Source organism: Streptomyces sp. NPDC048258, from assembly GCF_043201995.1.
GTDB lineage: Bacteria > Actinomycetota > Actinomycetes > Streptomycetales > Streptomycetaceae > Streptomyces.
On record NZ_JBICZH010000017.1, the window covers coordinates 1 to 54188 of the forward strand.

Annotated in this window: 58 protein-coding genes, 4 pseudogenes and 1 riboswitch (1 of these 63 running past the window's edge); of the genes and pseudogenes, 25 read left to right on the forward strand and 37 right to left on the reverse strand. The window is 70.3% G+C overall.

The window, feature by feature from the left end; genetic code table 11:
* Positions 1-198: 198 nt before the first annotated feature.
* A complete protein-coding gene (locus tag ACGFYQ_RS30665) occupies positions 199-573 on the reverse strand; it encodes an ankyrin repeat domain-containing protein (protein WP_393749431.1) in 375 nt (124 codons plus the stop codon).
* A 438-nt stretch (positions 574-1011) separates the two neighbouring features.
* Positions 1012-1272, reverse strand: a complete 261-nt coding sequence (locus ACGFYQ_RS30670) for a hypothetical protein (RefSeq protein ID WP_393749432.1) — start codon at positions 1270-1272, stop codon at positions 1012-1014.
* Between the two features lie 2083 nt (positions 1273-3355).
* On the opposite strand from ACGFYQ_RS30670, the gene ACGFYQ_RS30675 reads away from it, so the two are divergent.
* From ACGFYQ_RS30675 to ACGFYQ_RS30685, 3 genes are all read left to right on the forward strand, one after another.
* On the forward strand, positions 3356-3670 hold the full coding sequence (locus ACGFYQ_RS30675; RefSeq protein WP_393749433.1) for a hypothetical protein: 315 nt from the start codon (positions 3356-3358) through the stop codon (positions 3668-3670).
* Positions 3663-4571 carry a hypothetical protein gene (locus tag ACGFYQ_RS30680; RefSeq protein WP_393749434.1) on the forward strand — a complete coding sequence of 303 codons (909 nt, stop codon included), beginning with the start codon at positions 3663-3665 and terminating at the stop codon, positions 4569-4571. Before ACGFYQ_RS30675 ends, ACGFYQ_RS30680 begins: the two co-directional genes overlap by 8 nt.
* Before the next feature lie 820 nt (positions 4572-5391).
* Positions 5392-5646, forward strand: coding sequence for a hypothetical protein (locus tag ACGFYQ_RS30685; protein ID WP_393749435.1), 255 nt, complete (start codon positions 5392-5394; stop codon positions 5644-5646).
* 252 nt (positions 5647-5898) lie between these two features.
* Here ACGFYQ_RS30685 and ACGFYQ_RS30690 read toward each other — a convergent pair whose 3' ends face one another.
* Positions 5899-6063: a hypothetical protein gene (locus tag ACGFYQ_RS30690; protein ID WP_393749436.1), complete on the reverse strand. Its 165-nt coding sequence runs from the start codon at positions 6061-6063 to the stop codon at positions 5899-5901.
* Between the two features lie 768 nt (positions 6064-6831).
* On the opposite strand from ACGFYQ_RS30690, the gene ACGFYQ_RS30695 reads away from it, so the two are divergent.
* Positions 6832-7278, forward strand: a complete 447-nt coding sequence (locus tag ACGFYQ_RS30695; RefSeq protein ID WP_393749437.1) for a cold-shock protein — start codon at positions 6832-6834, stop codon at positions 7276-7278.
* 554 nt (positions 7279-7832) lie between these two features.
* Here the strand turns inward: ACGFYQ_RS30695 and ACGFYQ_RS30700 are convergent.
* From ACGFYQ_RS30700 to ACGFYQ_RS30715, 4 genes and pseudogenes are all read right to left on the reverse strand, one after another.
* Positions 7833-8423, reverse strand: coding sequence for a hypothetical protein (locus tag ACGFYQ_RS30700; RefSeq protein WP_393749438.1), 591 nt, complete (start codon positions 8421-8423; stop codon positions 7833-7835).
* 105 nt (positions 8424-8528) lie between these two features.
* Positions 8529-8627, reverse strand: a pseudogene (locus ACGFYQ_RS30705) (MerR family transcriptional regulator); the annotation flags it as partial.
* 99 nt (positions 8628-8726) lie between these two features.
* The gene (locus tag ACGFYQ_RS30710; protein ID WP_393749439.1) at positions 8727-9161 is read right to left on the reverse strand and encodes a DUF1206 domain-containing protein; all 435 of its coding nucleotides are present in this window, start codon (positions 9159-9161) and stop codon (positions 8727-8729) included.
* Positions 9089-9481, reverse strand: coding sequence for a DUF1206 domain-containing protein (locus ACGFYQ_RS30715; protein ID WP_393749440.1), 393 nt, complete (start codon positions 9479-9481; stop codon positions 9089-9091). Before ACGFYQ_RS30715 ends, ACGFYQ_RS30710 begins: the two co-directional genes overlap by 73 nt.
* A 413-nt stretch (positions 9482-9894) precedes the next feature.
* Between ACGFYQ_RS30715 and ACGFYQ_RS30720 the strand changes: the two genes are divergently transcribed.
* On the forward strand, positions 9895-10770 hold the full coding sequence (locus ACGFYQ_RS30720) for a helix-turn-helix domain-containing protein (protein WP_393749441.1): 876 nt from the start codon (positions 9895-9897) through the stop codon (positions 10768-10770).
* A 16-nt stretch (positions 10771-10786) separates the two neighbouring features.
* On the opposite strand, the gene ACGFYQ_RS30725 is transcribed toward ACGFYQ_RS30720, so the two are convergent.
* Positions 10787-11035 carry a hypothetical protein gene (locus tag ACGFYQ_RS30725; protein ID WP_393749442.1) on the reverse strand — a complete coding sequence of 83 codons (249 nt, stop codon included), beginning with the start codon at positions 11033-11035 and terminating at the stop codon, positions 10787-10789.
* 569 nt (positions 11036-11604) lie between these two features.
* Complete coding sequence (locus ACGFYQ_RS30730; RefSeq protein WP_393749443.1) at positions 11605-11889, reverse strand: chaplin; 285 nt, start codon at positions 11887-11889, stop codon at positions 11605-11607.
* 529 nt (positions 11890-12418) lie between these two features.
* Between ACGFYQ_RS30730 and ACGFYQ_RS30735 the strand changes: the two genes are divergently transcribed.
* Positions 12419-14839: an STAS domain-containing protein gene (locus tag ACGFYQ_RS30735; RefSeq protein ID WP_393749444.1), complete on the forward strand. Its 2421-nt coding sequence runs from the start codon at positions 12419-12421 to the stop codon at positions 14837-14839.
* Here the strand turns inward: ACGFYQ_RS30735 and tpg are convergent.
* Positions 14818-15377: pseudogene (tpg, locus tag ACGFYQ_RS30740) on the reverse strand (telomere-protecting terminal protein Tpg). The gene ACGFYQ_RS30735 and the pseudogene tpg overlap by 22 nt on opposite strands.
* Before the next feature lie 259 nt (positions 15378-15636).
* Here tpg and ACGFYQ_RS30745 point away from each other — a divergent pair.
* Positions 15637-16200: a dihydrofolate reductase family protein gene (locus ACGFYQ_RS30745; RefSeq protein ID WP_266358395.1), complete on the forward strand. Its 564-nt coding sequence runs from the start codon at positions 15637-15639 to the stop codon at positions 16198-16200.
* A gap of 313 nt (positions 16201-16513) precedes the next feature.
* Here the strand turns inward: ACGFYQ_RS30745 and ACGFYQ_RS30750 are convergent, their stop codons facing one another.
* Positions 16514-16960, reverse strand: a complete 447-nt coding sequence (locus ACGFYQ_RS30750) for an anthrone oxygenase family protein (protein ID WP_393749445.1) — start codon at positions 16958-16960, stop codon at positions 16514-16516.
* Between the two features lie 91 nt (positions 16961-17051).
* Here ACGFYQ_RS30750 and ACGFYQ_RS30755 point away from each other — a divergent pair, with 91 nt between their 5' ends.
* The gene (locus ACGFYQ_RS30755; RefSeq protein WP_393749446.1) at positions 17052-17630 is read left to right on the forward strand and encodes a TetR/AcrR family transcriptional regulator; all 579 of its coding nucleotides are present in this window, start codon (positions 17052-17054) and stop codon (positions 17628-17630) included.
* Positions 17631-17784: 154 nt separating this feature from the next.
* On the opposite strand, the pseudogene tap reads toward ACGFYQ_RS30755, so the two are convergent.
* A pseudogene (gene tap / locus ACGFYQ_RS30760) lies at positions 17785-18892 on the reverse strand (telomere-associated protein Tap); the annotation flags it as partial.
* A gap of 47 nt (positions 18893-18939) precedes the next feature.
* Here tap and ACGFYQ_RS30765 point away from each other — a divergent pair.
* The 3 genes from ACGFYQ_RS30765 (at position 18940) to ACGFYQ_RS30775 (ending at position 19828) form a co-directional block, all read left to right on the forward strand.
* Positions 18940-19347, forward strand: a complete 408-nt coding sequence (locus ACGFYQ_RS30765) for a zeta toxin family protein (RefSeq protein ID WP_393749595.1) — start codon at positions 18940-18942, stop codon at positions 19345-19347.
* Positions 19311-19490, forward strand: a complete 180-nt coding sequence (locus ACGFYQ_RS30770; protein ID WP_393749447.1) for a hypothetical protein — start codon at positions 19311-19313, stop codon at positions 19488-19490. The genes ACGFYQ_RS30765 and ACGFYQ_RS30770 overlap by 37 nt, the downstream gene beginning before the upstream one ends.
* Before the next feature lie 83 nt (positions 19491-19573).
* Positions 19574-19828: a hypothetical protein gene (locus tag ACGFYQ_RS30775; RefSeq protein WP_393749448.1), complete on the forward strand. Its 255-nt coding sequence runs from the start codon at positions 19574-19576 to the stop codon at positions 19826-19828.
* 153 nt (positions 19829-19981) lie between these two features.
* Here ACGFYQ_RS30775 and ACGFYQ_RS30780 read toward each other — a convergent pair whose 3' ends face one another.
* From ACGFYQ_RS30780 to ACGFYQ_RS30790, 3 genes are all read right to left on the reverse strand, one after another.
* Positions 19982-20116, reverse strand: a complete 135-nt coding sequence (locus ACGFYQ_RS30780) for a hypothetical protein (RefSeq protein WP_393749449.1) — start codon at positions 20114-20116, stop codon at positions 19982-19984.
* Between the two features lie 519 nt (positions 20117-20635).
* Positions 20636-21136: a lamin tail domain-containing protein gene (locus ACGFYQ_RS30785; RefSeq protein ID WP_393749450.1), complete on the reverse strand. Its 501-nt coding sequence runs from the start codon at positions 21134-21136 to the stop codon at positions 20636-20638.
* 644 nt (positions 21137-21780) lie between these two features.
* Positions 21781-22044: a hypothetical protein gene (locus ACGFYQ_RS30790; RefSeq protein WP_393749451.1), complete on the reverse strand. Its 264-nt coding sequence runs from the start codon at positions 22042-22044 to the stop codon at positions 21781-21783.
* Between the two features lie 394 nt (positions 22045-22438).
* Here ACGFYQ_RS30790 and ACGFYQ_RS30795 point away from each other — a divergent pair, with 394 nt between their 5' ends.
* The gene (locus ACGFYQ_RS30795) at positions 22439-24124 is read left to right on the forward strand and encodes a protein kinase (protein ID WP_393749452.1); all 1686 of its coding nucleotides are present in this window, start codon (positions 22439-22441) and stop codon (positions 24122-24124) included.
* A gap of 269 nt (positions 24125-24393) precedes the next feature.
* Here ACGFYQ_RS30795 and ACGFYQ_RS30800 read toward each other — a convergent pair whose 3' ends face one another.
* The 6 genes and pseudogenes from ACGFYQ_RS30800 to ACGFYQ_RS30825 form a co-directional block, all read right to left on the reverse strand.
* Complete coding sequence (locus ACGFYQ_RS30800; protein WP_393749453.1) at positions 24394-24735, reverse strand: DUF5713 family protein; 342 nt, start codon at positions 24733-24735, stop codon at positions 24394-24396.
* 146 nt (positions 24736-24881) lie between these two features.
* Positions 24882-25382: a hypothetical protein gene (locus tag ACGFYQ_RS30805; RefSeq protein WP_393749454.1), complete on the reverse strand. Its 501-nt coding sequence runs from the start codon at positions 25380-25382 to the stop codon at positions 24882-24884.
* A gap of 60 nt (positions 25383-25442) precedes the next feature.
* Positions 25443-25613: pseudogene (locus ACGFYQ_RS30810) on the reverse strand (IS256 family transposase); the annotation flags it as partial.
* 85 nt (positions 25614-25698) lie between these two features.
* Entirely contained in the window at positions 25699-26154 is a 456-nt protein-coding gene (locus tag ACGFYQ_RS30815) for a transglycosylase SLT domain-containing protein (protein ID WP_393749455.1), read from the reverse strand.
* A gap of 1119 nt (positions 26155-27273) precedes the next feature.
* Positions 27274-27771: a hypothetical protein gene (locus tag ACGFYQ_RS30820; protein ID WP_393749456.1), complete on the reverse strand. Its 498-nt coding sequence runs from the start codon at positions 27769-27771 to the stop codon at positions 27274-27276.
* Between the two features lie 358 nt (positions 27772-28129).
* Positions 28130-28654 carry a hypothetical protein gene (locus ACGFYQ_RS30825; protein ID WP_393749457.1) on the reverse strand — a complete coding sequence of 175 codons (525 nt, stop codon included), beginning with the start codon at positions 28652-28654 and terminating at the stop codon, positions 28130-28132.
* Between the two features lie 352 nt (positions 28655-29006).
* Between ACGFYQ_RS30825 and ACGFYQ_RS30830 the strand changes: the two genes are divergently transcribed.
* Both ACGFYQ_RS30830 and puuE read left to right on the forward strand, forming a co-directional pair.
* Complete coding sequence (locus ACGFYQ_RS30830) at positions 29007-29390, forward strand: VOC family protein (RefSeq protein WP_393749458.1); 384 nt, start codon at positions 29007-29009, stop codon at positions 29388-29390.
* 138 nt (positions 29391-29528) lie between these two features.
* On the forward strand, positions 29529-30437 hold the full coding sequence (puuE, locus tag ACGFYQ_RS30835; protein ID WP_393749459.1) for an allantoinase PuuE: 909 nt from the start codon (positions 29529-29531) through the stop codon (positions 30435-30437).
* Between the two features lie 126 nt (positions 30438-30563).
* Here puuE and ACGFYQ_RS30840 read toward each other — a convergent pair whose 3' ends face one another.
* Positions 30564-30782, reverse strand: a complete 219-nt coding sequence (locus ACGFYQ_RS30840; protein WP_393749460.1) for a hypothetical protein — start codon at positions 30780-30782, stop codon at positions 30564-30566.
* Between the two features lie 127 nt (positions 30783-30909).
* On the opposite strand from ACGFYQ_RS30840, the gene ACGFYQ_RS30845 reads away from it, so the two are divergent.
* The 4 genes from ACGFYQ_RS30845 to ACGFYQ_RS30860 all read left to right on the forward strand — a co-directional run bounded on the left by ACGFYQ_RS30845 (position 30910) and on the right by ACGFYQ_RS30860 (position 33220).
* Positions 30910-31293 (forward strand): hypothetical protein, encoded by a 384-nt coding sequence (locus ACGFYQ_RS30845; protein WP_393749461.1) that lies wholly within the window; start codon positions 30910-30912, stop codon positions 31291-31293.
* 163 nt (positions 31294-31456) lie between these two features.
* Complete coding sequence (locus tag ACGFYQ_RS30850; RefSeq protein ID WP_393749462.1) at positions 31457-32095, forward strand: AraC family transcriptional regulator ligand-binding domain-containing protein; 639 nt, start codon at positions 31457-31459, stop codon at positions 32093-32095.
* 54 nt (positions 32096-32149) lie between these two features.
* Positions 32150-32211: riboswitch (guanidine-III (ykkC-III) riboswitch) on the forward strand.
* A 75-nt stretch (positions 32212-32286) separates the two neighbouring features.
* Positions 32287-32784, forward strand: a complete 498-nt coding sequence (locus ACGFYQ_RS30855; protein ID WP_393749463.1) for an Ohr family peroxiredoxin — start codon at positions 32287-32289, stop codon at positions 32782-32784.
* The gene (locus tag ACGFYQ_RS30860; protein ID WP_393749464.1) at positions 32771-33220 is read left to right on the forward strand and encodes a hypothetical protein; all 450 of its coding nucleotides are present in this window, start codon (positions 32771-32773) and stop codon (positions 33218-33220) included. The genes ACGFYQ_RS30855 and ACGFYQ_RS30860 overlap by 14 nt, the downstream gene beginning before the upstream one ends.
* 174 nt (positions 33221-33394) lie before the next feature.
* Here the strand turns inward: ACGFYQ_RS30860 and ACGFYQ_RS30865 are convergent, their stop codons facing one another.
* On the reverse strand, positions 33395-33952 hold the full coding sequence (locus ACGFYQ_RS30865) for a hypothetical protein (RefSeq protein ID WP_393749465.1): 558 nt from the start codon (positions 33950-33952) through the stop codon (positions 33395-33397).
* A gap of 580 nt (positions 33953-34532) precedes the next feature.
* Between ACGFYQ_RS30865 and ACGFYQ_RS30870 the strand changes: the two genes are divergently transcribed.
* Together ACGFYQ_RS30870 and ACGFYQ_RS30875 are read left to right on the forward strand one after the other, a co-directional pair.
* Entirely contained in the window at positions 34533-34880 is a 348-nt protein-coding gene (locus ACGFYQ_RS30870; RefSeq protein WP_393749466.1) for a hypothetical protein, read from the forward strand.
* A 214-nt stretch (positions 34881-35094) separates the two neighbouring features.
* Positions 35095-36225, forward strand: coding sequence for an FAD-dependent oxidoreductase (locus ACGFYQ_RS30875; protein ID WP_393749467.1), 1131 nt, complete (start codon positions 35095-35097; stop codon positions 36223-36225).
* Positions 36226-36423: 198 nt separating this feature from the next.
* Here ACGFYQ_RS30875 and ACGFYQ_RS30880 read toward each other — a convergent pair whose 3' ends face one another.
* The 9 genes from ACGFYQ_RS30880 to ACGFYQ_RS30920 form a co-directional block, all read right to left on the reverse strand.
* The gene (locus ACGFYQ_RS30880; protein ID WP_393749468.1) at positions 36424-36816 is read right to left on the reverse strand and encodes a hypothetical protein; all 393 of its coding nucleotides are present in this window, start codon (positions 36814-36816) and stop codon (positions 36424-36426) included.
* Positions 36813-37412 carry an RNA polymerase sigma factor gene (locus ACGFYQ_RS30885; protein ID WP_393749469.1) on the reverse strand — a complete coding sequence of 200 codons (600 nt, stop codon included), beginning with the start codon at positions 37410-37412 and terminating at the stop codon, positions 36813-36815. Before ACGFYQ_RS30885 ends, ACGFYQ_RS30880 begins: the two co-directional genes overlap by 4 nt.
* Positions 37413-37995: 583 nt before the next feature.
* Positions 37996-38682 (reverse strand): HAD family hydrolase, encoded by a 687-nt coding sequence (locus ACGFYQ_RS30890; protein ID WP_393749470.1) that lies wholly within the window; start codon positions 38680-38682, stop codon positions 37996-37998.
* Positions 38683-38776: 94 nt separating this feature from the next.
* On the reverse strand, positions 38777-39757 hold the full coding sequence (locus tag ACGFYQ_RS30895) for an AfsA-related hotdog domain-containing protein (RefSeq protein ID WP_393749471.1): 981 nt from the start codon (positions 39755-39757) through the stop codon (positions 38777-38779).
* 27 nt (positions 39758-39784) lie between these two features.
* Positions 39785-40981, reverse strand: coding sequence for an MFS transporter (locus ACGFYQ_RS30900; RefSeq protein ID WP_393749472.1), 1197 nt, complete (start codon positions 40979-40981; stop codon positions 39785-39787).
* A 55-nt stretch (positions 40982-41036) separates the two neighbouring features.
* A complete protein-coding gene (locus ACGFYQ_RS30905) occupies positions 41037-42104 on the reverse strand; it encodes an aldo/keto reductase (protein ID WP_393749473.1) in 1068 nt (355 codons plus the stop codon).
* 103 nt (positions 42105-42207) lie between these two features.
* Positions 42208-43350 (reverse strand): beta-ketoacyl synthase N-terminal-like domain-containing protein, encoded by a 1143-nt coding sequence (locus ACGFYQ_RS30910; protein ID WP_393749474.1) that lies wholly within the window; start codon positions 43348-43350, stop codon positions 42208-42210.
* On the reverse strand, positions 43347-44582 hold the full coding sequence (locus tag ACGFYQ_RS30915) for a beta-ketoacyl-[acyl-carrier-protein] synthase family protein (RefSeq protein ID WP_393749475.1): 1236 nt from the start codon (positions 44580-44582) through the stop codon (positions 43347-43349). The genes ACGFYQ_RS30910 and ACGFYQ_RS30915 overlap by 4 nt, the downstream gene beginning before the upstream one ends.
* Positions 44575-44847 carry an acyl carrier protein gene (locus tag ACGFYQ_RS30920; protein WP_393749476.1) on the reverse strand — a complete coding sequence of 91 codons (273 nt, stop codon included), beginning with the start codon at positions 44845-44847 and terminating at the stop codon, positions 44575-44577. Before ACGFYQ_RS30920 ends, ACGFYQ_RS30915 begins: the two co-directional genes overlap by 8 nt.
* 277 nt (positions 44848-45124) lie before the next feature.
* On the opposite strand from ACGFYQ_RS30920, the gene ACGFYQ_RS30925 reads away from it, so the two are divergent.
* Complete coding sequence (locus ACGFYQ_RS30925) at positions 45125-46180, forward strand: ketoacyl-ACP synthase III family protein (protein ID WP_393749477.1); 1056 nt, start codon at positions 45125-45127, stop codon at positions 46178-46180.
* A 58-nt stretch (positions 46181-46238) separates the two neighbouring features.
* Positions 46239-46943 carry a 3-oxoacyl-ACP reductase FabG gene (gene fabG, locus ACGFYQ_RS30930; RefSeq protein ID WP_393749478.1) on the forward strand — a complete coding sequence of 235 codons (705 nt, stop codon included), beginning with the start codon at positions 46239-46241 and terminating at the stop codon, positions 46941-46943.
* Positions 46944-46987: 44 nt separating this feature from the next.
* Here the strand turns inward: fabG and ACGFYQ_RS30935 are convergent, their stop codons facing one another.
* Both ACGFYQ_RS30935 and ACGFYQ_RS30940 read right to left on the reverse strand, forming a co-directional pair.
* Entirely contained in the window at positions 46988-47713 is a 726-nt protein-coding gene (locus ACGFYQ_RS30935) for a response regulator (protein WP_393749479.1), read from the reverse strand.
* The gene (locus tag ACGFYQ_RS30940) at positions 47692-48918 is read right to left on the reverse strand and encodes a sensor histidine kinase (protein ID WP_393749480.1); all 1227 of its coding nucleotides are present in this window, start codon (positions 48916-48918) and stop codon (positions 47692-47694) included. The genes ACGFYQ_RS30935 and ACGFYQ_RS30940 overlap by 22 nt, the downstream gene beginning before the upstream one ends.
* 176 nt (positions 48919-49094) lie before the next feature.
* On the opposite strand from ACGFYQ_RS30940, the gene ACGFYQ_RS30945 reads away from it, so the two are divergent.
* From ACGFYQ_RS30945 to ACGFYQ_RS30955, 3 genes are read left to right on the forward strand one after another with little or no spacing between them, the layout of a single operon-like run.
* Entirely contained in the window at positions 49095-49574 is a 480-nt protein-coding gene (locus ACGFYQ_RS30945; RefSeq protein WP_393749481.1) for a helix-turn-helix domain-containing protein, read from the forward strand.
* Positions 49575-49581: 7 nt separating this feature from the next.
* A complete protein-coding gene (locus tag ACGFYQ_RS30950) occupies positions 49582-50127 on the forward strand; it encodes a toxin (protein WP_393749482.1) in 546 nt (181 codons plus the stop codon).
* Positions 50124-51326 carry an MAB_1171c family putative transporter gene (locus ACGFYQ_RS30955; RefSeq protein WP_393749483.1) on the forward strand — a complete coding sequence of 401 codons (1203 nt, stop codon included), beginning with the start codon at positions 50124-50126 and terminating at the stop codon, positions 51324-51326. The genes ACGFYQ_RS30950 and ACGFYQ_RS30955 overlap by 4 nt, the downstream gene beginning before the upstream one ends.
* A gap of 7 nt (positions 51327-51333) precedes the next feature.
* Here ACGFYQ_RS30955 and ACGFYQ_RS30960 read toward each other — a convergent pair whose 3' ends face one another.
* The 3 genes from ACGFYQ_RS30960 to ACGFYQ_RS30970 form a co-directional block, all read right to left on the reverse strand.
* A complete protein-coding gene (locus ACGFYQ_RS30960; RefSeq protein ID WP_393749484.1) occupies positions 51334-52176 on the reverse strand; it encodes an SMP-30/gluconolactonase/LRE family protein in 843 nt (280 codons plus the stop codon).
* Complete coding sequence (locus ACGFYQ_RS30965; RefSeq protein WP_393749485.1) at positions 52173-53186, reverse strand: DUF1611 domain-containing protein; 1014 nt, start codon at positions 53184-53186, stop codon at positions 52173-52175. The genes ACGFYQ_RS30960 and ACGFYQ_RS30965 overlap by 4 nt, the downstream gene beginning before the upstream one ends.
* A gap of 106 nt (positions 53187-53292) precedes the next feature.
* Positions 53293-54188, reverse strand: the 3' portion of a protein-coding gene (locus ACGFYQ_RS30970; protein WP_393749486.1) for an FAD-dependent oxidoreductase. 637 nt of this gene lie beyond the right edge of the window; 896 of the gene's 1533 nt are visible here — the last part of the coding sequence; the start codon falls outside the window, past its right edge; the stop codon is at positions 53293-53295.

Sequence of the window (54188 nt, forward strand, 5' to 3'; positions counted from 1 at the left end):
CGGGCTCGGCTTCGCCGAGCAGGGCCGGCCCAAAGGGCCGGAGTCCTCCGCTCCGCTTCGGACAGGCCGGTCCGCTGCGCTCCCCGGCCAAGGCTCGCAGAGCGAGCCTGAGGCCTCCCGCGCTCCGCGCGGGAGGTGACCCCGTTTCACGGGGTCCGGGCCTTCGGCCCGTTGGGCGTCCGCTTCGCTCCCGCCCCTTCAGTCCTTCCGGCTTCGCTTCCAGGGCCACAGCCCGCTCCGCGGGCGGCTGGCAGCAGCTGAGGTGAGCCGGTCTATCAGCCGGTAGGCAATGTCGTGACCGTAGTAATCGGCCAGGTCGACCGCACTCATCCGCCCCGGAGGGTGCGGTCTCGGGGCGGCCCCGTAGGCCAGCAGGATCACCGTGAGCCGACTGTCGATAGGGGTCCCTGACTGGAGTGCCGAGTCCCCTTCCAGGTCAATAGCGTGCTCCAACAGGGTCATCCCGCAGCACACCTCGTTAACATCGGCACCTTCGTCGAGGAGGCGGGTCAGCTCGGCATAATCACTCGACTCGACCGCCTGATGGGCAGGCGTCCAAGGGTTCTCAACCATTCAGACTTCTCGCAAAGGTAGGCGCACTGTCATCATTTCCGGGGCCAGCCTGCCGCCATGCGTCGTGCCGACTCCGTGAGTCTTCCCGAACCGCGCCATCTGCTCCCGCAGTCAGGCCGCAGCTTCTCGTCGTCGGAGGCATCAGCCATATGAGTGAGCCTACCCGGTCAGTGATGCTTCATTTTGCATTTCAGATAGAGTCTGGAATCGAATGGGTTGTGGGGTTGTGAGTGGACGGCTTCCCGGCCTCGAGGAGGTCCGCCACCCGCACCGTCTGTCTGGTACCTCTCCCGACTCCTTCGGCTGCATCGACATCGAGACCCGCAAAGACCCAACGTCAGCCTTCGAGGCCACGATCAGGTCCTGAAGGCCGACTCCACGCAGGCCGTTCCGGTCGGCCTCCCTCAGTGCCGGGGGCGGGGCGTTGTCACCGGGTGACTATCCGAGCCAGACAATGGCCAGGACGGACAGGTGGAGCAGCGCACGGTTCGCGAAGTAGACGACGGACAGCCGGCCGGTGGACGCGAAACGGACGTCTTCGCCCTCAGTGTCACCGGCGTCCCACTGACCGAACCCCCACGGGTCCGCCGCGGCGGCGCCCAGCAGATCCCACACAGTCTCCTCCACGTGCTCGGGCAGTCCGGCGAGCACCTTCCCGGCGGGCACTGACAGCCGCACAGCGTACGGCTGACCGCTCACCGGCGCCCGCTCCGAAGCTCTTCCGGGTCCATGAACCCGGTCTCGTTCCAGCCGGGGGCGAGGAGTCTCGGGATTTCCAAGGGATCGGCACCATGGACACTCCCGGAGGTCGCTCGCACCGCTCGCTGAATGGGGCAAGGACACGGAGAAACCCGCCCTGTATTCGTCCTGAAGTGCCTGTATCGAGCTCATCTTCGTGCGGGGCGGGGTAGTTCCGCTGGCCGTGCCTGCTTCGGCCAAGCAGCGTGTCACCTGCATCAGCGCCGCCCGCACCGTACACGCCACCCTCGTTGCCGCCGCCCATAGGCCGCGAGCGGCTGGGTCACCACTGGGGGGCATCCTCACGCGACCCTTCTCGCGGACTGTGTCCAGATGATCGGGCACACCCAGGCCCCTCTGCCGGACGTGCCATTCCTCCTCCGTCGCACGCTTCGGAGGGATAGACCTTTTCGACGGGGGCGCCCCAAGGAGGGGTGACGGTCCCTCGTCAATTGTCGAGGAGGACTCTCACAACAATAGGCCCATGATAATTCTTTCAGTCTAGACACGTCTCGCCGTTTCCCTCAACGTCCACTAGAGAGGTGTATCGAGCAGGAACGAGCAGGCCCACCGTTTAGCGCGACCCATCCAGCGGCCAGAAACCGGCAGTGATACAGATTGCCGGGGTTTATGCGCGCCCCCACCAATGTGCGGTTTGCCGGGGTTTTTTACCCGCCCGACAATGTGCGAATTGCCGGGGTTTTTCAGCGATATCAGCCGCCCTCTCGAGACTGGGTACGCTTGATCAGGAGAGTAGGCTGGGCGGCCTGCTCGCCTGCGGAATTGGATGATGGCCCGGCCTGGCTCGTCGGGTTCTTCGGGCTACAGTTCGCGAGGGCAAGAACAGCGGGGCGAGGGCACTTGATGCACTGTCGCCGGCGTCGGCTCGGCGGCCTCACCACAACTCAGAGCCTTCGTCACCACGGGGCGGCGGCATCACGCCTCTCCGCGGAACCCAAGACGTGACGAAAGTTTCGAGCCAAAGCGATCACCCGCCGTCAGAGCTGCAGCCGTTCAGCGAGTGCGGTCAACCGCCAGCAAGGGGGTGTTTCGTCGTATAGGTCTCGTATGACGGGTAGCCGACACGGCTCATGAACGACCCGGAGCGGCTCCCCACCCAGGCAAGCGGAGACGCCGACAGGCTTCTCCCCTGGCTGTACCGGCGCCGCGGCTTGCTGACGAGCCAGCCGAATGCCATCTACATGCAGGGACAGGACCTGCTTGAAGCGTTGTCGGCGCCTCAGTTCAACGACGTCCACGTCCCACAGCCGGCCAGTCCCTGAGGACGTCAACGTGGTGAAACCTGTGGCCAGTACGGTGAAGATCAGCACGATCCACAGGAGGATGCCTCCCACAGCTGGTCCTTTCGAAGGCTGAAGTTCAAGGGGCGTCCGGACCGGAGCCCCGGCGATCCCTCGGCATAACGCATAGGCATATGCAGGGTTGCGCCCTGTCCTCCGATTGCAGCCATGCGCAGCAATCCGTCAGCCTCGGCATCTTGATCTATTTCCCGATGATCAGTCGGCTGCTGTGGGCGGCCAGACGAGGACCGCAGCCGACCTGACGGGGGACCCAAGCCCAGGATCAGCACGCTTCTGGGGGAAGGCGACGCGGCCGTCCCATGCCAGGGAAGTGAAGTCGACGGAGCCGCCGATGGGGGCTCAACGCTGAGGGGAAAACAGGACGGCGGCGTGTGGCGAGGGCCGGCGACGTGCGCAGACGCATCCCGCCATGGAGGGGAGCCTCCGCCGGGCGGGGACTCGGTGCCCGGCAGGGCCGTCGTATTGAAGTATGCGCGCTGCCATCAGCCGCCCCGGCGGGCGGGCGGACAGGGTGCGCGGGTGACGAGATCGTCGTGCTGGGGCCTGAATCGGGCCGCAGCTCGTCGTCGCCTTGAGTCGCGGGGTGGCGGCGCGAAAGGACGTGGCTGTGCGGTGCTTCTGGTCTGTTTGTAGAACTGACAAGACAAGGTCAGCACTTATTCATCGACCAGCATCACCCGGATGGCGCATACCCTGACCAACATCGACAGCGTTTATGGAATATGACAACAGCAAAGCTCCCCGTCTTCTTCGGCAGGACTGCAAAGGAAGACGGACAGGGAGGCCGCTTTCACTCCGGGGCGACCCGGATGGGGAAGTGGATTTTCATTCCAGGCTCAGCCGACTGCGGCGAGACCCGTCAGGCAACGCTGGAACACGAGAGTCTGGAAATCGGTCTGACGTACTCGTCCTCGATCTTTGAGGACTTCCTCCACACGATGAGCGTGATCCAGATCGAGTTCGGCAGGCGGACGGAGCACACGGCAGCGTCCGCAACGGCTGTCGGCGAGTGCTCGGGTGGCAGCCCCCGTGTATGAGCCGTACGGGTACCCGGACACCCATGGTCTGCATCCCCAGCCGGAGACCTCCGCGTTCTGGGACCGGCCCGAGCACGTACAGCACTTCTCTACCGGGCAACCGCTCGGCGGGCCCGGCGAGGCGCATCCGTCGTGGGATCCGGTGGAGGAACTCGCCATCCTTCTCCAGGAGAGCCCTGCACCCGGGCAGCCGGAGCCCTTCACCCAAGAAGGCTTCGACGGCACCGGTGCCACGGCCAGCACCATCGGCCTCGTCGCAGGGCTGAAGCACACCCCTACCGGGCGTCCGCCCACAGCCTCCAACGGGCACCGCCGGAACCCGTCGAAATCGCCAGTCGTGACCCTGCTGCAAACGGGCAGTGTGTTCACCGCCGTGCTGGTCGGTGCCATCGCCGCTGTGGTGAGCATCCTCAGTGGGCTGGCCATCTGCGACGCCCTGCGCCACAGCGCCGGACCCCACACGGCCCGCGCAGTGGTCAGCTGGTGGCCCCTGCTGATCTACGGCCCCTGGATGGTCGCCTCCCTGTCGATCCTCAGATCGGCCCTGCACCAGCGCCGCGCGCTTCATTCCTGGTCCATCGTTTTGTTGTTCTCCACCCTGGCCACGCTTCTGTGCGTAGCCCAGGCACCCAAAACGATCGCCGCCGGGGCGGCGTCTGCTCTTCCTGCCGTCGCGGCGCTGGCCTGCTTCCAACAGCTGGTCCGCCAGATCACACTCACGCGACCGCCTCGCCAAGCCGCTCCGCGACACCGAAACCCGACGCCCTCTGTGTCCGTTCCGCTCAGGCAGACGGCCGCAGCCAGACGCAGCCCGGCCAGTGTCCCTCCCGGCTACCCTGCGGCAGACAACAGGGCAGTCCGCTCTCCGTCCCCCAGTCACAGAGTCGGGTACGGCGCATGACGGTCGTACGCGTGCGGCAGTGCCACTCGCGCAGGTCAGCCCAATGTCCCTCGGCCCGGGCAATGGGTTCCGGTTGCCGGTGGAGAGCCGGGGCGTCGGAACGACGATCGAGGTCGCACCGACGGCGCGGGGGCTACCTCCGGTCTCTTCAATTGCCTGCTCGGCAAGAGCCAGTGAGCTCCGGCAGGAGGACTGGGCGCGAGTTCGTACCGTCAGTGGAGTCGGGCTGGCCGACAGTCTTGCCGCCGGCGAGATCGGTCCGCCGTCCACGCGCGGGAGTGAGAATCCTGCGCGAGCGTCCCACCGGAATCGGCACTGTCGGTCGACGGCGCAAGAGGGTCGGGCATCCGATGGGCGGCGACCGCGAAGAGCAAATGCGGTAGCAGCCGCTAACTCCCTGGCCAACCCGGTCCTTCCCACACGTCAAAGGGGTGCTCGCCTGCACCTTTGAAACGAAGATCGAAACCGATAGTCACGGGCCGTGCACAGACTCAGTCCGACGGTCTACCCACCCTTGCCCGAACGCGAGCCGAGTCTGGGCTGCGCAACGCGATGCGGCTGGGAGCAGATCCCGTACACCAGGCGTCCGGTCACTGCGGCACACCCGAGCGACGTGCCGTAGGGAACGGTCATGCCCGGTAACGGGGGCCAACGCCGTCGGCATCTGCGGCGGGCGGGCTGCTCAGGTGTTCAGTGCTGCGGCGCCACGGGATGCGTGCGCAAAGGGCCAGCGCGCCGGGCAAAGGGTCGCACCCTGCTGAAACGAATACACAACGCGCTCCGGCGCCTCACCCCACGCCAATCAAGAGAGGTCAGCAACATGTACGAATTGACCCACGCAGAGCGAATCCAGTACAAGCGGCGCCAGGACACCGCATACCAGGCTGGCGAAGACGCTGTCACCAACCTTCAGGCGGCGCTCGCGCGCGCAGACCTGACCCTTCCCTCCCTGAGCAACGACGGGCCAGTGGCCAGCCACGGCTTCGTCCGGCTCGGAGGATGCAACGCGGACTTCGCCAACCGGCTCGCCGAAATCATCGCCGCAGGTGCCGACGCTCTGCAGCATCAACGGTGAAGATGGGAGGTCGATCTCATGACAAAACGTCCTGGCCAGCGGTATCCAGGCGCAGCTGTCTGAACGGATCGGGTGGCCGAAGACGCCGCTGCGGTCGATGACCGTGGCGGCGTTGATCTCCGCGACCGGTTCGGGGCGGCCAGGATCGCGTCGCGGACGTCGCGGCGCGCCCACGCCGAGGCGCCGCCCATTCGGCTCAACGGACTCCCGGGCCGCGCTGTGCGCCAGAACACCAGCGGGTGGGTTGCAGGCTCACTGGAGCCGGGTGGGTGGTTCAGGTGCTTCGTCGGCGTCCGGGTCCGGCAGGCACAAGGGTGGGGTCGGGTCCGCAGCGAGGTGGAGCCGGCGCAGGGTGGATTCGGTTTCCCGCTCGAAGTGCTCCGCGGAGATCAGACGTTGCCAGAGGGGATCGGGCATACCGGGCACCGTGGCGCCGCGGGCAGTCCACTCCGCTGCGAGCCGCGCATACAGGGGCGCGGATTGGTCTGCGACGTCTTCGGGGCCGCCGCGGCGGGCATGCCGACCGGATCCGGCAGCGTGCGGCTGGATCTGCGGGGGAATGAGGGAACCGGGCATGAGCCGACCCTGCCCCGGGACATGAGGCAAGAACTTTCGCTGATCAGCGGTCACGATCCTCAAACGATTATTGCGCCCGCTCGACACCGCTGCCCCGAACGCTACGGTTCCGGCTGCGCCGGAGATGTCGGCCGGTCGGAAGTCGGCTGAAGCCCGACTCTACGCACGCCAGTCCAGCGACCACTTCAGCGCAGCCGCAGGAATCGCAGTCGAGGCCTTATGGAGACTCGAATCCGGCGACTACAGCCACGACGGAATCTCCGCGCCCAGCAGGCCTTCGTCTCCGCGCCGAAGCTGTCGGCATCAACCCCGAACCACTGATCGCGGAACTCAACCACGCAGCAGCCGACCGAACCGAGACCGCACACGTGACCTCTGAACTCGGAAGGCCCAGCAGCGATCTCTTACAAACACCATGTGCTGTCGGTAGGAAAGCGTGCCGCGACGGCGCGTTGTTTCGCCATGAGCGCCTGCCGGCTGCGGTCGCGCTGGGGCCGCTGCTTCACGCCCCTGCTCACGCCCTCCCCATGGGTAGCAAGCGGGCGGACAGTGTCGGCTTCCGGATCCGACCCTTAGAGGGGAGCGGGAAGCGTGTCGCCCTGCGGTGTCGTGAAGTGGTTCGACCCTGACCGGGGTATGGGTCTCATCAGCCAGGAGGACGCCGGACCTGACGTTCAGGCAGAAGCCTCGGCAATTCATGGAGAGGATCCCCGTCTGTGCCAGGGCGAGGAAGTCTTCTGCAACGTCACCCTGGACAGTGCGGGACTACGGGCCGACAACATCCGCCCGTTCGGAGGGAGCCCGGCGCTACCGCGGTCCACGCCAGCACACGGGAGTATCAGCGTCCGTCTGAAGCGAGCAGCCGCACTCCTGTCCGCGCAACGGCGCCGTCTTCCGACAGTCTCCCGCTCACGCCAGAGCCCGCTCGGTCAGCTCCGGTCCGCAACTCGCGGTCGGAACTCTTGCCGGTGGCACTGTTGCTGTTCGCAGAGTTCGTCCTCGGCGTTGGTGAGGGCCTGGCGGGTGGTTTCGTGCCGGGCCAAAAGGTCGTCGTAGTCGGCCTGTTTGCGGCGGTGCTCGCCCTCACGGTTTCCCAGCGGGCCTGCAGCTGCTCGTGGCGGAGGACGGTCTCTTCGTAGGCGTCGGCCGGTGCCAGGCGCTCGGCGAAGCGCGGGTTGACCTCTCCCAGGGCCGCGGTGTGCAGGCGCAGCATCGTGGCACGTATGTCGCGCAGATCGCCACTGCCGGATGTATGGCCTGGACAGCGGCTTCGCGGAGCCGATGCTGCAGCGGCGAGCGTGGGCGGAACCGAGGCCGGAGGGGTTTGCGTGGCCTCAGCCCGGGCTGAGGCCACGCGCACGAGCGGGGACACGGTGGACGTCGAGCCGTCCAGGTCGGCGGCCACCCGGTTGCATCACCCGGGCGCACCCTTTATCTAGGGGGCGAAGGGTTCCTGCAGCTCAGTCGCATACTCGGTGGTGCAGGCAAGTTCGGCAAGTAGCAGGAGGTGTTTGTGTGAAACGCCTCCTGGGGGAGCTGGTCGAGAACGCCGGCCCTGTGCAGTTCCCCGCGTCCCTGACGGAGCGCTGCCCTTGCCGGCGTTCCGGCTGTCAGTTGAAGATGTCCAGGAGGTCCAGCCAGGAGCCTGCGTCGTCGGCGGAGCGGCGGGGCCGCATCGGGAGCGGGTCCGGGTAGGTCTCCGCTGCGGCCCTCGCGCGGACGATGTCGGGCCCGCCGCACGCCGCGACCGCGAAGGCGCCGAAAACCTTGGCGAACGCGGCCGGGTCGCGGAACTCCACGCCGAACGCCCGGCCGTCCCGCAGCGGCACCCACACCACCCGGTCGAACCGTCTCCATTCCCCCACCGGCAGGTCGTCGGCGGTTGACCGCCCCTCCAGCCACAGCCGCGCCACGTGGAGCAGGTTCACCTTCTCCATCGGCAGCCGCTTGCGCCGCACCCGCAGTTCACGCGCCGTCAGCTCGACGAGCTGGTCCTTCTTCGGGTACCAGACGACGCCGATCCCGAACGGCACCCACAGCAGGATCCCGATCATCGGCCAGATCAGAGCGTCGCCCCACGTCCGGAGCAGCCCGCCGTCCAGCAGGTACAGGGCCCCGAAGACCAGAACCCACTTCGCTGTCATCCGCCAGAACCCGGTGCCCTGCCGGTACAGGACCCGTCGCTTCCCCGTCATCGCCATGCCCGCACGCTATCCGCCGCCCCGCAGCTCACCGTAGGCGCCCTTCCCCACCGCGGGGGGCGGGTGGCGTCACCGACGCCCCCGTCGATACGCCTACGTACTTCCTCAGGTGGCGGCGGCCGTCGGGTTCGGCGGTTCGGCGCTGCGGCGGTATTCGGCGTTGAGGCGCTGGGCTTCTTCGAGCTGGTCTTCGAGGATGACGATGAGAGCCGGGCCCCGGGGATGTCATGGCTGATCCCCCCGGGGCCCGTGGTGCACTGGGCGGTCGGCAGGGTACGGGCGGGGGCGGCGCGAGCAGGGCGGTCAGCCGGCATCGCGGCTGACCGGCTGCTCTGCCGAGGCGTCGTGTTCAGGGGCTTTACGCCAGCGGGCCTCGCAGAACGAGTAGAGGCCGAACAGCAGAAGGCCCACCGCCGCGGCGATCAGCAGCACCGGCCCGGCCGGCGTATCGGCGAACGAACGCAACGTCTCGTCCAGGCCCTTTGCCTCGCTGGCGTCGAAGCGCACCGCGGCCAGGAGAACGAACAGGCCGGTCGCCACCGCAACCACCCCGCACGCCACGCCGCCGATGATGCCCAGACCCGCGACGATGCGACGCGCCGTCCGGCTCATCCGGTCCGTACGGAGGTTCTTCTCGAACTTCCGCATCAGGCTGCGCACCACGATCACCACGCCCACGATGGCCAGCACGGCCCCGAACACGCCGACGAGTACCCGGCCATAGGGCCATTCCAGCACGCGCGCGGTGTAGTCCTTGACGCCTGGTCACCGGCGCGGGTGCCGCCGGACCCGCCGACCAGCGCGGTCTGCACCACGCCGATACAGATCACCAGGTAGAAGACGGCCAGCCCCAGGGAGCCCAGGCGCCGGGTCCACTTGTCACCGCCTTCCGTCGCCTGCCCGAAGGCGGCCTCGGAAAGGCACCACAGCGCCATAGCCGCCAACCCCACCACCAGCGCCCACAGCAGCACCTGGCCGTAGGGCTGCTCGCCGATGGTCCGCACCGCCCCGGACCGGTCGGCCTCCTTGCCACTGCCGCCGCCGAAACCGATCCGCACGGCGAACGTAGATCACTCCCCGCGCGCAGAGCCCGACCCGGGACGCAACCTCCATGGCGCGGCTGTCGGCCACACGCCGCCCCGGAGTCTTGGCCTGGGCGGCATCTTTCTCGGTCGCCATACCCGACACCTCCCCGTGCGCGGACGCAATGGCACCCAGTCACAGCCGCTACGCCCACCATGGCACCAAGCAGCGCACCCGACCAGCGCAGTCCGTCGCTTCCAGATAGGTGGAAGGTCATGACATCCGGGTGAACTCTGCTCGGGCAGTGCACGCGCCCGTACTCGCGCGACGTGACACTCGCCGACAGGGCCCCGTTGATCTTCACTGCGCGGCGAAGGCGTTCGCCCGGGGCCCGGCCGCGGCAATTCCCGTGGCTGGCAGTCAGTCCCGAGCCGGAGGTAGACCGCCCGTGGCGGTGAACGGAAACCCGACCGTCAGACGCCGGCTGGGCGCGGAGCTGCGCCGGCTCCGCCTGGCCTGTGGCCTGACCAGTACGCAGGTGGCTGAACGCCTGTTGATCTCCCAGCCCAAGATCAGCCATTTGGAGAACGGCCGCCGCGCCATCAAGCCCCGCGATGTGCGGGACCTGTGCGGGCTCTACGGAGTCACCGACCCGCAGGTCGTCGACGCGTTGATGCGGATGGCCACGGAATCCGAGCGGCAGGGCTGGTGGGTCGCCTGCGGGGAGATTCCGTACGCCCTCTACATCGGCCTGGAGACGGAAGCCTCCTCGGTCCGCTCCTACGAGCCCCTGGTGATCCCCGGCCTGCTGCAAACACCCGCCTACGCCCAGGCCGTCATCGAGGAAACGATCCCTCAGGCGACCCCTGAACAGATCGCCGTACGCCACGAGGTCCGGCTGCGCCGCCAGTCCCGGGCCCACCACCCGGCCCGCCCTTTCCGCTTATGGGTGCTACTGGACGAATCCGCCCTGCGCCGCGTCGTCGGCAGCCCGCAGATCATGCGCGAACAGCTCCAGTACCTGAACCGTCTCGGCGCGCAGCCGCACATCACCCTGCAGGTCCTCCCACACGCCGCGGGAGCCCACCCGGGCGTCTCGGGGCAGTTCTCCATCCTCGACTTCCCAGACGCCGCCACGGGGACGGTGTACCTGGAACGGTTCACCAGCGACCTCTACCTGGAGAAACGATCCGACGTGCAGCACTACAGCGTCATGTACGACCACCTCCAGGCCCAGGCCCTGAACCCGGAGCACACCCGCCACTTCATCACCCGCGCCGCCGACGAGCTGCCAGCCGCCCCATCGCCGCCCGGCCGGCCGTGACCACCGCAGCCGCAGGTCACTGCGTCGCGTACAGGCGCTCGCGCAGGTACAACAGGGCGGCGGTGTCCGCGGCGGCGGCCAGGTCGGCCAGCAGGGTGCGGATGGCTGCGTCGTTGCCGTCGCGGACCGCCCGCACGATCTGCTCGACCGTCTCGCGTGCGGACGGATCGATGCCGTCCGGACCGGCCGGGGCGGGGCCAAGGCCGGCCGGTCCGGTAGCCTCGCCCGGCCCGGCGCCCACCGGGGAGCTTGGCACTGCCCTCATGTCATCCCCTAACCGATAGCCCCCGCCTCAAGTCACTGCCCACACGACAGGCCAGCGAACCGGCACGCTCGCGTGCACCGGTAGCCCCGCCAGCCCGGAGAGCACGGTGCCAGATGCTGACGCGGGAGGGGGATCCGCGGGGCGGGTTCTCATGGAAGGGGCGGTGTCAGCGTCGGGCGTCAACGCTAGCCCCCGCGTTTCACACAGGATGCCGAACTCTGTGGTTGTGCTGCGGGGTGCTGGTCGGCCGCGGCTATGGTCGGGCGCAGTCCGCGCCGATAAGGCGTGCGCGGGCGAGGCCCGGTGACCAGAGCGCTCTGGCGGCAGTAGCACCGGGCCGCCCCACGCGACCGAGGTCCGGCAGGCGGACCGGGAGGAGCGGAACCCGCTCCCCGTGGCCTGGCTCGGCTGGTCGGCTGGCTGCACGAGCTGGCCCCGTCATGAGAACGGCCTCCCCTTGGAGGATGAGGGAAGGCCGTTCTACACCGGGCTGTGCGCTGCGGCTGGTTCAGATGACGGCGCTAGATGTGCCGGCGCGACGAGCGCGCCGGATCCAGGACTTGGTGCTGTCAGTACTTGCCGTGGTTGTCGGCCTTGTGGTGCCCGTCCGAGCCGCCGTTGTTGATGCAGGTGTTGCCGAAGGCGGGGTTGAGGAGGCCGACGATGTTGACGGTGTTGCCGCAGAGGTTGACCGGGATGTGGATGGGCACCTGGACGACGTTGCCGGACAGGACACCCGGGGAGCCGATGGCAGCGCCCTCTGCCGTGGCGTCGGCGGCGGCAATGCCGACCCCGCCAGCCAGGACGGCACCAGTGGCGGCGGTAACGGCTACGGCCTTGGCGAAACGGAACATCAAAATCTCCTTGAACTCACTCTGCCGCGGGGAGGTACGGCACGGACGACGTCCCCCACAACGGCCGGAGGCGCCCGCCCGTCACGGACGATGGGCCGAACCGGTGAGCTCGAGATACGTCCGCTCAGCCTGACCCAGGCCGCGACCGCCCGAGCCGGCATCCGCGCCGCCATCGCCCTGCGGGCCTGGCTGCGCGGGCAGGGCGTCGAACTCGCGCGATCCACCCACGGCTGGGCATCTATCCCGTCTAGTCCGGACCTCCGCCCTGATGGGACTCTCCACTCAACTGCATCAGCCTCCAGGAGTTGCGGACTCTCCTTCCCGCGAAAGGACAGAATCACAACTCGGCCGTCCCGCCCACGGCTCGGCGAGGTGTTCACCCACGTTCGGAACGCTCGTCTTAGGAAGTGCGAGCGGGCGGCATGGCGTCCGAGGCCACGGCTTCAGCGCGCCTGGCGCCAGCACGGGTGAGCGCCGGGCCAGGATGGGGGGCCCGCAGGCCTTGATACCTCCGGGGGAAGAAGATCACATGATCACCACGGACGTCCGTAACTGTGGCAGCTCGATCCTGATCAGCGCCGAAGGAAGACTCGACGAACACGCAGGGGTGGTGCTGCAGCAGGCGCTGGACGACGTCGCCGTCGACGCACGGGACCTCATGGTCGATCTGCACGGCGTAGTGACCATGGACGCCTCCGGCCTGCTCCACCTCCTGGACCTGCACCGGCGCGCGGAGTGCCTCGGCCTGCGCGTCCTGGCCGTCGGCTGGCAGCCCCAGCCCCAGCAGCTCATGGAGAGCGACGACTCCTCGTCCGACGGTGTGTTCGCCAACTGGGCCATTTGGGCGACGTACGCAGGGGGCCGCGATGGTGAACAGGGTGCGCACAAGGTCGGCCCGTGTGTCGCCTGTCACGACCCGGACGAGTTCCAGGGCCGCAGGGCGCCCTGGATCCCGGACACATACTGGACACAAATCAGCCACGAGGTCTCAGTGGCGGTCCGGGCTCGGGCAGCAGCAGAGGCAGTGGACGACCAGCTCGCCCGAGTGAGACGGGAGAAGGAACGCGCCATCGACGAGCAGGAGTTCGAGGCGTATCCGTCGCTCCGGAACCAGGAAAAAAGACTGCTCCAGGACAGGCATGGGTTGGCTGACCTGGCGGCGCCGACCGGGCAGATGGCCGAACTGATGCCCTACCTTCCGGGAGACCCGGAGGAGGTCGCGGCACTAGTCATGGCCCACGGCGCGCAGCACTTCACACGCGCGTCGCTCGGCAGATTTCTGGCCCGCCTCGACGACCGGACCCGCAGCGACGTCTTGCGGGAACTTGCTGCACGGCTCCTGAAGGACCCAGAGCGAGCCGACCGGCGGGAGCTGCTCCACGCAATGGCGGCAGCCGGCCAGGTGGACCAGGTGCTGGTCTTCGTGGCGGACCACCCAGCCTTGCCCGGTCTGCTCGACGACCTCGGCGCCATCACCGATTACCTGGATGCCCACCAGGCCAGGACACTGTTGAACCTGTTGAGGACCGCCGGCGCCGAGCGGAGCGCACCGCCCATCGTCGAGGGCGCCGTCCTCGCCTCGATGGCCGCCAGCGGCGCCGAGGAAGCAGTGGAGGCCCTTGAGCTCGCTCGCGCCGGCAGCCCGTCAGGGGACGCGTCGACCGCACTGGTGAAGACCCTGTCGGCACCTCACGTACCGATCCCGGAGATCGCAGACGCTATCGGCGTGGACTCGCTGCGCTGCGCCGCGCTGATGGTGCTCCCTCCCTCACGCGCGATCTCGGCAGAGGAGATGCTGAGTGTCATCCGGATGTTCCGGAGCCATCACTTCGCGGTCGAAACGCTACGCGCACTGCTTCCCCGAATTCCCTTCGACCAGCTGGCGACGGCCGAACTCCGGGCGATCTCCGAGACGCTCGGCCTGCTCGGGGAGCATTGGGAGCTGGACGACATCCTGCTTCGCCATCTGACCAGGATCGCGACACGGGACGGTTTCGAGGGGGCGCGCACCGCGGCCCGGTCCCTCCATCCTTTGCCACCGGGTCTACCGGATGCGCTGGCGGCCGTAGCGACCTCACGTGCGGGCTGCCGGATCACCGGGAGTACGGAAACCGGGAACGACCTCGCTGACGCCGTGCTCCACGAACTGGCCTCGGAAGATGACCCTGAGCGGGTGCTGGAGGCCGACCACGTCCCGCGGGAGCTGTTGCAGGTCGACTCCCGTTTGGGCAGGCTGTTCCTGCTCGCAGTCCCCGAAGAAATGCGCCGCGCACATTTGGATGGCCTTCTGCCTGAGGAGTTGCTCAGGGGTGAGACGTTCTTCCGCAGGAGCGACCTGTGGGCGGGTGCGTTGGCCCGGCTGCTGACGGTCTTCGATTCCACGCACTTGGATCGGCTGTTCCCCATCGCTTCGCGCTCGCGCCACCGGCTCGGCGACGTGCGGCTGTCCGCCGTCGCACGCGGGCACCTCTTGGCGGCCGCGGCGGTGAGGTACGCCGAACTCGGTGAGGCAGACGCGGCGTACGCCCTGTTGCCCGGGATTCCCTTCGCAACCGAGCGGTCGCACGCCCTTGCCGCCATGGCCGAGTTCCTGCCCGCCACGAGCCTCGTCCGTTGGGCGGAGCACGTGACGGCCGACATGGGCAGCTCCGGCGCCTTTGGCCTGCGGGCGGTCGTATGGGCACGGGCGGCCGACCGCTGGGAAGAACTCGGCCTCTCCGAGCGCTGGCTGGTCGTCCGTACGTGGCTGCAGCAGGTGCAGCACAACGACCGCGAGGACCTAGCAGCCGACCTGCTGGGGCTGTCGCCGCTCCTACTCAGTGTGGGCGGGCCGGAAGCGGGTCCTGCCATGTTCGAGGAGTTCACCCACTCGCGGGCTGACGGCGAACCCGGCCCCGGGGCGGTCGACGGCCCTCAGAGCCCCTCTTCTCAGAAGTCGAAATCCATGTAGTCGATGTCGTTGATTTCGACGTCCGAGAGTCCCATAGCGCGGCCCCCGCCGTCCTGGAAATAGACGTCCTTAAACCCTTCGGCGATGATTCCACGCATTTCCTGGTCGCTGGCTCCGGCGTCGCGGGCGTCGAACAGGCGCTGCGCGTACGCCGGGGGGAGGTGCACGGTGAGTCGCCGGAAACGTCCGTCGTCGGTGGTGCCGACCGCCGCGGAATACCCGAACCGGGCGCGGGTCTCCACCGTGATGCCGGTGCTGGCGGCGGCCTGCTTCCGCCGGCGCTTGCGCACCTGGGGGTGCCACCGGGACCGTACGGCCGCATCGATCCTCGCGGCGATGTCCTTCGGCGGGTGCTTGCGCTCGCCCTTGCGGTAGCGCTCCACCGACCGCTGGCTGACCCCGAGCTCTTGGGCGACGGCTTTGGTCGTCTTGAGCTGCTTCATCAGGAAGTCGATGCGGCCCTGGAGGGTTTTGGGCGGCTCTCCTGGGTGAACGACTCCCGGTCTGCCCGCTCGATCGCGTCCTCGATCTCCCCCACCGGCTACTCCCCTTCGTCCAGGACGGCGTCGTGTAGGGTCTCGCCGCCGATGACGTGTCGATCTTCTGTGACCTGCTGGTTCTCTGTTGTCTCACCGCGATGTCACCCAAGATCAGTCTCAGATCGATGCCATTTCCTCGGCGGAACGATGAGTCTGCGGCTGAGCCACCGAGCACGAGGACTACATGTGAGCTCAGATCGCGCACCCCGCGCCGCGCCGGTCTGTACGCGTGAGACCGACTCACGAGAGGCTGGCGCCATGCGGAAACTGATCTACGGCATGAACCTGACCCTGGACGGCTACATCGCCGCGCCCGGCGACGACATCGGCTGGAGCGTGCCGAGCGACGAGCTGTTCCAGTTTTGGTCCGACCAGTTGCAGGCGACCGACCTGTCGCTGTACGGGCGCAAGCTGTGGCAGACGATGAGCTCCTACTGGCCGACCGGCGACCAGCAGCCCAACGCCACCCCGGCGGAGATCGAGTTCGCGCGCCGCTGGCGGGACATGTCGAAGGTGGTGTTCTCCTCGACGATCGACAAGGTCGACTGGAACACCCGTCTGGTCACCGGCGACGCGGTCGCCGAGATCACCCGGCTCAAGGCCGAGGACGGCGGCCCGATGGACATCGGCGGCGCGACGCTCGCCGGGGCGGCCATGCGGGCCGGGCTGATTGACGAGTACGTGCTGGCCACCGCGCCGGTCCTGGTGGGCGGCGGCACGCCGTTCTTCACCGCGCTGGACAACTGGGTGAACCTCAACCTGGTGGAGACGCGGACGCTTCCCTGCGGCGTGATCCTGACCAGGTACGAGACGAGGCGCTGAGCGCCCGTCCTGGGTGACCCGGACTACCGCCCGAGCCACCCAAACGAGTGAAGCCCCTGAACTGCTGTCCTGTTGCAGCGCATCTGTCAGATGGTGAGCCGTTGACCTGCTGGGATGCCAGGTTGTTCGAGAAGGCGGAGGCCCGGGGTTCTCGAACGACCTGGCATTCGCGGAAGTCGCGATCTCGATAGAGGAAGAACCTCCGTGAGAGGGGGTGCTGTGTTCCGAGGGCGGTGTAGATCCGTGCGAATCGTCGTCTGCCGCCCGCGGAGTAGAGGAGCGCGCGCAGCCTGCGCGGTCTCGGACCGCGGGCTCAGACGAGGGCGGTGGCCAGCAGGGCGAAGGCGGCGATGATGACGGCGACGCGGACATAGTGGAAGCGGTCCCAGCGATTCGCCTGCTCCTTCCAGTCCTCGGGCCGGTTCTCGGGGGTCCACGTCTTGCTCCGGTTGTTGATCGGGACGAGCAGCAAGACTGACATGAGCACGCTGAGGATCAGCAGCGCGGCGGCGGTCACGACGAGGCCGGTGCCGTGATGGTGCCATCCCGCGATGGCCCAGACCGCGGCGAGGACGAGCGAGCCGATGTACCAGACCGGCATCACGGCGCCGAGCATCCGGCCCCCGTGGGCGCGGCCGAGCTGGCCGTTGTCGCCGGGGAGTGCGTCGAAGATCCGGTTGATGACGAACGCGACGGAGAACTCCACCCCCACCATCACTCCGACGACCACGATGGTGACGACCTTGAGTGCGTCGAGCATGATGACCCCTCCTGGGATCTAGCGCCGCTAGATGATGAGACAACGCTAGTACTTCTGCCGCTCGCTTGTCTAGCGGTGCTAGGGTCGGGGTATGTCGGTACAGGAACGCAAGGAACGCGAACGGGCGGCCCGCGAGCGCCTCATCGTGGCAACGGCCCGCGAACTCGCCGAGCAGCAGGGCTGGGACGCGGTCACCACCCGCCGGCTCGCCGAGCGCATCGAATACAGCCAGCCCGTCCTCTACAGCCACTTCCGCGGCAAGCGCGAGATCATCGGCGCTGTCGCCCTGGAGGGTGCCGCCGAGATGGCCGCGGCGCTGCGGGCCGCGACCTCCGCCGCAAACGGCCCGCGCGCCCGGGTCACCGCTCTCGCCCGCACCTACCTCGACTTCGCCGAGCGCAACCCGGCGGTCTACGACGCCATGTTCCAGCTCGACGGCGGTCTGGCTTTCGCGGTTGAGGACACCCCGGAGCCGCTGAAGGACGGCTTCGCCGCCCTGCTGGAAAGCCTCGGCGAGGTCGCCGGGGACGGCGTCCACCCGGGGCTGTTCACCGAGGTGTTCTGGGCGGCCCTGCATGGGCTGGCCACCCTGACCCGGGCGGGACGGCTGCCGCCGGCGGCAGCCGAGCGGAGGGTGGAGCTGCTGGTGGACCGGCTCGCCGTGGTCTGACACACCGTCCGGGCGGACAGGCAGCCGGGGTCTTCCGGCCCGGCTGCCGGCCTACGGCACCGCCGCTCAAGAGCCGCCGCACTGAGAATCTGCCAGCACGAACGAGACTGAGTGGGAATCCGACAGCTTCAGTGCGACAGGACAACTGCAAGTCTCATGGCAGTGGCATTTCTGCCATCCATCTGCCAACTGCCGTGAGATTCTGCCAAGGCTTTTGAGACCCTACAGCGTCGCCGCCCTTGATGTGGCGGGCCGGGTTGAGGCCCTTCTTCCGTCAGGTCGACCGCCCACGCCTTCTCCTGGACGCCCTCCAGCTTGGCCAGGCCCGGGGTCGGCCCGAGACGGAACCCGCCGGGCTGGGGCTTGCCGGAGGCCGCGTACGGCAAGAAGTCGAGCGGGCTCGTGCTCGGGCTGGGGTAGACGACGCAGTCGGACAGCACGGCGAGCGGGTACAGGCCCGTCATCTTCGCCATGTTGTTGAGCTTGCGGTGCATGTTGACCCGCGCCTTGCTGATGACGGCGGCGCGGATGTCGGGGCGCCAGGTCGGGCGCTCCAGGGCCGGCCACCGCTCGCCGTCCTTGTGCTTGCGGCCCTGCGGGCGCTCGCGGAGCTTGCCGACGCCGCCCTTGACCGTGGCCTTGATGGCCGAGAGGACGGCGGCCAGGGCCGGGGCGGCCTGCTTGTGCCGCTCCATCGCCGCGAGGAACTGCTGGTCGTCCAGGTCCCGGGTGACGCCGAGGTCGGCGAGGGTGTCGACGTACGCGGTCTTGAGCCGGTCGTGCCACGGGTCCAGGTACGCGCCAGTCTCGCGGCGCAGGTACGCCTCGATCGGGTGGACGTCGTGGCCGAGCTCCTGGGCGTAGGCGACGGTGTGCGTCTGGTACCAGGCCGGGCCCGTCGGGCGGGTGCCGTCCGGGGTGAACGGCGACGGCAGGCGCGGGTCCAGCTCGATGTGGCTGAGGTCGACCAGCCAGGAGCCGGGGATCTTCGGGTTGAACTTCGGGGCGTTGAAGTGGTCCGGTCCGGACAGGCCGACGACCAGCCGGGCCGCGGCGGCGAGGAACGCGGTGTTGAGGTCCAGGCCGACGGCGAAGGGCAGCAGGCACTCCTGGTCGCTGAGCAGGTCCACCGACCGCACCCACTGGTACGCCTCCTCGTTGAGGAAGCCGCCCTTCCAGCCGCTGTTCACGACGACGGGGTGTTCGGTGGTGGCCTCCGGGGGCGCCGGGTCCATCGGCTCCGTCCCCAGCGAGCCGGGGTTGCTTCGACGCGGTCCTGGAAGCCCCCATCGCCGATCTGGCGGAGGCCATCGCGACGGCCCGCGTCTGGCGTGCGGCGGGCTATCGCGTCGAGGTGGTGGCGCTGGCCACGGCGGAGGCCGAGGCACAGCTCAGCGGGCTGGACCGCTACCTGACGCAGGTCGACGAGCAGGGCGTGGGCCGGTCCGTCTCCTGGGGTAACGTCTTCTTCGCCCAGCAGGCCGCCCACCTCAGCGTCGCCCCGGCCGCCTTGTACGCCTTCTGGCAGCTCGCCGGACTGCTCGGACTCGTCGGCGGCTTCTTCGGCAACGCCGGTGCCCGCATCACCTGGGTGCTCTTCGGATGCGGCAGCCTCGCGATGATCTGGTCCGCTTCCCCGGCCGGAGGCCGCGCCGCCGTCACCGGACTCGCCGCCCTCATGTGGGCCCTGGCCAGCATCTTCGCCTGCGCGGCCTGACCCTGCGGCCCATCGTCCACAACCACCCGCCGCAGTACCAGTTCAACCCCGCGCTGCACCTGCACGCCATCGTCCCCGCCCCCACCCCGGCGGGCGACGACTTCGGCGACGAACCCGACAACATCCACCCGCTCCAGCGCTGACCCCGCGCGCTCCACCTGGTCCAGTACCGCCCACCCGCTGGCGCGCGCCCGTGCAGCGCGCGCCCGAACCCGATGGGAATCCTATGAAGCTGCAGAACACCGAGTTCTGGGTCGGCTCCTTCCACGGGAGCCACGACGGCACCAAGGTCAAGGTCACCGCCACCCGCGACGACACCCGCCCCGAGCCGTACGTCTGGACGTGCACCTGCGGCGCGTCCCAGTCCTTCCCCACCGAGCACGGCGTGTTCCCCACCGCCTGGCGCCACACCCACCCCACGCGCTTCGACCAGCTGCGGCAGTGGGCCGCCCGCCGGCTCCGCACCCGCCGCGCCCGCTGACCTGACGCCCTGCCTGGCCCTCGCCCGCCCCGCCCAGGGGCCCGGCGAGGACCGGACAGCCCGCCCGGCCGCACGCACCACCCCAACCGCGAGCGAGAAGGAGACCCCGTTTTGGCGAAAGCCCCCACCGTCATAGGCGTGCTCACTGTGGGTTCAGCGGCTGGTGGTGATCCACCGCACGAGGGCTGCGTTGGTCGTGTCGTCGAGTGAGGACAGGGCGTGGATGGCTTCCAGGTCGCCGGGGAGCGGTGGAATGCCGACGGCGGTCAGTGCCGCGTGCAGATCCAACCGCCTCCGGTCCAAGGGCTTCAGGGACCAGGCGAGGCGGGGGTCGGATGCCGGCCAATGGGCCCGCGGATGCTCTTCGCCGCAGGGAGGCAGTTGCCAGTCCGTATCACCTGGGCGGCTCTGCGGCGAGGCCTCGCAGGCCGCGGGCTCGACGGTGTCAGCGCCGGGGAAGCGGTAGGGGTCGAGGTCCAGCTGAGGGACCGTGACCTCTGACGGGGAATACTGCCAGAACTCCACAAAGAACCTCCCGGGGTCGGATGTGCCGCTGCTTCCAAAGAGCTCGGGGACACCGCCCGCAGTTGCGGTGGGCCCGGGCGTGACCCGAACGCCTTCGAACCCATCTCCTCACACCACACCCCACGACGTGTGCCGCAGACGTGGGGTGCAGGCTTGGCGGGTCGGGCAGGTCAGGCGCCCAGGGTGGTCGGGGGTGTGGCGTGCCGCGGCTGGGTTGCCGTGGCACGCCGTCGCCGGTGGCCGGCAGTTCACTGTCCCCGATGGTGTGGCTGCCGGCCTGGGTTAGCGGCGGTGGTTGTCGTGGTGTCCGCGGCGGCCCCAGGACTCGGTGTCGATGACGTTGCCGCGGTTGTCGCGGAGGGTGGCGGTGTCGCGCTCGTCCCAGATCTGGTGGCGACGGTCCTGGTAGACGTCGCGGTGGGTGTCGCGGCCCTGGCCGGTGTGGACCTTGACGCTGGAGCGGCCGTCGAGGCGGAAGTCCCGGAAGCGGTAGCGGTTGCCGTCGCGGTCGGTGAGGGTGAAGCCGCGCAGGTCGACGGAGTGACGGCCGGTGTTCTTCACCTCGACCCATTCGCGGTTCAGGGCGCGGTCGTCGCGGCCGCGGTCGCGGTCGCGGCCGCGGCTGTCGTGCTGGACGTCGCCGATGACGATCGAGGAATTCCGGCCGCGGTGGTCACGCCGGTCGTCGTCGTGGGCGGCGGCCGGAATGGCGGCCGCGCCGACCAGGGCGCCGGCGGCCAGGACCGCGGCGAGAAGACGGCGGGTGGCGGGAGAAGCAGACATGCAGACGACTCCTTCGAAAAGTCAGCCCGGTCCGGCTTCGTGCGAGCCGGACGGGCTCCGTGCGGTTCCCGGCGTCCTGCCGGGAAGCCACACTCTGGCCCGCACCCACCATCAACCGCCATAACTCGGGACTCACGTTGCCTAATGCGGACATCTCCGTAACTCTCCCTTGCAAGATGCAAGCGTCAGGTCCAGTTGACACAGGCGGGGCGGAAGGTGCGGGCAGCCCGTCCAATGTCGAAGCAAGGGGGTTTCGGCCACATAAGCAGTTCATTCACGCCATGCCGTGCGCTGTGCGCCGAATGGGTTCAGGGCTCTGTAACGGAGCTTCTGCCGTTTCTTCGCACCGAGTACGCACCACCGCTCTGATGTGCGGGTGCGGGGACGGCTGACGCTTCGGCGGCCAGGCAGGACGCCGGCCAAGGGCCCCTGGGCGCAGCGCGCCCGGGGCCGTGGCGAAGGCGACCCAGTACAACGTCAGCGACCACAGCACCTACGCCGACCGACCCGTACGAGACCGACGCCACTGTGCTCCTGGCGGTCGCCATCGACCGGGAGGTCGCCGCGTTACCTTCGCCCTGATTGACGGCCTCGGCGCCCTGACTGCCGGAGCGAGCCGGCAGCTCCCCTGGGCTGATCTTCATCTACTTGGGATCGTCGCTGTCCCAGGGATAGACGAAGAGGTCCGGCCGGACGCCCCATGCGTCGAGCACGGTAATCAGCTCAGACTCGTCCGTGGCGTCAGTGGACTCGATGAGGGCTGCGTCGATGTCGTAGTCGAAGCCATCGATGCGCCCGCGCTCGTACTCCCAGTGTTCAAGCCGGAAACTACGTTCAACCTCGCTGCGAACCCATCCCTCGTCCCGCGCCTGGACATCAGGCTCGCTCTGCTCGGGACGGATGTCCACGAATGCGCGGCACTTCGGCCGCGATGCCGGGACTTCCGCAACCAGCCTCCTGCCGAGGCGGAGCGCGGTCAGTTTGTCCGTCGGCCACCCGTGGCTGACGGGCTGTCACTGCCAACACACCACTGACACCAAACCGGCGCATCGCACCCCTGCACCGGGCTTCTTCTGCAGGGCTGGCGCTTCGGCCCGGCGCTTCTTGCAGAGGGGGCGGACCGCGGGGGTAACGCACGAGCGTCCTGATCGCAGGTGAGATGTCTTGGTGATCACGGCTGTTGGAAGGTGCAACCTGCGCGCCGAGGGCCGGGCCGTGCGCACGCGCACATACGCGAACCCCTACCCTGGTGTGCCCGCCACGTGGCGGATTTCGAACAGTGCGACGAACGGGATGTGACAGGTGACGGGGGCGAACGGCGCGGATCTGGTCGGCGAGGTTCTGGGCGGGCGATACCGCGTGACCGCCACGATCGGCCGCGGTGGCATGGGCGTGGTCGCCCGGGCGGTGGACCAGTTGCTGAACCGCGAGGTCGCCGTCAAGGTCCTGCGGGCCTACACCGACGCCTCCCCGGCCGAACTGGCCGATCTGCGGGTCCGGATGCAGAGGGAGGCGCAGGCCGCCGCCCGTATCCGGCACAGCGGTGTGGTCACCGTGCACGACGTGGTCGAGGAGCAGGGGCTGCCGGTCATCGTCATGGAGCTGGTCGACGGGCCCTCCCTCGACGCTGTGCTGGCGGAGCGCGGCTCACTGGATCCGCGCGAAGCGGCCGCGATCGGCGCCAAGCTGATGGACGCGCTCGACGCGGCACACCGGGCCGGGGTCCTCCACCGGGACGTCAAGCCCGGCAACGTACTGCTTGAGCGCAGCGGCCGGGTCGTGCTCACCGACTTCGGCATCGCCAGCATGGAGACCTCCGGCGACGAGGCCCTGGCCAAGCTGACCCAGAGCGGTCAGATCGTCGGCTCTCTCGACTATCTGCCACCGGAGCGCGCACAGGGCCAGGTACCGGGTGCCGCGTCGGACATCTGGGCGCTCGGCATGACGCTGTACGCGGCCGTGGAGGGCGCTTCGCCCTTCCGCCGTACGTCGGTGTGGTCCACGCTGGCGGCGATCGTCGGCGAACCACTGCCGGAGCCCCAGCGCGCCGGACCGCTCACCCCGGTGTTGCAGGCGCTGATGGCCAAGGACCCGCTGCAGCGGCCCGACGCCGGGCAGGCGCGCGAAATGCTGGAGGCGGTCGCCGGGGGCAGGAGTGCGGACCTCGCGGCGGCACCGGCGCCCCAGCCCGTCACTCCGCCGGGCTTCGGTCCCGCCCTCGCCGTGCCGCTCTCCCCGCCCGCCCCCCAGCCCGTCGCTCCCTACTCGGCCGGCGCGTACGCTGCCCCTCCGCCGGCGGGCGCCGCGCAGCCGGGCGTGGCGCCCGGCATACCCGCCGGTCACAACAGCCGTTCCGAGACCCGTGCCACGACGGTCCACGCGCGGCGCCGCCGCACCCGTACCATCGTCGCGGTGGCGGCCGCCACCGTCCTCACCTGCGGCGGAGTCGCCTACGCTCTGATGGACATGCGAGGCGAGGGCAGCGGCGGGTCGAACACGGCGCTGCCCACGGCACGCACGACCGACGGCCCAGCCGCCCCGGGTGATCTGACGTCCATCAGCCCCGGCGAGAAGTCGTCCAGCACCCCCTCGAAGAAGGAAGAGGACCGAGGGGCAGGTCCCACGTCAGCGCCCGGCAACGGAGGTGACAAGCCGGCAGGGGACCCGTCAGCCTCTCCGAAGGCAACGCCCAGTTCCACGGTGAAGCAGCCCACCCCGGTGTCGACGGCGTGCACCGGCTGGGCCCACTCGAACCGCAGCGATGGCTACGGCCACGCGGCCCAGACCACCCACCTCTACACCGGGCCGTACGCGGAGTGCTCCTCTGTGACCGAGGTCAAGTCCGGGGCGAAGGTCTACTACCACTGCTATGTCACCAATGCCCATGCCAACAAGTGGGTCTACGCCCGTATCGCGGGCACGGAAACCGAAGGCTGGGTGTTCGGCGACAAATCCACCCTGGACAGCGGCACACTCGCCCGCTGTTAAGGCTGCTCCACAATTCTCCGGAGGGTGAGTTGCGGGTTGCGGCCGGCGCGGCGTCCGGGCGCTGCAGACTCTCCTCGGCCGCCGAGTCCATGAGGGCGGCGGCCGAAGGATCAGTTGCAAGCGTGATGTTCATCCACGGCACGATCGATGAGCGCCACCGCGCGGTCGCCACGCGGTACGACAAGCTTGCGGTCCGCTACGAGGCGACCGTGCTGATCGCCCCACACACACGAATGGCTCTGACCGGCAGATGGCCTTCCGGTCCTCGCTCACCAGTCCCGGCCGGCGATCAGCTCCTCTACATCCGCGTCCGTGAACCCGTATACCGACGCGACAAACCAGAAGTCCTCGGCGATCCACTCACGCGCGACCGTCTCGATCCCACTCCCGGCGGCCTCGAACTCCGCCTCCAGAAGGTTGAACTCCTCCGTCGCGGCCTGCGTGAGCGCATACAGGGCCTCCGGATCCGACGGCTGCTCAGCCTCAATCCGCTCGCACAGCCGCAGCAGGATCGCCCTGCCCTGGTCGACGACGTGATCGGGGAAGTACGAGTCCTCGTACATCTGCCGCAGAAACGCGTGCCCTGCTACCTGCTGGTTTGTGATCGGCATGCGCTTCCCCATCCCCGTAGAAGAACAGACGCGCCGATCATGCACGACACCACTGACAACGACGCCGCCCAAGCGAGCAATTGTCAAGAGTTGTGGACGATGAGAGCCACTGCGGCGGCGGCCGCAGTTGACGGGGACGTGTTCGGTCAGTCGCAAATCCCGAAATGCAGGATGGTGGCCCAGTCGCTGGTGACCAACAGCAAGTTGCGCCACCCTATGTCGCCCGCGTGCGGGCCGCTGACGTCGCCGGAGCTTCGGACGGGCCCCAGATGTGCCTCGATGAGGTCGACGACGCCATCGGCGAGTTCGCCTGCCTGCCGGATCTCAACGGGCGTGCGCAGGTTGGGGTCCGAGTACCTCTGGGCGGGCTGCATGAACCCTTCGGTCACCTGTCGGCGGAAAATGTCCCGCCAGGCTTGTGGTGACTCGAACGGGTCGACCGACGTTCTTACCTGGTGTCCACTGGCCCCCGCGTCGTACACGGCTTGAGCGAGACCCTTCATCCAGTCATGACCGGGTGTCATCCCAGCCAATGGGACTACATGGAATAGGTATATGGACGGCATATGGTTGCAGTCGTCGAGCAGGTCCTCGAGCGGTTCAGCAGCGGCTGACACCGCGTCTGGAGCGTCGAGTGGGTTCAGCATGGGCGTCTGGGTCCTCTGTGCGGTTCTGCGCTTCGGCCTCAGTGTGTCAGCTGAGCACGTTCATGCTGCGAGGTTTTCGGGGCGTTCGACGAGCTGACCGCGTTCGAAGCGGGCCCCGGCGCGGACCAGCGGGACGAGGTGGGCGCCGGTGATCGCGCGCCATCGGGCCTGGGCGGTCTCGACGAGCTTGAACACCATCGCGAGCGCCGCTGCCGGGCTGCCGGCGCCGCGGTGAGCTCGGCGGCCGGATACGCAAAGACGCTCGGCCGGGGAGTCCCGGCCGAGCGTTTTCGTGCATCTGCTGTCCGCTGGTGGCTTAGTACCAGTGGTTGGCGGACCAGAAGTTCCAGGCGCCGACGGGGCTGCCGTAGCGCTCGTTCATGTAGTCCAGGCCCCACTTGATCTGGGTGGCCGGGTTGGTCTTCCAGTCCGAGCCCGCGGAGGCCATCTTCGACGCCGGCAGGGCCTGGGCCAGGCCGTACGCGCCGGAGGAGGGGTTGGTCGCCGTGTGGTCCCAGCCGCTCTCATGCGAGATGATCTTGTCGAACGCAGCGAACTGGGCCGGGTCCTTGATCATCTGCTGCGCGATCGCCTTGGCACTCGTCGGGGCGGCCTGCGCGGGAACGGCGGCCAGCATGGAACCGGCGACACCCAGGGCGAGGACGGTACCCGTGAGGGTCTTCTTGGAAGCGGCGATGCGGCGGATGACGGGGTTGGACACGGATTGACCTTCCGAAGGGGACAAGGGCGGTCGCGGGCATGCCGAGGACATGCGTGAGCCACTCACGCAAAGGAGAGGGGTTCGTCGGCGGCGGGTGAAGTACCCCTGCCGCCCTGCGACTCATCCAGTTCTACAGACGCCCCGCCCCCCTGGCAACGAGCCCGCTTACTAGCGCCCCTCGGAGCGGGGGTGGAGCCGCCCTTCGTGGGGGTGACCCGTATCCGTGCAGGTGGGATGGGTTGCGGGAGGGTGCATATGTCCAGTTTAGAGGCTACTATTCCGTTTCGTTTGTGACCTGGGCCCTATGGGGCGGCTCACCTCCAGGGCGCCCGAATATCACCGAATGTCATCAGATGTACTTCTTTGAGAGTCCTGGCCGGATGCCCGAATTACTCAGGAATCGAAGGAAACAGGTCGATCGAAGGCTGCCTTCCGCGTGGCCCGGCGTCGAGGACCGCCAGGGAGGCGAGCGGCGGCCCGCCCCGGGGGTGGCCACCGCCCGCCAGTCCACCCCAGGCCGGACGATCCGGCGGTATTCCGGTGTCAGACTCTCGCCTACGTTGCGCGTCCGTCAGCATGCGCGATGGATGCGTGAGGTCTCCACTCGATGACCCGATGGCCATCTTGACCGCTCAGGTGGAACTGGTCGATCGTGCACCACGGTTGCCCGTGCTGAGGCGCTGCCCGGGCCCGGCTAAGTGTTGACCGCCGAGCTGCGGGCCGGGGTGATGTGCGTGAGCGCCTCGGCGTCGACCTCGCGGCCGGCGTTGCGCAGTTCGTCGACGGCCAGGCCTCCATGTACGGAGGGACAGGAACTAGCCGCAGCCCTACATCAACAGCGCCGGAAGACGGTCCTGACCTGCCGAAACGCAGTTGCCACCCACAACATCAGGCAAATCTCGCGAGCCGACTCAGCCAGACATCGGCTGCCTGACAGCCACACGCCCTCAGGGTGCGGTGAGTACCCGTTTCTGATCCTCTGCTCAGACCGTGGTTGAGGCGGGCCAAACGGGGAGCTTGGTCTTGCGGAACCGGGCGAAGTCGGCGCTGCCGTCGTCGGCACGGACGGTGGCCAGCATGTCCTGAGGGTGGGTGCCGACGTTCACCGGATCGGACTTGAGGTACTCGATCTGCTGGATGGTGCAGTTCGCACCTGGGGGGGCGGGCCGGTCAGTCGTCGGCGATCTGCAGGGCCAGCGCGAAGTGCTCACCGTCCGTCCCTGCGAGCAGGCTGTCGAACAGCGGGGTCAGCCCGTTCACGGCGCCGCATTCGGCGTCGTGATTGGACCACCAGCTGCCCTCCGGTCCGAGCAGGGACACCACCCGCTCCGCCGCGCGCTCGGCGGCCTCGGCGGGCAGGTGCTGGTGGCTTGGCCAGACCAGGTCGACAGCCGCGACCTGGGCCAGGAACGCAGCGGCCGCGTGCGTCTCCACCGGTTCCAGAGCCGCGCAGATCTCCGGGACGGACGGCGGGGCGTACGCGGGCAGAAAGCGCCGCCAGGCCTCGTCGGCGGCGCCCTCGGCCAGCAGGGCGCGGATCCGGGCCGCCAGCTCTGGCAGGTCGGGTTCCGGCTCGGTGAACCGTCCGACCGCCACGAACACCCGCATCGGCGTGGACAGCTCCGCCATGTGCGCTTCCAGATCGGCAAGGATTCCCACGGACTTCACAGCGGGATTCTGCCGTACGCCCCCCGCTCTGGGAGGCGATCGGGGAGCAGCCTGCGAGGCGTGACTGCGCCGTGTACCCGACGAGCGTGCGGCATCGTCGCGTCGCTCTCGTACGCGACGATGCCCGTCGTCGTGTAGCCGGTCCAGGAAACCGGGCGCCTTCCGCACGGTCACGCAAGCATGGGGGCGGTCGGCGCCGAAGTGGCTGGGCACTAGCGGCAGAAGGGTGGCGGCCGGGCCGGCAGGCGGGGCCGAGGGCAGCAGCTCCGCGGCCCCACCAGGTCGGATGGGCCGTGACCAGCGCCCCACACCGGGACTGCCCCAGCACGCCCGCCCGGCCCGGCCGGAGGACGGTGTGTCAGGAGGCGCTCTTGGACGCGCTGGAGACGACGCACTCCTTGTACTCGCTTCCGTCGCCCTTGCCGGTGTACGGCGTTGTGGCTTCGGCCTGCTGGGATCCACCGGCCTTGACCGTCAGGTTGGTGACCTTGGCCGTGGCGGTGAGGGCGTTCGACCCGGGCGCGCCTTCGAACTTCATGGTGATGTTGTAGGTGTAGCTCAACGAGCTGCTGTTGGTGACGGTGAGTCGGGCGACGAGGTTCTTGCCCGAGTCGTCCAGGCGGCACTTGTCGATCTTGATGTCGCGCTCGGCCTTGTTGGCGCTGCTCGAACCGCCCGTAACGGAGGTGTTGCCGGACGTGCTGCCGCTGCTGCTGTCGCTGCCGCCGGTGGTACCGCTGCTGGAGCTGCCCGAGCTGCTGGAGTGCGAGGAGCTGGAGCCGTGGCTGCCGCCACAGCTGGCGCCGTGGGAGCCACGGGCTCCGGTGAGCGCGACGACGGCGACACCGAAGACGGCTATTGCGCGGACATGACGAAGCTTCACATTCAATCCCGTTGCAAAGAGTGATGAACAGGTACGCACCTTGGCAGGCGCACGTCACCTTAATATCGTCTTTATGTCGCCTGGTTGCGCCCATCCGGGCGGGCCCACCGGATCGTGACACGATCACGACATGCTGATCACAGGCGGGGACGCGAGCCGCCAACCTCTGCGGCCCCGACCTGCACTGCTACCGGCACCGCTTCGGTGACTCCCGGTCCGACAGCGCTGAGCCTTGCCGGCACTTTCCTGGCGCGTCCGGGTCGGCAAGGTGGGCCTGTTACGAAAGCGTTGCTGGAGTCTCTGCGCGAAATTTGGTGGCGGACCGGGCGATGCTCGGGGCAGGCTCACGTGCATGGTCTCAGTGGTGCAGAACGTAGCGATCGACTGTGCGGATGCCTATGAGCTGGCCCGATTCTGGAGCGAGGTGGTCGGTTGTCCGCTGCATCCGGAGGACAGACCGGGTGCCCGGGAGACTGAGGTGCTGCTGCCGGAGGGGCCGTTGCTGTACTTCAACCAGGTGCCGGAACCGAAGACGATCAAGAACAGGATCCACCTGTGTCTGCGCCCGGAGACATCGCGCGAGGAGGAGGTCGAGCGGCTGCTGGGCCTCGGTGCCACCCTCGTCACCGATCGCCGGGAGCCCGACGGCGCAGGCTGGGCCGTCCTCGCGGACCCTGAAGGCAATGAATTCTGTGTTCTCCGCAGTGAGGCCGAGCGGGCCGCGATGTCCTCTTGAAGCATGCGCTCAACGGCCGGTGCCCTGCGGTGCGACGGCCCGGTGGCTTGTGAGCCGGTTGATGCCGCACTCCGCGGTGTGGGCGGCCTCGGCACCGCTCCTCTGGCGCGGCGACCGATCGGCGGTAGGGTGCCGCCCGTGTCCGAGCATCAGCGCGACCTCGTCGGCTACGGCGCCGAGCCGCCGCATGCCGCCTGGCCCGGCGGCGCCCGCGTCGCCGTCAGCCTCGTTCTCAACTACGAAGAGGGCGGTGAGCAGAACGTCCTCGAAGGCGACCCCGCCTCCGAGGGCTTCCTCCACGAGCTCGTCGGCGCGCCACCCGTGGTGGGCGGACGCGAGCTGAACGTCGAGTCGATGTTCGCCTACGGCTCGCGCGCCGGGTTCTGGCGCATCCATCGCACGCTCGCAGCCCACGACGCACCGCTCACCGTCCACGCCGTCGGGCAGGCACTGGAGCGCAACCCGGACGCGGCGCGAGCGATGGGCGCCGCCGGCTGGGAAGTCGCCGGCCACGGTTGGCGCTGGATCGACTACCGTCACGTGCCCGAGGACGCAGAGCGCGGCGACATCGCCCGCTCGATCGCGACGATCGAGCGGCTCGTCGGACGTCGGCCCGTCGGCTGGTACACCGGCCGGACGAGCCCGAACACTCGGCGCCTCGTCGTCGAGGAGGGCGGTTTCCTCTACGACTCCGACGACTACTCGGACGACCTGCCGTTCTACGTCCAGGAGGGCGGCCGCTCGCACCTCGTGGTGCCGTACAGCCTCGATGCGAACGACTTCAAGTTCCTGATCGTCCACGGCTTTACGACCGCTGACGACATGCTTTCGTACCTCGTCGACACGTTCGACGCGCTCCACGCCGAGGGCGCTGAGCGCCCGCGCATGATGAGCGTCGGCATGCACTGCCGGATCATCGGCCGGCCAGGCCGCATCCGCGCGCTCGACGGCTTCTTGAGACACGCCGCGCAGCGCGGCGGGGCGTGGGTCGCCACACGCGAACAGATCGCGCGCCACTGGCTCGCCGCGCACCCGCCGCTGCGCTGAACCCCGACCGGCACCTGCGCGGACAGTGCCGACGGCCGGGTTGTCGAGGCCGAGACCAGCTCCCTGTCAGCCGCGGCCCCGGCGGCGCAGAGGATCACTGCCGCCCAGCGGGGTCCAAACGGGTAATCAAGACCAGCCGGCCAGTTCACGGCACCGGGCGGGGCGTGGTGCTCCAACTCGGCGCTTGTCGGCCTTCGCTGCGGTATCGGCGGCCGTGGCCGTGGCCCGCCGGCCGTCCTGGACCTGCTCCAGGCGCTTGAGCGTGGCGGCGAGCATGTCCTGGGCGCCGGTCGTGTCCCCTGCGGATCCCTGGATTTTCACCTTGGTGGTGCGCGTGCGTGACATGAACACGCCTTACGAGGTCATGATCCAACAGCGCACATGTGCTGGTTCGGTCACCAATGCCTGACTGCTGGACATAAACTGACGGTATGCCCGAATAGTGCTCGCGCAGTCCGCATACCGTGGCGCCATGCTGACTGAATTCCTGCAGGTGGGCGCATTCGTGGCCGCCCTCTGGTGCTGCGTTGCGGCCGTCAGGCGCGCGGCCCGCGGCGACCGGTGGGCACTCTGGACCATGCTGCTGGCCGTCCTGACCGGCGTCCACTACCTGGTGGGCCTGACCCACCTCCTGGTCCTGGACATCCGCGAAATGTGCGAACTCACCCTGCACACCCGCTTCGACCCCGACGAACACGTCGAGACGCTGCTCCCGCTGTCGAACACCTGCAACACCGACGACGACCTGGTCCCCGCCTACGTGAACCCCGTCCTCGCCGTCCTCGCCTCCGCAACCCTGGCAGCCGGCACCGGAACCGTCACACGCGCACTGCGCACACCGCGCCTTCGCGGATGACGATGACCGCCAGGCAGCCATCCCGCGTCCGGATGTGCGGACTCGGCGAGGGCGGGCGGCGCTGGATCCGGTCAGCGCGCTGATGGCGGATCCCCGCAAGGGTGCCCCTGGGTCGCACGCGCCGGGGGCACCCTTGCGTTCGCCGCTACGGCGCCCGGCGGCCATGCACCCCCAGCAGGTGGAGGCGGTCGTCAGCAGCATGGTGCGGGCCGCCCGCTGGATCGCCGGCGACGACTGGGCGCCACGGGCCGTGTCGTTCGCCCACCCCCGTGCGGGCACGGCCGAGCCATACGCCCGCGTCCTGGGCTGCCCCGTCACCTTCGACGCCCCGGAGAACGCGATCACGGTCGCCAACGAGGACCTCGACAGGCGCCGCCCCCTGTACGACCCGGCGCTCAACGCCCTCCACCGGGCCTACGCCGACCGGCTCCTGGACCGGCTGTCCACTGCCGCGACCGCGGCCGAGCGCGTGCGGCAGTGGCTGGAGCACGCCGCGCTCGAGGACGCTGGACCCGAGGGCCCCGCCAAGGAACTCAATCTGAGCGTCCGGAGCCTGCGCAGGGCCCTGCACGCGGAGGGCACCTCGTGGCGCGCGCTCCTCGACGCCGCCCGCCACGGCCGGGCCAGGCAGCTGCTGGAGACCACGGCCCTGCCGCTGGACCGGATCGCCCCCCTCGTCGGCCTGAGCGGTGCGACGGCCGTGGTCCGTGCCTTCACCCGGTGGGAGGGCATGCCTCCCGGGGCGTACCGCAGCCGGCACCGGCCCGCGTCCCCGGATCGCGACGGGGCCGGCAGCGGGTGAGGAACTTCACCGCGGGCGAAGCCCCGGCCGGCTGCCTCCGTTGCTAGATTGTCCGGCGGCCGGATCCAAGGCCCCGGACGAGATGCGCCGTACCCGGTCACGCACGACGACGCGCGAGGTGCTGCACGAGCAGCGCCGTCCGCTGTCCGCACCCGGGCAGCGTCCTCGTCGAGCAAGATGGGCCGAACGCCATGACCGTGCCACTCACCCGCAGCCTGTACCGGACGACCGCGCATGCCGCCGGGGGACGTACCGGATCCGTCCACACGGACGACGGGCGCCTGGACGTCCGCCTCGCCCCGCCGCGCAAGAAGGTGCCCGGCACCACCAACCCCGAGCAGCTGTTCGCGGCCGGTTTCGCCGCCTGCTTCACCTCCGCGCTCGCGGAGGTCGCCGCCGAGTTCGGGGCGGATGCCTCCGCCGCGCGCGTGGCCTGCGAAGTGCAGCTCGGCACCACGGACACGCCCGCGGGCTACGGCCTCGCGGTGGCCCTCACCGTCAGCCTGCCGGGGTGGCGGGCGGCGGACCTCCAGCCCCTGCTGCACCGGGCGGACGCGGTCTGCCCGTACTCGCAGGCAGTACGCGGCAACGTACCGCTGACGCTCGTGGCCGTGGACGACGTGGACGACGTGGACAACGTGGATGTCGTGGACGCCGTGGACGACCCCGCTACCGATGACGAGGCCTGAGCCCGAACCGGCGGGCCGCGTCCCGGGCGGCCCCGGGGTCCCGGTGCCCGAGCCCGGCGCCTGGCTGCGGCGCGGCATCAGCCGCAACGGCGGACCCCTTCTCGAGGATCGCGAAGGGGTGTGGCTGCAGGCCGGACCGTACTACGCCGACAGCCGGGGCTTCGCCGGCACGACCGCCTTCGACGGCTCCCAGGTGCACTTCCACCACCTCACGGGCGAGCCCGGCGAAGACGCCGGCACCTTCCGGTGGCAGGGCGCGAACCTCGTCGAGCGGGGCACCAACCCGGACGGCAGCACCTTCCTGGAGATCTGGACCCCGCTGTCCGGCGCCGACGGTGCCACCGGCTCCTGGTCCGGTCCGGACCACCACGTGGTGCGCGTCGGCCGGCACGTGGTGCACGTCGACTCCCGTGCGGGTACGTACTGGCGGCTGTGACCTCCCTGCGGTGGGGGACTCGGTCAGGGGATGCGCGGCGTGCGGGCAGGAGACGAACGGGTCAGCCTTCCACCTGAAAGCCCACGTACAAGCGGCCGTTCTCCAGCTCGCGCGCTGGTCGGGAGCCGGGGACACCAGCCCCGCAGGCCCGTACGAGGCGTCTTGTGACGGCCGTCAGCGGGTGCGTCGGGGGCCGCCGCGGTGCGGGCGGCGGCGGGAGACAGCTTCGGGAGCGGCCTCGGGGGACGAAAAGCCGCCGGCCACAGCCGCGCGTGCCGGGGCGGGTGCGGCGGGGACTGCTGGCGAAGCGGGGGCCGATGCCGCGGCGGGACGAGAAGCCGTCGGCCGCTGGGCGCGGCCGAGGACGGCGGTGTGGGAGATCAGGGGTGCGCAGGCCTGGCAGATCTCGGCGAGGGTCCAGACCTGGCCGACGGCCGGGTTGTGGATGAGGAGGAGCAGCGGGGCACCGGTGCAGGAGGCTCTGGTGTCCTCGTGGAATCCGCATTCGGCGGCCTGGCAGGCGCACGCCGCGTTGGGGCGGACGGTGGCGAGGCGGGCGTGCGCGCGGGCGTGCTCGGCGGCGAACCGTCGCATGGCCGCCGTGTCCTTGGACCGGGGCGGCATGCGGCATGCCTCGGTGCTGCAGGTGACGGAGACGGTGTGGTCGCCGTGGCCGGTCAGACGGATCGTCCAGGTCCGCCCCGGGACACGGGATCCGGGAATCGTGGTCAAAGGAGAGTTGTCCGTTCACGTATGCGGTGGTGTGCCCACTGTTCGACAGTCTCGCGTGTGGCGACAGTGAATTTTCACGCGGCCCCGGCGTCGGCACGGGCACGTACTGGCAGCCCGGTCACAAGAAGAACCGCACCTCAGACGAGGAGACAGTGACCGAACGCGCCCTGCAGCCTTTCTCGCACGCCGTTCGGCAGGTGTCAACGGCATGCCGCCGTACGCGACGGCAGCCGCCACCATCGGCAGGTATGGATCATCCGATAATCGCAAGGAGTGAGGAACCATGATCGGGTGAAGCGTGTCTGTTCTGCTGTGACCTTTGTGGCGGCGTGCTCAGCGCGCTGCCTTCTCTCATGTGCAAGGAATTTCCCTGATGACTGTCAGTTCCTCGTCCGCTCAGCCAGGCGGGCCGTGGCCGGCCGATCCGGCCACGGGCCAGACCCCACCCGGCTTCGGTCCCCAACCGCCCACGGGGTGGCCCGTGTCCGGTCCCGGCCCGGCGTATCCGGGAGCGGGTCCCGCCTCGGCCCCGGCAGCGGCGCTGATGTGTCGCCACTGCGGGGCGTTCCCGGCGGCCCCGGTGACCTTCCGCCTCCACCAGGGCGTGCTGGTGCTGATGCGATTCCACAAGGTGGAGGGCCCCTTCTGCCGCGGGTGCGGGACGACGTACTTCCGTGAGCTCACCGCGCGGACGCTGTGGCAGGGATGGTGGTCGCCGCTGTCGCTGGTGCTGTTCACACCGGGCACGCTCATCGCCAACCGGCTGGCGCTGGCGAAGGTGAACCGGCTGCCCGAGCCGTCCGGGGGCCATGCGCGGCCGCAGACCGGGGCACCAGTGCTGCGCCGTGCGACGAGCCTGGCCGTGCTGCTGCCCGTGGCATGGGTGATCTGGGTGATCGCAAACATCATCAACGACGTCACCTCCTGAACCGGCCGGCCCCCGGAGCGGTGGGGCCGGTGCCTCCTGGCTGATCGGCGCTATGACCCGGGGTGGCCGGGCGGCGGAGCCGCGGTGTCGGTCATCTGTCGGGGGCTGTCGGGGGCTGTCGGTCCGATGTCGGCGGCTCGTCGGCGGGGCCTGGCACCTTTTCGGAGACGGCCGGCCGGAGCTCACCGGCCGGCCCGATCCCGAAGGAGCCACCATGCACACGCCCGTCACGATCATCGGCGCAGGACTCGGCGGACTCACGCTGGCCCGCGTCCTTCACGTCCACGGAATCCCGGTCACGGTCTACGAGGCGGAGTCCTCCCCGTCGGCGCGCACGCAGGGCGGGATGCTCGACATCCACGACTACAACGGGCAGCTCGCCCTCGAGGCGACCGGCCTGATGGACGAGTTCCACGCCATCGTCCTGGAGGGCCGCCAGGCGATGCGGGTCCTCGACCGGGACGGGACCGTCCTGCTCGACAAAGCCGACGACGGCACGGGCGGACGCCCCGAGGTGCAGCGCGGTGAACTGCGGCAGATCCTGCTCGACTCACTCCCGGCCGGCACCGTCCGGTGGGGGCACAAGGCCAGCAGCGTCCGCGCCCTCGGCGAGGGCCGCCACGAGGTGACGTTCGCCGACGGCAGCACCGTCGTCACGAGCCTGCTGGTCGGCGCGGACGGCGCGTGGTCACGGGTCCGGCCGCTGCTCTCCACCGCCACACCCGTGTACGCCGGCACGTCGTTCGTCGAGACGTACCTGTTCGACGCCGACACCCGGCATGCAGCCGCCGCGAAGGCGGTCGGCGGCGGGATGCTGATCGCGCCCGCGCCGGGCAGGGAGATCTTCGCCCACCGGGAAAGCGGCGACACCCTGCACACCTACGTGGCGCTGGCCAGGCCGCAGGACTGGTTCGCCGCCATCGACTTCACCGACGCCGCTGCGGCCACCGCGCGGATAGCGCGGGAGTTCGAGGGCTGGGCACCGGAACTCACCGCCCTGATCACGGACGGCGACACCGCGCCGGTCCTGCGTCCCCACTACGCTCTGCCGACCGGGCACCGGTGGGACCGGGTGCCGGGGGTGACCTTGCTCGGCGACGCCGCCCACCTCGCGGCCCCGAACGGCGAAGGCGCCAACCTGGCCATGCTCGACGGCGCCGAACTCGGCAAGGCCCTCGCCGCGCACCCCGACGACGTCGAGGCCGCGTTCACCGAGTACGAGCAGGCCATGTTCCTCCGCAGCACCGAGGACGCCACTTTTGAAGGCGCCGAGCTCTCCGAGATCTTCTCGGGCGACAACACAGCCCACGGCCTGATCGACATGATCACCGAGAAGGGCCGATGAGCCGCCGGCCGAGGTCACGACGGTGGCTGTCACCTCTTGCTCAGTCAGGTGCCTCACCCACTCCATGACTTCCGTTCGTGGAACGGTCACCGTGACCGTTCCACGAACGGTTTCGCACACACCATCAACAGCCGCTCTTCAAGGGCGGATGGCAAACGGGTGGCCTTGAGGCCGCCCGCTATCCGTCGCCCGGCCGGGTCACCGGGAAGCGGCCGGGACGTTGATGTCCACGGTCGGCTCGTCCGTGGCCTTCGCCGACGGGTGCGCCTTGGTGAGGGTGCAGACGCCGTCCGCACACTGGCGCTCCAGACGGCCGCGGGAGACGGTCTGCGCCAGGCCGACCATCCAGCAGGTGGGGCAGCCGCGGAAGGCGATCAGGGCCAACGGGGCCGCCAGCAGGGTGGCCGGGCCGGCGACGGGCACCAGGGCGATCGAGCCGATGATCAGCCCGAAGCCGATGGCGCCGCGCGCCAGGTGGCGCGGGACGGACTTGCTGGCGAAGTTCATCTCGGGCGCCGCGGACTGTGCGGTGGCCCGGGCCTTCGCGCCCTGCTCGGGCTTCACGGTGTTCACGGTGTTCACGGTGTTCACGGTCGTGAGTCTCCTCCGGCTGGTTGGTCGATGGTTTGATCGGGTGCTCGGTCGGTCGCCGCCAGCGAGTGGCGCAGTGCTGCGCGTGCTCTGTGCAGCCGCGATTTCATCGCGGCGTTGCTCAGACCGAGCGCATGGGCGACGGTCTTGCCGGGCAGGCCCTGTACGTCCCGCATGATCAGGACCTGCCGCAGGTCACGGGGAAGGGCGCTGACCGCAGCGGCGACCCGCTCCGCTTCCAGCCTGTGCAGCACCGCGTCCTCGGCGGACGGTTCCGCAGACGCCTCCGGTTCGGCCGACTTCTCGTCGCCCCGCGAGACGAACAGCCGTACCTGCCGGAGGCATTCGTTGCGCACGATCCGGAACATCCATGAGGCCAGCGCGCCGGCGGCCCGCAAGGTGCCGATCTTCCGGTAGAGGATGATCAGCGCCTCCTGCGCCGCGTCCTCCGCGTCCTGCGGCGAGGCGCACAGCGATATGGCGAACTTGCGCACATGGGGCTGCGATTCCATGACGACGGTGGTGAGTGAAGTGACGTCGCCGTCCTGAGCGGCCCTGATCAGCCGCTCGTCCGGCCAGGCAAAGCGTTGGTTCATCTGCTACTCATATCCGGAAGGCTCCCCGCGCGTGGCCGCTGCTCAGCTTCGGCTCTTGTAGCGCCGCATCAGGTGCCAGCTGCACGCGCCCACGAGCAGGGCTCCGATCACTACGAGGCCAGTGACCATCATTGGTGTTTCCTCCCGGTTCTGCCGGCCCGTTCGGCCGGTACACAGACAAGAGGCGGGGAGGTCCGGAAAGGATTCACCTCCGGCCGAAGTTTTTCTTCGAACCGTGCATGGCCCCGCACGCGCAGCCGCGGCACGTGTTCCGCAGCGCCCCGGAAACGACGGCGCGCGCCGCCCGTTCGGCCCGCCTCCGCGAAGGGGGGCATGCCTTTGGCTGCGAGCGTCGCGGCGGCGGAGATCAGCGGACAAGCGCGCCTGCGTCTTCGGAGGACCGAAGCCTTCGCTTCTCGCGCCAGTTGACGAAAGACGTCCCTTCCGGCAGGACGACGCTGATCGTCCGGCGGGTGGAGTCCGCGTAGCGGATGGCGGTCTCCCGGTTCGCCACCCGTCCGGTGGGTCCGGGGAGGCGGTCACGACACGGGTTTCCGTGACGTGACCTGGCGCCGCCCGTGGGTCAGGCCGGGACGCCCGGCAGGTGGTGCCAGCCGTGCCGGCCGGCCTCCGCCAGCAAGTCCGGGTGGTCGCCGACGACGACCGGGTGGCCGACGAGGCGGAGAAGCCCCAGGTCGGAGACGTGGTCGCCGTAGGCGTGGCACTGTTCAGGGGCGATGCCGCGCTCGGACAGGAGCTCTCGGGCGGCCCGAGCCTTGGCGTCGCCGATCATCGTCGTCAGCACCTCCCCGGTGTACACCCCGTCCTGGATCTCCGGGCGCGTGCACAGCACGACGTCGGCACCGACGTGGGCGGCCACCGGATCCAGAGCGGCGGCGAAGGAACCGGAGACGAGGACGGTGGCCAGCCCCCGCTCCTGGTGGGCCGTGAGCTCTTCGAGGACGTCCTGGTGGAAGAAGCCGCCCTGCCGCAGGTGCTGTGCGAACCACGCCCGGCCGGCGGCTTCCGTCTCCTCGGCCCGGTAGCCGGCGAATCGCCGGTAGAAGAGCCGGTTGCCCTGTTCCCGGGGCGTGCCGGGGCGCAGCAGGTCGCGGGCGTCCTGGCGGAGCCGTTGCTGTTCCTGCGGAGTGTGCCCGACGGCTTTCAGGAAGAAGTCGTAGAAGTCGAACATGGTCTTGACGGTGGTGAGCGTCTCGTCGACGTCGAAGAACGCGACGGCGTGCGTGGTCGTCGGCAGTGCCGTGGTCACGGAGAACTCCGGAGGCGAGAAGGGAGAAGGGAGAGGGGAAAGGGGAAAGGGGAAGGTGGAGGTGGAGGGGACGGTCTGGCGGGCAGGCGGAGGGTCAGCCCAGCGCCACGTGTACCTCGGCCACCGTCTCGTCCTGCTGGACGGCGCTCATGCGGAAGGCTTCCTGGCTGCCGTCTTCCTCGCGTGCGGCGGTCAGGTGCACCTGGTCGTCCAGTTCGGCGAACTTCAGGAAGCGACCGTGCAGCCGCAGCACGCGTGCGGCGTCGGTCTCCGGCGTGGCGGTGCCCTCCGGGCACAGCAGCAGGGCGCACTGGCGGGCCGCCTCGCTGAAGACCATGGCCGGGACGTGGTCGTAGGGGTGGTCGTACATGCTGCGGTTGAGGTACGTACGGGGGCTGAGACGGGCGGTGAGGGTGGCCGGGCCCAGGCGTACGGCGTCGAGCACGGTGTTCACCGGGTCGAGCCGGCGCACCCGGGCCGGGTCGACCGGTGCTCCGGCGGGCTCGGCGGGCAGGGTGAACGCCGTGGGGACGGTGGTGCCGCGCTGCATGCGGCGCAGTGCGTGGTACTGGTCGGTGGGGGTGCAGTTGGTGTCCATGGTGAGCCGGCCCAGGGTGCGGCCGTCGAGCGTGAGGTCCATGGCGAAGGCCAGCCGGCGCAGCCGTCCGCCGCGCCGGGCGCGTTGGGTGACCTCTGCGTCCATGCGCAGTTCCCCGGGCCGTTCGCCGCATCGGAGCGCCTCCGGCTCGGTGATGTCGAGCGTCCAGGACGTGACCATGAACGTGGTGTCGCGGGGCACCGCCTCGTAGAGGTGCGCGCCGTAGGTGACCGCCTGGCGGCAGCTCTCCAGCACGAGCAGCGGGTCGTGGAAGCTCCGCCCCGGTATGTGGTCGCGGAAGTACGCGTGAGAGAGGGGCAGTTGCGCGGCGGCGGTGAAGGTGCCCTCGCCGGTGGCGACGGAATCGGTGAGGAACACCTCGGACAGGGCCCAGCGGTGGACGAGCGAGCGGGACACGGTCCGGTCGTAGGCGGGGGCGGTGGGGCTGCGGGGCGCGTCGAGGACGGGGGCTTCCACGGTGGCTTCCTTTCGTATCGATGGCGTTCAGTGCGCGGCGGCGCTGCCGCTCGGTGAGGTGACGGCGGGCGTGGCGGCGCGCTCCTTGCGCTCCGCTGCCACGCCGAGGCCGGCGAGGAGAAGTCCGGCGAGGGTGACGAGGGCCCCGGCCCAGTTGAGGGCGGGGTAGCCGAGGCCGGCGTCGATGATCCTGCCGCCGAGGAGCGGGCCGGCGGCGTTGGCGAGGTTGAAGGCGGCGATGTTCGACGCCGAGGCGAGCGTGGGGGCGCCGTCGGCCTTGGCCATGATCCGCATCTGGAGCGGGGAGATGGTGGCGAAGGTGGCCGCGCCGAAGAGGAAGACGGTCACGCAGGTGGCCGCCTTGTCGTGCACCGTGAAGGTGAACGCCCCGAGGACGAGTGTGAGCAGCGCCAGCGCACCGCACATGGTGCTCTTGGGGGCGCGGTCCGCGAACCGGCCGCTGACCAGGTTGCCGACGAACATGCCGACGCCGAAGAGCACCATGATCAGGGTGACGGCGTCGTCGGTGAAGCCGGTGACGTGGGTGACCATTTCCGCGATGTAGGTGTACGAGGTCATGACGCCGCCGAAGCCGAGCACGGTGGTGAGCAGGACCAGCAGTACTTGCGGACGGCGCAGCACCTTCAGTTCGGAGCGCAGCCCGGTGCCCTCGGGCGCCGGGGTCCGGGGCACGAGCGAGGCGATGCCCGCCAGGCCCACCGCGGCGAAGAGGGCGACCATCCAGAATGCCCAGCGCCAGCCGAAGTGCTGGCCGATGAACGTGCCCGCCGGGACGCCGAGGATCGTGGAGAGGGTGAGACCCGCGGCGACCATCGACACGGCGCGGCCCTTGCGGTCTTCGGGGACGAGATCGGAGGCGACCACCATCGCGACGCCGAAGAACGCGCCGTGGGCGAGGGCGGAGAGCACCCGGCCCGCCATGAGCAGCCCGTAGGTGGGGGCGAGGGCGGACAGGACCGTTCCGGCGAGGAAGAGCAGCATGAGCCGGATCAGCAGGCTCCTGCGTTCGGTGCGGGCGCACAGAACGGTGAGGCCGGGGGCGCCGATGACGACGCCTAGCGCGTACCCGGACACCAGGAGTCCCGCGGTGGGGATGGAGACGGAGAGGTCGGCTCCGATGTCGGGGAGGATCCCCGCGATGATGAACTCGGCGACTCCGATGGCGAAACCGCTGAGGGACAGGGCGATGACGGCAATGGGCACGGCTGTGCTCCTGGGTTGGGCTTCGGCTGAACTGTGGGGGTGGACGCGGCCGCGGTCAGGGCTGGATGTCTCCGGGCAGGTTCCGGTCGCCGGCGATCGCGCGCATGTGCCAGTACGGGTAGGGCGCGGGCCGGTCGCTCGCCGCGTCCAGGCGCTGCCGCTCCTCGGTGGTGAGCTCCCACTCGACGGTGCCGAGGTTGTCCTGGAGCTGGCCGGGGCGGCTGGCGCCGAAGACCACGGACGTCACGGCGGGCTTGCTCAGCACCCAGTTGAGGGCGACCTGGGCGATCGAGACGTCGCGCTCGCGGGCGATGCCGTCGAGCACCTCCACCACGTCGTAGGCCTGCTCGCGATCGGTGAGCGGGGCGATGGAGGCGGGGCCCTCGTGTGCCAGGCGGAAGTCCGCGGAGACGTCCTGCCCGCGCCGGTACTTCCCGCTGAAGAAGCCGCCCGCCAGCGGGCTCCAGACGGTGATGCCCACGCCCCGGTCGGCGGCGGCGGGCACGATCTCGTGCTCCAGTTCGCGGGCTCCCAGGTTGTAGTAGCCCTGGTAGGCGGCGAAGCGGGCGAGGTTGCGGTGGTCGGAGATGTCGAGTGCCTTCATCAGCTGCCAGCCGGGGAAGTTCGAGCAGCCGATGTAGCGCAGCTTTCCGGCGCGCACCAGGTCGTCTAGGGCCCCGAGGGTCTCCTCCAGGGAGGTCCGCGGGTCGGTGCCGTGGAGGTAGAGCACGTCGATGTAGTCGGTGCCGAGGCGGCGGAGACTGGCCTCGACGGCGCGCACCAGGTGGTGCCGGGAGGAGCCGGCCGCGTTGACGTCGTCGGGGTCGGTGCGGAAGCGGGCCTTGGTGGCGATGACGGCCTTGTCCCGGCGGTCCTTCAGTGCCAGGCCGAGCAGTTCCTCGCACTCGCCGTCCCGGTAGACGTCGGCGGTGTCGAAGAAGTTGACGCCCGCGTCGTGGCAGGCGTGGACGAGGCGGACGGCGTCGTCGCCCGCGTTGACGCCGAACTGGGACCAGTTCGCACCGGGCAGCCCGCCGAACGCGCCGGGGGTGCCGAGCGTGGCCGCCCCGAAGGACAGCTCGGAGACCTGGAGGCCGGTTCGGCCGAGATAGCGGTAACGCATGGGGAGGGGATGTCCTTACGTGGTGGTGGATCGGTGGATCGGTGGATCGGTGGGATCGGTGGGATCGGTGGGATCGGTCGGGCGGGGGCGGGGGCGGGGAGGTTCAGGCGCCCGCGTGCGGGTGCAGCAGGACGGCGCAGCCGACCGAGCCGTCCGGGCCGACGGAGGTGACGAGGGCGGCCCGCTCGCCGCGGGTGTCGAGGTGGGGGTCGTGCCAGCGGGCGACGACGGCGGCGACCTGGAGGGCGACGCCCGCTCCGTGGGTCTCGCCGAGCACCTCCTGCACGCGCAGCAGGTGCCGGCCGTCGGGGGCGTCGAGCGCCGCGCGCAGGGCGCGTTCCTCCACGGCCGCCCAGCCTCGCCGGCCGGCGGCACCGGGTGCGACCACGGCGACGTCGGCGGCGCCGACACCGCTGCGGGCGAGGGCGTCCCGTACGCAGGTGGTGAGGCGGCGGGCGACGGCGAGGGGCCCGCCCGCGGCGAACCCGGTCTCGACGGCCATGACGAGGGCGAGGGGGCTCTCGCCGGTGGCGCCGTCCGGGACCGTCCGCAGGGCGAACACCGCGGCGCCTTCGCCGAGTGCGGTGCCCGGTGCGAGCGATCCGGCCCGGTGCCAGGCCCAGGCGCTCTGGGGCGACAGCTCCTCCACGCCTCCGGTCAGCATCCGGCGTGCGTGGCCGGCCACCAGGGTGTTCCGGGCGAAACGCAGTGCGTGCAGCGAGGCCAGGGGTCCGCCGGAGACGGTGGCGTTCGCGTCGGTGAGCCCGTGGCGGATGGCCGTGCGGCCTGCCGCCGCGTTCATCAGGGTGCCCGGGAAGGCCGACGGGTTCACCATGTCGGGGCGTTCCTGGACGAAGGTGTCCCGGGTGAAGCGGCCGGCACCGCCGCTGCTGCCGACGGCGCTGCCGAGGACCACGCCGGTCCCGGAGCGGTCGGCGACCGGTTCGAGCGCCAGGGTGCAGGCAGCCATGCCCAGTTGTTCGGCCCGCGTCAGCCGGTTCAGTCCCTTGACGCCGAGGAGGTCGGCGGCCGGGAAGTCCGCCGGGCGCAGGGTGAGGGGCGGGTAGCTCTCCGCCTCGTGGGCGGCGGGCGGCTGTCCGCCGCCCGCCGCGCCCCGCCGCAGGGCGTCGGCGAGGGGTCGCAGTCCCACGCCGGCGGCGCTGACCACGCCGGCGGTGTCCAGTGCCAAGGGGACCACCGTCCGCGATGTGACGGCCGGACGCTGCTGGTCGTCCACGATGCTCATACGGTGAACTCTCCGAAGATCGTGACGGCGTTGTTCCCGCCGAAGGCGAAGCCGTGGTTCTGTACGATGCGCGGCCGGGCGGCCCGGGCCCGTCCCTGGACGCAGTCGAGTCCCGGTCCCAGCGCCGGATCCACCTGGCGGAGCGTGGCGCTCGGCGGGAGGAAGCCTTCGGACAGGGCGGCGCAGCACACCAGGGCCCCGAAGCCGGCCGCCGCTCCCATCGTGTGCCCGAGCATGGACTTGATCGAGCTGATCGGCGGGGGGCCGTCGGTGAACACCTCGCGCACGGCGGCCGTCTCCGTGGAGTCGTTCGCCCTGGTGCCGGTTCCGTGTGCGCAGATGTAGTCCACGTCGCCGGGCTTGATGCCGGCGTGGTGGTGGGCGCGCCGGATGCACTCGGCGATCGACGCGGCGTCCGGGTTGGTCATGTGGCGGGCGTCGCAGGTCATGCCGTACCCGAGGACCTCGGCGTAGATCCGGGCCCCGCGTGCCAGCGCCGTGTCGAGGGGTTCCAGGAGCAGCGCCGCACTGCCCTCCGCGGTGACGATGCCGTCGCGGTGTTCGTCGAAGGGGCGGGGGACGTCGGCGGCGAGGGCCCCGAGGCGGTGGAAGCCGGCGTGGGTGGCCCGGTTGGAGGCGTCGGCTCCGCCGCACAGTGCGGCGTCCGCCTCTCCCGTACGGACCAGGTCGAAGCCGTAGCCGATGGCGTAGTTGCCGGCGGCGCAGGCGGTGCCGAGGGTGATGGACTCGCCGCTCAGGTCGAGTTCGGCGCTGACGGCGGCGGCGATCCGGCCGGCGTCGGCCTGACCGGCGAGCACCGGGTCGAGCGCGTCAAGGCCGTCGTCGACCCATTGCCGGGTCAGTCCCTCCAGCACCTGTGACTCACCGTTGGTCGTTCCGAAGCAGCTCGCGGTGCTTCCCGCGGACAGCGCGGCGGGATTCACTCCGGCGTCCGTGACCGCCATCCGCGCTGCGGCGGCGGCGAAGCGGCCGCTGCGCCCCCACCGTGCGGGATCGGTTCCCCGCAGGTGCATCTCCGCGTGGAAGCCGCGCACTTCACCGGCGAGGGCGCGCTCGAAGCCCGTACCGTCGAACTGTCCGATCGGGCCGATGCCGCTGCGCCCGGCCCGGATCGCCGCGGTGAGCGCGCGGGCGCCGAGCCCGAGGCTGCTCACCGCGCCGAGCCCGGTGACGACGACCCGGCGCCCGGTGGCGGAGGCCTCGTCAGACACCCAGCGCCTCCGGGGTGCTGTGCTTCTCGACGAGGAGGTAGGCGCTCGGCAGTTCGTCGAGCTCGGTGAGGTCCTCCTGCGGAATCCGGATGCCGAGGTCGCGCTCGAAGCGCGAGAAGATCTCGATGATCAGCAGCGAGTCCGCCTCGAAGTCGTCGGCGAAGCTGCTCTCGTCGGTCAGGGCGTCCACGTCCACTTCGAGGACGTCCGCGACGATGGCCCGCACCTGTGCGCGCCGGTCCTCGGATATCGCGATGTCACTCATCTGATTGCCCTTCGATTCACTGGTTGTGGGAGCCGGAGCGGGGACGTCTGCGTGTCCCCGGTGCGGCCTGAACCAGCCAATCCCAGGTCCGGAGGCAGCGGCAAGCACTCCGAAAGTGACATGGGTGGTGTCTCCGCCGGGTCCGTGCCGTCTGCCCTTGGGGGTGATCCGCACCGGGAGCGGAGGTTTCCGGCCGGTTTTTGCCCGCACTTTCATCGGGGCGCCCGAGCATTCCGGCGATGAAGACGATCCGATGTGCGGACAGGTGGTGCGGGGGATGAGACCGACCGAGCCGGTGGGCATAGTGACGGCCGGGCTGTGGCTGCCCGAGGGGCGGTCCCGCGCCTCGGACGCGGTCGCCGCGGGGCGGTTGCGCGAGCGCGACGCGGTGGCCCTGGGCCACGAGAGCGTTCCGGACGCGGGGGCGGTCGCCCCGCCCGACGCCGCGGTCCGCGCGGCCCGCGGGGTGCTGGACGCGGCGGGCCTGGAAGCGGACGGGCTGGATGTGCTGGCGCATGCGTGGATGTACTACCAGGGGCACGACCTGTGGTCGCCCGCCCACTACGTCGCCCGCCGTCTCGACGCCCTGCGGGCCCTGCCGGTCGGCATCCAGCAGGTGTGCAACGGCGGCGCGGCCGCCATGGGGCTGGTGATGGCGTGGCTCGCCTCCTCGGACCCGGCCCCCTCGGCGCGGCCGCGGCTGGGCATGGTGACAACGGGAGACCGCTTCGCCGAGCCCGGCTTCGACCGCTGGGCGGGCGACTTCGGGGTGGCGTACGGCGACGCGGGTACGGCCGTGCTGCTCCGCCGTCCTGCCGCGGACGGCGACGTGTTGCTGCTGCGGTCGGTCGCGACGGTCGCAGACCCCCTGCTGGAGGAGATGCACCGCGGCACGGATCCCTTCTCGCCGGTCGCCCGCGGGCATCGCGACCAGGTCGACATGCGCGCCACCAAGCGGGCCTACCTGCGCACCCACGGAACGCTGCCGTTCGCCTCCTCCAACCGCCGGGCCATCCGCACGGTCGTCTCGCAGGCGCTGGCCGACGGTGGCATGGACGGACGCGACCCTCGTCTGACCCATGTCGTGCTGCCCCGGTTCGGTGCCAAGACGCTGGCCGAGTCGTGGATCCCGGTCCTGGCGGAGGAGGTGGGCGGGGCGCGACTGCTCGACCTCGGCCGGGAGACCGGGCATCTGGGCGCGGGCGACGCGGTCGCGGGGCTCGCCGACCTGGTGGCGCGGGGCCTGCCCGCGCCCGGGTCCAGCGCCCTCGTCTTCAGCGCGGGGGCCGGCTTCACCTGGTCGTGCCTGCTGGTGGAGTCCCCGGCGCGATGACCTTCGCGCCGTTCACGAGACCGGGCGGGTGCCCGGTGTCCCAGAAGGAGAGAAAAACATGTCACGTTCCGTCTTCGTCACCGGCGGCAACAGGGGGATCGGTCTGGCCGTGGCGCGGGCCCTGGCCGCCGACGGCGACCGGGTGGCGGTCGGCCACCGGACCGGGACGCCCCCGGACGGACTCCTGGGGGTGCGCTGCGACGTGACGGACGACGCCTCGGTCAGGGCCGCGTTCGCCGCCGTCGCGGAGGAACAGGGTCCCGTGGAGGTGCTGGTGGCCAATGCGGGCATCACCCGGGACACACTGCTGCTGCGGATGGACGACGCCACGTTCGACGAGGTGCTGGAGACGAACCTGAAGGGCGTGTTCCGTACCGTGCGGGCCGCGGCGGGCGGCATGCTCGCCGCCCGCCGGGGCCGGATCGTGCTGGTGTCGTCCGCGCTGGGGTTCCTGGGCTCCCCGGGGCAGACCAACTACGCCGCGGCGAAGACCGCGCTGCTGGGCTTCGCCCGCTCACTCGCCTGGGAACTGGGCTCCCGTGGCATCACCGTGAACCTGGTCGCGCCGGGGATCATCGACACGGACATGACGAGCGGGCTGACCGAGCGGCGCATGAAGGAGGTCATGGGGATGACTCCGCTGGGCCGGCCCGGTACGGCCGAGGAGGTCGCCGCGGCGGTCCGCTTCCTCGCCTCGGAGCAGGCCGGGTACGTGACCGGCGCGGTGCTGCCCGTGGGCGGCGGCATCGGCATGGGCATCTGACCGTCCGTCGGCGCTGACGTGTGCTGCCGGCGCCCGGCCCGGATCTACCACAGGACGGTGTCCGGCAGGCTGTGCGGGCCCCGGAGTACGACGTCCGGCAGGCTGCGGGGGTCCCGTACCCCGCGAGGGGCGGTCACGGGAGGAGCGATCAGACCGCGCTGCACCGCCTTGTTGGCCGCCTCCACCCGGGATCCCGCGTCCAGCTTGTCGAAGATGTTGCGCATATGGCGTTTCACGGTCCCCTCGGCGATGTCGAGTCGGCGTGCGATGCGGTAGTTGCTCAGTCCGCTGGCGGCGAGCTCCATGACCTGCGTCTCGCGGACCGAGAGCGGCGCGATGTCCGCGGGTGCGGGAGCGGCCAGGCTCCGGGCGGAGAGCGAGATGGTGACCCGGCTGCCACCGGCGCACACGTCGCGCACCGTGCCGGCCAGCGACTGGTGGCTCACGGTCTTGTGCAGGAACCCCCGGATGCCGAGCGGCAGCAGCGCCTGGACCAGCCCGGGGTCGTCATGCATGGTCAGCACCATGACCTGGGTCTCCGGCGCGGCCCGGCGCAGGTGCCGGACGGTGGTGGCCGGGTCCTGGTTGCCGGGCATCTCGATGTCCAGGAGGAGTACGTGGGGCCGGAGTTCGGCGGCCAGGCGCACGGTCTCGGCGGCGGTGCCGGCCACGGCCACCACCTCGAAGTCCTCCTCTGCGTCGAGGAGTTCCGCCAGCGCGTCACGCAGCAGGGTGTGATCGTCGGCTATCAGGATGCGAATGAGTTCCATGTCTCCCCCGGGTGCGGCCCGTGGCCGCTGGTCAGCGGCACCCACAGCAGCAGCCGGGTGCCCTTCTGCGGAGCGCTGAGCAGCAGGCAGCGTCCGCCCATCTGGGTCACCCGCTCGCGCATGGCCGTCAGCCCGCCCCGGTGTTCGCGGAGGGTGTCGTAGTGGAAGCCCCGCCCGTCGTCGGTGGCCTGCACCTCGACGCGGTGGTGTGAGATCCGTACACCGATCGTGACGGCCTGCGGATCGGCGTGGGTGAAGGAGTTGCGCAGGAATTCCCCGACGACGAGGACGATCTCCCGGCGGTGGGCGGGCGGCACCCGCGACGCGTCGCCCTCCACCGTCAGCCGCACGGGAAGTCCGGCCAGGTTGAGCCGGTCCGCGTGGCGGCGCAGCGATTCCTCGAGGCCGTCCCGCACGGTGCTGCGGGTCTCGCGCAGTCCGGTCACCAGGCCGCGCGTGAGGGCGGTGGCCTCCTGCAGCGCGTCGTGGATCGCCGCGAGGTGCCGCTCCGTTCCCGGATCGTCCGCGCCCGCGGTCCGGGTCTTGAGCCGGTGGAGTTCCAGGTGGCGGAAGGCCAGGGCGAGGCTGCCGCCCAGGTGGTCGTGGACGTCGCGGGCCATGCGGCCGCAGCAGTCGTCGCCCGGGGCCGGTCGGTGCGCCCGCAGCTGGGTCTCGTAGCCGTGGGCCGCGGCCCGGGTGTGGCGGGCGGACACCCGGCGCACGACGTCCGCCGCATGGTCGGCGCCCGGCTCCCTGCCCGCCGCGTCCACCGTCGCGACGAGGGCGTCCGTGAGCCGGTCCATGGCGGACAGGCAGTCGGCGAGCCCGAGGTCCGCGGCGGCCCACCGGGCGCCGAGCTCGCGGAAGGACGCCTCCGCGGGCCGTACGCGGTCCAGGTGTCCGCGCGTCCGGGACCGGTCGGTTGCGTCAAGGGCGCGGGCGCACTCCTCGAGGACCAGGGCGGCCCGGGCGCGGGTGTCCCGCCACAGTTCCGGGAGCTCCACGAGCGGATGGCCCTCGGCCGTCAGGGCGTCCGCGTAGCGGGCCAGCGCGTCGGCGGCGGCCTTCCTCAGCCGTGGGCCGGGCCGGTCCGGCGCTCGGTCCGCGCAGCCCGCGCAGCCCGCGCAGCCCGCGCAGCCCGCGCAGCCCGCGCAGCCCGCCGCACGGTGCGCGTCGGCATGTTCCGGCACAGAGATGTTTCCCACCCAAGCCTCCCCGAATCGGGCCCCCGTACCGGCCGTCCGATTGTTGACGGCTGCCGGCATACACCCGCTTGTTCATCTCAGCTAACGATCCGACCGTAGGTGCGGGCCTGCGGGCTGTCAACTACGATGGGCGCCATCGCCCTGCTGGTTCACGCTGGCGGACAGAAGGAGTGTTGATGCCCCCCTTGGCCGACAAGGTCGACAAACTCTTCCGGACCATCCGCACCAACGGCCGGGAGTACACCTACGAAGAGGTCGCTCGTGGCTGCAGCGAACTGAGCGGCGGCACGTTCTCCAAGACGTACGTCTGGCAGCTGCGCACCGGACAGCGCGACAACCCCACCAAGCGGCATCTGGAGGCGCTGGCGGCGTTCTTCCGTGTGCCTGCCGCGTACTTCTTCGACGACGACACCACCGAGCGGGTCGACGCACAGCTCGCCATCGCCTCGGCGATGGGCAACGCCGAAGTCCGTGACATCGCCCTGCGGGCCATGAGCATGGACGACTCCGGCCGCAAGCACCTGGCGCGCATCATCCGCGAGGTCAGCCTGCTGCACTCGGCGGCCTCCTCCCGCGGGCAGGCGGGCCGCGGCAACGGGACGGCCGACGACCCGGAGGGCAGAGACACCGGCGGCACTGCGGGTGCCGGGGAATAGACCGCCGATGCGATTCCTACAGCGGCACCGGCGCCGGTCCGACCTCCAGGCGCTGCGCCGGGAGAGCCGGCAGCGGCTGGCCACCTTCGGGCTGCCCGAGTCCTACGACCTCATGACCCTGTGCGACCACCTCAGCGGCTCCCGGGGCCGGCCCATCCATCTGCTGCCCATGCCCCTGGACGCGTCCGGTCCGTGCGGGCTGTGGCTGGCCTTCTCGGACGCCGACTACGTCGTCTACGAGCAGCACACCAGCCGGCACCACCAGGAGCACATCATCGCCCACGAGCTGGCGCACATGCTGTGCGGCCACCGCAGCGGGACCGCCGGCTCGCCGGCCGTCGCCGCGCTCTTCCCGGACCTCGACCCGTCCCTGGTGCAGGACCTGCTGTGCCGGGACAACTACTCCGACACCCAGGAGCGGGAGGCGGAGGTGATGGCGTTCCTCCTCGGTGAAGGCCTGCGCTCGCAGCCCGGCACGGCCGCCGCCGAGACGGACGGGGTACTCGGCCGCATCCAGGGCTCCCTCGACTGGCGCCGCCGGGACCGGACATGAACAGTGTCCGCTACCCGCTGGGCGCACTGGTCTGCTGGCTGGCGTTCGCCCGCACCCTCCCGCCGGTCCTGCGGCGCGGACCGGAACCGGCGCTCGTCGCCCTGTGCGCGTCCTTCGGCTGCCAGGGCATGTACCTCGCCATGTCCGCCCCCACCCGCCTGACCGGGAAGCTCTTCGGCACGGTCACCTGGTACAACGTCTCCGTCCAGATGTGGATCATCGCGGCGATCGCCTGCCAGCAGGTGCTGCTCATCCACTGGCTGCACCCGCGGGAAGAGGCCCGCGTCCGCGCGCGCCGCCGGCTGGCCCTGCTGGCCTGTGTGCCGTTGGCGATGGCCGTCCTCTTCGAGCTCGCCGTGCTGCACGGACACCCCCGGAACACTTTCGTACACCCGCGGGAACAGCCGTACTTCGTGGCTTACCAGGTCGTCTACCTCACGGCCTTCGCCCTCGGGAAGGCCGTGGTGGCGAAGGCATGCTGGTTCTACGCCCGGCTGACCGAGGACGTCTGGGTACGGCGCGGACTGCGGACCGCGGCGGTCGGCTCGTGCCTCGACCTCGTCTACTCCCTGGGGCGGTTCGCGGACGTGTTCCTCGTGCACCGCGGATGGGACCCGTCCGCCTGGGCGGACGTCACGCGGACCTGTCTGACCGTGGGGCTGACCCTGAACACCATCGGGTGGACGGCGCCGTTGTGGGGCTCGCGGGTGCAGGCGGTTCAGGCCTGGTGGGCCGACTACCGCCGCTTCCGCCTGCTGCGCCCGCTCTGGTACGCCCTGTACCGGGCCCACCCCGAGACGTCCCTGCAGCCCGCTCCCCGCAGCGACCTCTTCGCCCTGTGGGACCTGCGTTTCCGCCTGCACCGGCGGGTGATCGAGATCAGGGACGGCTGCCTGGCCCTGGGCGGGCAGGTCTCCCCCGGGCTGGCTCCCGCCCCGGGGCCGGACGGGAGCGAGGAGGAGCGGGCGCGGTGGGAGGCGGCGCGCATCGCGGCCGCCCTTGCGGCGCGGCCCGGGCGGGACGCGAGGGACGGGCGGGACGGCACGGAGGACCGGGTGGACGACGCCGGACCCGTGTCGGTGATGAGCCCGGACGACCTGGACTTCTCCGCCGATGTGCGGTGGCTGGTCCGGGTCTCCCAGGCCTTCGCCTCCTCCCCCGTCGCGCGGCCGGAGCCCGACCGCGCGGCCGCCCCGTGAAACGTCCTCAGCCGGCGAACGCCGTGGGAGCGAGGCCCTGGCCCGCACCGGGCACGACGAAGACGCTGCCCGCGAGCGGTTCGTCGTGTTCGGGCGCACGCCGTGCCGTGGTGACGTAGAGGTCGGTCAGGTCCGTCCCGCCGAAGCCGCACGCCGTGGTGAGCGCGGCGGGGAAACGGATCTCCCGGTCGAGCGTGCCCCGGGGCGTGTAGCGGCGGACCGCGCCGCCACGGAAGAGGGCGACCCACACGCCCCCGTCGGTGTCGACGCACAGACCGTCGGGCACGCCGGCCGTGCCGGTCAGTTCGGCGAACGGACGCGGGCCGGAGGCCTCCCCCGTGGACAGGTCGTAGTCGAGCACGTCGATACGGCACGTGGGGGTGTCGACGAAGTACATCCGCCGGCCGTCCGGGCTCCAGGCGATGCCGTTGCTCAGGCGGGTGCCCGAGAGCGCGCGGTGCGTCAGGCCCTGGGGGGAGACACGGCCCAGCCAGCCCGGGGCGGACGGGCCGGCCATGGTGCCGACCCAGAGGCGGCCCCGCCCGTCGACGCCCACGTCGTTGCCCCGTACGCCTTCGGCCGACCAGTCGGCGAGCGGGCGCAGCGACCCGTCGGGCTCGCACACCGCCACACCGTCGCGCATGCTGAGCACCAGGCCGCCGTCGGCCCGGGGCTTGGCGGCGGCGACGGGCTGTTCGAAGCGGAGGACCGTGTCGGTGCCGTCCGGGGGGCACAGCCGGTGCACCTCGCTGCGGTTCATGTCGACCCACAGCAGCGTTCCGTCGGCCGTGTCCCAGGTCGGGCATTCGGCGAAGGCGGCCACCGCGCGCAGCACCACCTCCACGCTCACCGCCCGGCCCCCGCCCGGCCGTCGTCCCGCGCCGCGGACCACACGGCCTCGGCCGCGTCGAGCAGGACCGCCGCACCGTCACCGTCGAGGACGTCGGCGACCGGGAGTCCCAGATGGCGGAGCCGGCGCACGTTGTCCCGGCCGCGGGTGGCGATGGCCGCGACGGGGGCGCCGCCGAGCGCTTCGACCATGCGGATCTCCGTCTCCAGGTCGGCGAGGGGCAGATGGTCCCAGTGGTAGCGCGAGACGCGCTCGGCGTCGTGCGCGAAGACGACCGCGTCGGGCTGCGAACCCTGAAGGATCGCGCTGGCCAGGCCGCCGAACGCCGGGTGCATGACGGACGCCTGACCCTTGATGATCAGCAGATCGTGGCGGGCGTCGGCCTGCTGGACCAGGTGCTCGACGAGGCCGGCCGCCTGGAACACCGGTGTCCGGTCGATGATCGCGCCTTCGGTGCATCCGGCGAGCAGACAGGTCTGGCCGGTTCCCACGTAGCCAGAGTCGATCTTGCGGGAAAGGGCTTCCCGGTGCATCTGGAGAGCGGTGGTGCGCTTTCCGACGACACAGTCGCTGCCGGCGACGTGAATCAGCTTGGCGCGTCTCCTGGGAACCCGTCCGGAATACTTGGGCAGCACCTCGTGCGGACGCCTTACGTCGACAATGCGCTGCCCTTCCGAGAGCATCCCGGCAAATTCCGTGTCGAGCAGCTGCACATGGAGACAGGAAATGACGTGGAGGCCACCGCGAACGGCGGTGCGTATCTCGTCCCACCAGAGGTCCGGCAGGTCGCCCGGATCTCTCGGCGTGTGGAGGAACTTGCCGTCCAGCGACTCACCGAAATCGGACTCGGTCAGCGCCACCACCAACGCCTCGGGGCCGTATTTCATGGCCTCGGCGACGGACCCGACGACGGGGACGTCGGTTCCCGGCAGTACGGATGCCGAGGTCGGGTGGGGGTGGGAGCGGTCGACGACCGCCACGGGGCGGAGCACCGTACTGTGCCGGATCACCCCCTGGACGGTCTTTCCCTCAGGATGGGCGAATACTCCGTCGGCGAACAGAACAGCAGGGATCGGAAATTGCGAAAATTCTGAAAGAAGCACCGTGTCATCCTAACTACCGCACCGGGGCGGTTTGCCCGGCCAAATCTCGTACCGCCGAGTGGAGTTCGTCACGAAACGGGTTGCTCAGCGCGGCAACCGTCCCGTCGGGCCGTACGAGAACGGCACACGGACGGCTCAGCCTCAGCAAGGAGTGGCCGATATTGTTCGCATCGGAAATCACTGTGACGCGGATGCTCTCGTGGGCCTTCCGAAAGATATCGGCCACGCCCTCGACGTCCCTGCGGTGCCTGCCCGTTCCGGGGAACAGCAGCAGCAGCGGGGCCGGGGCGCCGAGCTCGTCCCGCAGCCAGCGCCCGCGCTCCGCGTCGAGCGGTACGTCCGGCAGCCGCATCCCGGTCCGCAGATGGCCGGCCTGCTGCCGCGGCCCCGGATGGGCGAATGACAACTGCGCCTGGCGCGGCACGACGACGCGGTTCAGGACACCGCTGCGTCCCGCGGCCCCCAGCGCCGCGTCGCGGGCCCGCGCACGCCAGCCGCTCATCGTCCACATCCGCGTCTGCAGGTCGGTGTCGCCGACCACGGCCCGCGCGACCCTGAGCCGCTCCTCCTCCCACTGCGCGAGCGCCTCGTCGCCCCACCGGCCCTCGCGCACCCCGGCGAGGCGCCAGGCCAGCGAAGCCGCGTCCTCGATACCGGTGTTCAGCCCCTGACCGCCCGCCGGGCTGTGGATGTGCGCGGCGTCGCCCGCCAGCAGCACCCGGCCGACCCGCAGCCGGTCGGCCACCTTGCGGTGCACCCGGAACACCCCGGTGCGCTGCTCGCCGATCAGCTCGATCGGCACCGGGCACCGCTCCGAGGCCGCGCGCTGCACGGCGTCCCGGGCGTCGTCCACCGCCAGGTCGGGCGCCGCGCTCACGAACGTCCGGTACATGCCGCCCGGCAGCCCCA

What these genes read in the sequence shown, in the direction of transcription:
- ACGFYQ_RS30665 (WP_393749431.1), bottom strand. Translation starts at nt 573, where the DNA reads ATGGTTGAGAACCCTTGGACGCCTGCCCATCAGGCGGTCGAGTCGAGT.
- ACGFYQ_RS30675 (WP_393749433.1), top strand. Translation starts at nt 3,356, where the DNA reads ATGACAACAGCAAAGCTCCCCGTCTTCTTCGGCAGGACTGCAAAGGAA.
- ACGFYQ_RS30685 (WP_393749435.1), top strand. Translation starts at nt 5,392, where the DNA reads ATGTACGAATTGACCCACGCAGAGCGAATCCAGTACAAGCGGCGCCAG.
- ACGFYQ_RS30690 (WP_393749436.1), bottom strand. Translation starts at nt 6,063, where the DNA reads ATGCCCGATCCCCTCTGGCAACGTCTGATCTCCGCGGAGCACTTCGAG.
- ACGFYQ_RS30700 (WP_393749438.1), bottom strand. Translation starts at nt 8,423, where the DNA reads ATGGCGATGACGGGGAAGCGACGGGTCCTGTACCGGCAGGGCACCGGG.
- ACGFYQ_RS30725 (WP_393749442.1), bottom strand. Translation starts at nt 11,035, where the DNA reads ATGAGGGCAGTGCCAAGCTCCCCGGTGGGCGCCGGGCCGGGCGAGGCT.
- ACGFYQ_RS30730 (WP_393749443.1), bottom strand. Translation starts at nt 11,889, where the DNA reads ATGTTCCGTTTCGCCAAGGCCGTAGCCGTTACCGCCGCCACTGGTGCC.
- ACGFYQ_RS30735 (WP_393749444.1), top strand. Translation starts at nt 12,419, where the DNA reads ATGATCACCACGGACGTCCGTAACTGTGGCAGCTCGATCCTGATCAGC.
- ACGFYQ_RS30745 (WP_266358395.1), top strand. Translation starts at nt 15,637, where the DNA reads ATGCGGAAACTGATCTACGGCATGAACCTGACCCTGGACGGCTACATC.
- ACGFYQ_RS30750 (WP_393749445.1), bottom strand. Translation starts at nt 16,960, where the DNA reads ATGCTCGACGCACTCAAGGTCGTCACCATCGTGGTCGTCGGAGTGATG.
- ACGFYQ_RS30755 (WP_393749446.1), top strand. Translation starts at nt 17,052, where the DNA reads ATGTCGGTACAGGAACGCAAGGAACGCGAACGGGCGGCCCGCGAGCGC.
- ACGFYQ_RS30775 (WP_393749448.1), top strand. Translation starts at nt 19,574, where the DNA reads ATGAAGCTGCAGAACACCGAGTTCTGGGTCGGCTCCTTCCACGGGAGC.
- ACGFYQ_RS30785 (WP_393749450.1), bottom strand. Translation starts at nt 21,136, where the DNA reads ATGTCTGCTTCTCCCGCCACCCGCCGTCTTCTCGCCGCGGTCCTGGCC.
- ACGFYQ_RS30800 (WP_393749453.1), bottom strand. Translation starts at nt 24,735, where the DNA reads ATGCCGATCACAAACCAGCAGGTAGCAGGGCACGCGTTTCTGCGGCAG.
- ACGFYQ_RS30805 (WP_393749454.1), bottom strand. Translation starts at nt 25,382, where the DNA reads ATGCTGAACCCACTCGACGCTCCAGACGCGGTGTCAGCCGCTGCTGAA.
- ACGFYQ_RS30815 (WP_393749455.1), bottom strand. Translation starts at nt 26,154, where the DNA reads ATGTCCTCGGCATGCCCGCGACCGCCCTTGTCCCCTTCGGAAGGTCAA.
- ACGFYQ_RS30830 (WP_393749458.1), top strand. Translation starts at nt 29,007, where the DNA reads ATGGTCTCAGTGGTGCAGAACGTAGCGATCGACTGTGCGGATGCCTAT.
- ACGFYQ_RS30840 (WP_393749460.1), bottom strand. Translation starts at nt 30,782, where the DNA reads ATGTCACGCACGCGCACCACCAAGGTGAAAATCCAGGGATCCGCAGGG.
- ACGFYQ_RS30845 (WP_393749461.1), top strand. Translation starts at nt 30,910, where the DNA reads ATGCTGACTGAATTCCTGCAGGTGGGCGCATTCGTGGCCGCCCTCTGG.
- ACGFYQ_RS30850 (WP_393749462.1), top strand. Translation starts at nt 31,457, where the DNA reads ATGCACCCCCAGCAGGTGGAGGCGGTCGTCAGCAGCATGGTGCGGGCC.
- ACGFYQ_RS30855 (WP_393749463.1), top strand. Translation starts at nt 32,287, where the DNA reads ATGACCGTGCCACTCACCCGCAGCCTGTACCGGACGACCGCGCATGCC.
- ACGFYQ_RS30860 (WP_393749464.1), top strand. Translation starts at nt 32,771, where the DNA reads ATGACGAGGCCTGAGCCCGAACCGGCGGGCCGCGTCCCGGGCGGCCCC.
- ACGFYQ_RS30875 (WP_393749467.1), top strand. Translation starts at nt 35,095, where the DNA reads ATGCACACGCCCGTCACGATCATCGGCGCAGGACTCGGCGGACTCACG.
- ACGFYQ_RS30885 (WP_393749469.1), bottom strand. Translation starts at nt 37,412, where the DNA reads ATGAACCAACGCTTTGCCTGGCCGGACGAGCGGCTGATCAGGGCCGCT.
- ACGFYQ_RS30905 (WP_393749473.1), bottom strand. Translation starts at nt 42,104, where the DNA reads ATGCGTTACCGCTATCTCGGCCGAACCGGCCTCCAGGTCTCCGAGCTG.
- ACGFYQ_RS30910 (WP_393749474.1), bottom strand. Translation starts at nt 43,350, where the DNA reads ATGAGCATCGTGGACGACCAGCAGCGTCCGGCCGTCACATCGCGGACG.
- ACGFYQ_RS30920 (WP_393749476.1), bottom strand. Translation starts at nt 44,847, where the DNA reads ATGAGTGACATCGCGATATCCGAGGACCGGCGCGCACAGGTGCGGGCC.
- ACGFYQ_RS30925 (WP_393749477.1), top strand. Translation starts at nt 45,125, where the DNA reads ATGAGACCGACCGAGCCGGTGGGCATAGTGACGGCCGGGCTGTGGCTG.
- fabG (WP_393749478.1), top strand. Translation starts at nt 46,239, where the DNA reads ATGTCACGTTCCGTCTTCGTCACCGGCGGCAACAGGGGGATCGGTCTG.
- ACGFYQ_RS30935 (WP_393749479.1), bottom strand. Translation starts at nt 47,713, where the DNA reads ATGGAACTCATTCGCATCCTGATAGCCGACGATCACACCCTGCTGCGT.
- ACGFYQ_RS30945 (WP_393749481.1), top strand. Translation starts at nt 49,095, where the DNA reads ATGCCCCCCTTGGCCGACAAGGTCGACAAACTCTTCCGGACCATCCGC.
- ACGFYQ_RS30950 (WP_393749482.1), top strand. Translation starts at nt 49,582, where the DNA reads ATGCGATTCCTACAGCGGCACCGGCGCCGGTCCGACCTCCAGGCGCTG.
- ACGFYQ_RS30955 (WP_393749483.1), top strand. Translation starts at nt 50,124, where the DNA reads ATGAACAGTGTCCGCTACCCGCTGGGCGCACTGGTCTGCTGGCTGGCG.